Origin of the sequence: Apibacter sp. B3919 (assembly GCF_026537405.1) — a bacterium.
GTDB lineage: Bacteria > Bacteroidota > Bacteroidia > Flavobacteriales > Weeksellaceae > Apibacter.
Genome location: NZ_JAFNMG010000005.1, coordinates 115,343 through 173,013, shown reverse-complemented (window position 1 = coordinate 173,013; position 57,671 = coordinate 115,343). Strand labels below are relative to the sequence as shown.

At 31.0% G+C, this 57,671-nt stretch carries 44 protein-coding genes and 1 tRNA gene (2 of these 45 running past the window's edge); 24 read left to right on the top strand and 21 right to left on the bottom strand.

The annotated features are described in order from the left end of the window. Positions 1–4,864, top strand: the 3' portion of a protein-coding gene (locus J3U20_RS09185) for an MBG domain-containing protein (protein WP_160542980.1). 2,639 nt of this gene lie to the left of the window's left edge; 4,864 of the gene's 7,503 nt are visible here — the last part of the coding sequence; its start codon lies off the left edge, out of view; the stop codon is at positions 4,862–4,864. 38 nt (positions 4,865–4,902) lie between these two features. Here the strand turns inward: J3U20_RS09185 and lpxB are convergent, their stop codons facing one another. Both lpxB and J3U20_RS09175 read right to left on the bottom strand, forming a co-directional pair. Then, positions 4,903–6,021, bottom strand: a complete 1,119-nt coding sequence (gene lpxB, locus J3U20_RS09180; RefSeq protein ID WP_160542979.1) for a lipid-A-disaccharide synthase — start codon at positions 6,019–6,021, stop codon at positions 4,903–4,905. A 202-nt stretch (positions 6,022–6,223) separates the two neighbouring features. Further along, complete coding sequence (locus tag J3U20_RS09175) at positions 6,224–7,003, bottom strand: alpha/beta fold hydrolase (protein WP_160542978.1); 780 nt, start codon at positions 7,001–7,003, stop codon at positions 6,224–6,226. Positions 7,004–7,097: 94 nt separating this feature from the next. On the opposite strand from J3U20_RS09175, the gene cycA reads away from it, so the two are divergent. From cycA to glpC, 5 genes are all read left to right on the top strand, one after another. Continuing rightward, positions 7,098–8,567 (top strand): D-serine/D-alanine/glycine transporter, encoded by a 1,470-nt coding sequence (cycA, locus tag J3U20_RS09170; RefSeq protein ID WP_324126031.1) that lies wholly within the window; start codon positions 7,098–7,100, stop codon positions 8,565–8,567. A 233-nt stretch (positions 8,568–8,800) separates the two neighbouring features. Then, positions 8,801–9,619, top strand: a complete 819-nt coding sequence (gene menB / locus J3U20_RS09165; protein WP_105296433.1) for a 1,4-dihydroxy-2-naphthoyl-CoA synthase — start codon at positions 8,801–8,803, stop codon at positions 9,617–9,619. 587 nt (positions 9,620–10,206) lie between these two features. After that, the gene (gene glpA, locus J3U20_RS09160; protein WP_160542976.1) at positions 10,207–11,868 is read left to right on the top strand and encodes an anaerobic glycerol-3-phosphate dehydrogenase subunit A; all 1,662 of its coding nucleotides are present in this window, start codon (positions 10,207–10,209) and stop codon (positions 11,866–11,868) included. Further along, positions 11,858–13,138 (top strand): glycerol-3-phosphate dehydrogenase subunit GlpB, encoded by a 1,281-nt coding sequence (gene glpB / locus J3U20_RS09155; protein ID WP_160542975.1) that lies wholly within the window; start codon positions 11,858–11,860, stop codon positions 13,136–13,138. Before glpA ends, glpB begins: the two co-directional genes overlap by 11 nt. Then, positions 13,119–14,333, top strand: a complete 1,215-nt coding sequence (glpC, locus tag J3U20_RS09150) for an anaerobic glycerol-3-phosphate dehydrogenase subunit GlpC (RefSeq protein ID WP_160542974.1) — start codon at positions 13,119–13,121, stop codon at positions 14,331–14,333. Before glpB ends, glpC begins: the two co-directional genes overlap by 20 nt. 67 nt (positions 14,334–14,400) lie before the next feature. Here the strand turns inward: glpC and J3U20_RS09145 are convergent, their stop codons facing one another. Beyond that, positions 14,401–15,168, bottom strand: a complete 768-nt coding sequence (locus tag J3U20_RS09145) for a DeoR/GlpR family DNA-binding transcription regulator (protein WP_105296437.1) — start codon at positions 15,166–15,168, stop codon at positions 14,401–14,403. Between the two features lie 289 nt (positions 15,169–15,457). Between J3U20_RS09145 and J3U20_RS09140 the strand changes: the two genes are divergently transcribed. The 8 genes from J3U20_RS09140 to J3U20_RS09105 all read left to right on the top strand — a co-directional run bounded on the left by J3U20_RS09140 (position 15,458) and on the right by J3U20_RS09105 (position 28,042). Beyond that, on the top strand, positions 15,458–17,032 hold the full coding sequence (locus J3U20_RS09140; protein WP_160542973.1) for a glycerol-3-phosphate dehydrogenase/oxidase: 1,575 nt from the start codon (positions 15,458–15,460) through the stop codon (positions 17,030–17,032). Between the two features lie 61 nt (positions 17,033–17,093). Further along, positions 17,094–18,452, top strand: coding sequence for a phosphoglycerate transporter protein PgtP (gene pgtP / locus J3U20_RS09135; RefSeq protein WP_160542972.1), 1,359 nt, complete (start codon positions 17,094–17,096; stop codon positions 18,450–18,452). A 330-nt stretch (positions 18,453–18,782) separates the two neighbouring features. Beyond that, positions 18,783–20,009, top strand: a complete 1,227-nt coding sequence (locus J3U20_RS09130) for a glycerophosphodiester phosphodiesterase family protein (protein ID WP_160542971.1) — start codon at positions 18,783–18,785, stop codon at positions 20,007–20,009. Positions 20,010–20,336: 327 nt separating this feature from the next. Then, positions 20,337–21,200, top strand: a complete 864-nt coding sequence (locus J3U20_RS09125; protein ID WP_160542970.1) for a hypothetical protein — start codon at positions 20,337–20,339, stop codon at positions 21,198–21,200. Positions 21,201–21,320: 120 nt separating this feature from the next. After that, complete coding sequence (locus tag J3U20_RS09120; protein ID WP_160542969.1) at positions 21,321–22,628, top strand: hypothetical protein; 1,308 nt, start codon at positions 21,321–21,323, stop codon at positions 22,626–22,628. 128 nt (positions 22,629–22,756) lie between these two features. Then, on the top strand, positions 22,757–24,262 hold the full coding sequence (gene glpK / locus J3U20_RS09115; protein WP_105296443.1) for a glycerol kinase GlpK: 1,506 nt from the start codon (positions 22,757–22,759) through the stop codon (positions 24,260–24,262). 477 nt (positions 24,263–24,739) lie between these two features. Further along, on the top strand, positions 24,740–25,489 hold the full coding sequence (locus J3U20_RS09110) for a hypothetical protein (RefSeq protein WP_160542968.1): 750 nt from the start codon (positions 24,740–24,742) through the stop codon (positions 25,487–25,489). 177 nt (positions 25,490–25,666) lie between these two features. Continuing rightward, a complete protein-coding gene (locus J3U20_RS09105; RefSeq protein WP_160542967.1) occupies positions 25,667–28,042 on the top strand; it encodes a hypothetical protein in 2,376 nt (791 codons plus the stop codon). A gap of 70 nt (positions 28,043–28,112) precedes the next feature. Here the strand turns inward: J3U20_RS09105 and J3U20_RS09100 are convergent, their stop codons facing one another. From J3U20_RS09100 to J3U20_RS09090, 3 genes are all read right to left on the bottom strand, one after another. Next, complete coding sequence (locus tag J3U20_RS09100) at positions 28,113–29,087, bottom strand: 2-hydroxyacid dehydrogenase (protein WP_160542966.1); 975 nt, start codon at positions 29,085–29,087, stop codon at positions 28,113–28,115. A gap of 67 nt (positions 29,088–29,154) precedes the next feature. Beyond that, the gene (locus tag J3U20_RS09095; protein WP_160542965.1) at positions 29,155–29,874 is read right to left on the bottom strand and encodes a 3-ketoacyl-ACP reductase; all 720 of its coding nucleotides are present in this window, start codon (positions 29,872–29,874) and stop codon (positions 29,155–29,157) included. A gap of 19 nt (positions 29,875–29,893) precedes the next feature. Next, positions 29,894–30,877 (bottom strand): aldo/keto reductase, encoded by a 984-nt coding sequence (locus tag J3U20_RS09090; RefSeq protein ID WP_105296448.1) that lies wholly within the window; start codon positions 30,875–30,877, stop codon positions 29,894–29,896. A 581-nt stretch (positions 30,878–31,458) separates the two neighbouring features. Here J3U20_RS09090 and J3U20_RS09085 point away from each other — a divergent pair. Together J3U20_RS09085 and J3U20_RS09080 are read left to right on the top strand one after the other, a co-directional pair. Further along, positions 31,459–33,651, top strand: a complete 2,193-nt coding sequence (locus tag J3U20_RS09085; RefSeq protein WP_160542964.1) for a glutamine synthetase III — start codon at positions 31,459–31,461, stop codon at positions 33,649–33,651. A 256-nt stretch (positions 33,652–33,907) separates the two neighbouring features. After that, positions 33,908–35,545: a fumarate hydratase gene (locus tag J3U20_RS09080; protein WP_160542963.1), complete on the top strand. Its 1,638-nt coding sequence runs from the start codon at positions 33,908–33,910 to the stop codon at positions 35,543–35,545. An 80-nt stretch (positions 35,546–35,625) separates the two neighbouring features. On the opposite strand, the gene J3U20_RS09075 is transcribed toward J3U20_RS09080, so the two are convergent. From J3U20_RS09075 to J3U20_RS09060, 4 genes are all read right to left on the bottom strand, one after another. After that, on the bottom strand, positions 35,626–36,570 hold the full coding sequence (locus J3U20_RS09075; RefSeq protein ID WP_160542962.1) for a carbohydrate kinase family protein: 945 nt from the start codon (positions 36,568–36,570) through the stop codon (positions 35,626–35,628). Between the two features lie 11 nt (positions 36,571–36,581). Further along, a complete protein-coding gene (locus J3U20_RS09070; RefSeq protein ID WP_160542961.1) occupies positions 36,582–37,592 on the bottom strand; it encodes a LacI family DNA-binding transcriptional regulator in 1,011 nt (336 codons plus the stop codon). Positions 37,593–37,611: 19 nt separating this feature from the next. Further along, positions 37,612–38,955 (bottom strand): sugar porter family MFS transporter, encoded by a 1,344-nt coding sequence (locus J3U20_RS09065; protein WP_160542960.1) that lies wholly within the window; start codon positions 38,953–38,955, stop codon positions 37,612–37,614. 459 nt (positions 38,956–39,414) lie between these two features. Further along, positions 39,415–39,993, bottom strand: coding sequence for a DUF4136 domain-containing protein (locus tag J3U20_RS09060; protein ID WP_160542959.1), 579 nt, complete (start codon positions 39,991–39,993; stop codon positions 39,415–39,417). A gap of 175 nt (positions 39,994–40,168) precedes the next feature. On the opposite strand from J3U20_RS09060, the gene J3U20_RS09055 reads away from it, so the two are divergent. Beyond that, a complete protein-coding gene (locus tag J3U20_RS09055) occupies positions 40,169–40,942 on the top strand; it encodes a threonine/serine ThrE exporter family protein (protein ID WP_160542958.1) in 774 nt (257 codons plus the stop codon). Continuing rightward, positions 40,929–41,489 (top strand): threonine/serine exporter family protein, encoded by a 561-nt coding sequence (locus tag J3U20_RS09050; protein WP_105296456.1) that lies wholly within the window; start codon positions 40,929–40,931, stop codon positions 41,487–41,489. Before J3U20_RS09055 ends, J3U20_RS09050 begins: the two co-directional genes overlap by 14 nt. A gap of 219 nt (positions 41,490–41,708) precedes the next feature. Here J3U20_RS09050 and J3U20_RS09045 read toward each other — a convergent pair whose 3' ends face one another. Beyond that, the gene (locus J3U20_RS09045; RefSeq protein ID WP_160542957.1) at positions 41,709–42,707 is read right to left on the bottom strand and encodes an acyltransferase family protein; all 999 of its coding nucleotides are present in this window, start codon (positions 42,705–42,707) and stop codon (positions 41,709–41,711) included. 519 nt (positions 42,708–43,226) lie between these two features. Here J3U20_RS09045 and J3U20_RS09040 point away from each other — a divergent pair. From J3U20_RS09040 to J3U20_RS09030, 3 genes are read left to right on the top strand one after another with little or no spacing between them, the layout of a single operon-like run. After that, positions 43,227–43,715 (top strand): hypothetical protein, encoded by a 489-nt coding sequence (locus J3U20_RS09040; RefSeq protein WP_160542956.1) that lies wholly within the window; start codon positions 43,227–43,229, stop codon positions 43,713–43,715. A gap of 52 nt (positions 43,716–43,767) precedes the next feature. After that, positions 43,768–44,112, top strand: coding sequence for a hypothetical protein (locus tag J3U20_RS09035; RefSeq protein ID WP_160542955.1), 345 nt, complete (start codon positions 43,768–43,770; stop codon positions 44,110–44,112). Between the two features lie 57 nt (positions 44,113–44,169). After that, positions 44,170–44,937, top strand: a complete 768-nt coding sequence (locus tag J3U20_RS09030) for a hypothetical protein (RefSeq protein ID WP_160542954.1) — start codon at positions 44,170–44,172, stop codon at positions 44,935–44,937. Between the two features lie 249 nt (positions 44,938–45,186). On the opposite strand, the gene J3U20_RS09025 is transcribed toward J3U20_RS09030, so the two are convergent. From J3U20_RS09025 to J3U20_RS08985, 10 genes are all read right to left on the bottom strand, one after another. Then, positions 45,187–45,260, bottom strand: a tRNA-Met gene (locus tag J3U20_RS09025). Between the two features lie 71 nt (positions 45,261–45,331). Continuing rightward, on the bottom strand, positions 45,332–46,276 hold the full coding sequence (gene ctlX / locus J3U20_RS09020) for a citrulline utilization hydrolase CtlX (RefSeq protein WP_220233715.1): 945 nt from the start codon (positions 46,274–46,276) through the stop codon (positions 45,332–45,334). Next, positions 46,269–47,189: a dimethylarginine dimethylaminohydrolase family protein gene (locus J3U20_RS09015; RefSeq protein WP_160542953.1), complete on the bottom strand. Its 921-nt coding sequence runs from the start codon at positions 47,187–47,189 to the stop codon at positions 46,269–46,271. Before J3U20_RS09015 ends, ctlX begins: the two co-directional genes overlap by 8 nt. Positions 47,190–47,298: 109 nt before the next feature. Further along, positions 47,299–48,369 carry a glycosyltransferase gene (locus J3U20_RS09010; RefSeq protein WP_160542952.1) on the bottom strand — a complete coding sequence of 357 codons (1,071 nt, stop codon included), beginning with the start codon at positions 48,367–48,369 and terminating at the stop codon, positions 47,299–47,301. Beyond that, positions 48,370–48,918 carry a serine acetyltransferase gene (locus J3U20_RS09005; RefSeq protein WP_160542951.1) on the bottom strand — a complete coding sequence of 183 codons (549 nt, stop codon included), beginning with the start codon at positions 48,916–48,918 and terminating at the stop codon, positions 48,370–48,372. It abuts the gene before it with no gap. 1 nt (position 48,919) lies between these two features. Further along, positions 48,920–50,071 carry a glycosyltransferase gene (locus J3U20_RS09000; RefSeq protein WP_160542950.1) on the bottom strand — a complete coding sequence of 384 codons (1,152 nt, stop codon included), beginning with the start codon at positions 50,069–50,071 and terminating at the stop codon, positions 48,920–48,922. Then, the gene (locus J3U20_RS10100) at positions 50,068–51,090 is read right to left on the bottom strand and encodes an acyltransferase family protein (protein ID WP_160542949.1); all 1,023 of its coding nucleotides are present in this window, start codon (positions 51,088–51,090) and stop codon (positions 50,068–50,070) included. Before J3U20_RS10100 ends, J3U20_RS09000 begins: the two co-directional genes overlap by 4 nt. A 12-nt stretch (positions 51,091–51,102) precedes the next feature. Continuing rightward, positions 51,103–52,239, bottom strand: coding sequence for a glycosyltransferase (locus J3U20_RS08995; RefSeq protein WP_160542948.1), 1,137 nt, complete (start codon positions 52,237–52,239; stop codon positions 51,103–51,105). A 13-nt stretch (positions 52,240–52,252) separates the two neighbouring features. Next, entirely contained in the window at positions 52,253–53,179 is a 927-nt protein-coding gene (locus tag J3U20_RS08990) for a glycosyltransferase family A protein (protein WP_160542947.1), read from the bottom strand. 12 nt (positions 53,180–53,191) lie between these two features. After that, a complete protein-coding gene (locus J3U20_RS08985; RefSeq protein ID WP_160542946.1) occupies positions 53,192–54,358 on the bottom strand; it encodes a glycosyltransferase in 1,167 nt (388 codons plus the stop codon). A 258-nt stretch (positions 54,359–54,616) separates the two neighbouring features. Between J3U20_RS08985 and J3U20_RS08980 the strand changes: the two genes are divergently transcribed. From J3U20_RS08980 to mnmG, 3 genes are all read left to right on the top strand, one after another. Further along, on the top strand, positions 54,617–56,854 hold the full coding sequence (locus J3U20_RS08980) for a patatin-like phospholipase family protein (protein WP_160542945.1): 2,238 nt from the start codon (positions 54,617–54,619) through the stop codon (positions 56,852–56,854). Positions 56,855–57,085: 231 nt separating this feature from the next. After that, positions 57,086–57,502 carry an rRNA maturation RNase YbeY gene (gene ybeY, locus J3U20_RS08975; RefSeq protein ID WP_160542944.1) on the top strand — a complete coding sequence of 139 codons (417 nt, stop codon included), beginning with the start codon at positions 57,086–57,088 and terminating at the stop codon, positions 57,500–57,502. A gap of 45 nt (positions 57,503–57,547) precedes the next feature. Further along, positions 57,548–57,671 carry the 5' end (the start) of a tRNA uridine-5-carboxymethylaminomethyl(34) synthesis enzyme MnmG gene (gene mnmG / locus J3U20_RS08970; RefSeq protein ID WP_160542943.1) on the top strand. 1,745 nt of this gene lie beyond the right edge of the window, so 124 of the gene's 1,869 nt are visible here — the first part of the coding sequence; its start codon is at positions 57,548–57,550; its stop codon lies beyond the right edge, outside the window.

Here is a 57,671-nt window from a genome sequence, read left to right as displayed (position 1 = left end):
TCAAACTGATCCTTTATTCGAAGACGGATATAAATTAAATCCAAACAGTCCGGTTATAAATAAGGGTAATAATGAGTATATAACTGCAACGAATAAAGACTTAGACAACAACCCTCGAATTGTTAACAAAACCGTAGATATAGGTGCTTATGAATATCAAAATGAAACCTCATGTAACAGCTTTAATGATATTACAATTAATGACACAGAAGTAACTTATGATGGAACACCTAAAGAAATTGTTTTAAATGATCTTCCGGATCATATAAGTGCAGAAATCAAATATAAAGGTATCGGGAATACTTCTTATAATGAAAGTTCTGACGCTCCTGTTGATGCCGGAACTTATTTAGTAATCGTTCAATTAAAAAATAATTCTGAATCAACCGATTGCGAAATAACTCTTACGGCAAATTTGACTATCAATAAAGCTATAACTGAAATTGTCTCGGATGATTTATATACCTACATTTACGATGGAAAAGAAAAGAAAGTATTCGCTTCCCATAATCATACTGATTCTTCAATTACCTATGAACCTCAACAAGAATATGTAAATGCCGGAGGGTATACCATAACAGCAAAATCTGCTGAAACAAAAAATTACCTTGCCGCAAAAAAAGATATTATATTAGTTATAGAAAAAGCAAACTTTACTAATATATCATTACCTGAAATGAGTGTTACTTATGATGGTTTAGAAAAATCTATGGAGGTTACCGGAACTGTACCGGCAGAAACCGATATAGTGTATGAATACGAAGGCATTAATGCAACATCCTACCCTAAACAAAAAAATAAACCAGTAAATAGCGGTACTTACCTTGTAACGGCAACAGTAAGTAACCCTAATTATAATACCCTGTTGATACATGGTAAATTACTAATTAATAAGGCAAATTTTAACGGTATTAAACTTAACGAGAAAGTAACTACTTACAATGGTGATAAACATAATAATGTTATCACTGTTTCAGATAAACTTCCCAACAATACCGAAATAAAATATGAATACGAAGGAGTTAATCATACTTCATATCCTAAAAATACAGAAGAACCGATTAATTCCGGTACATACCTGGTGACAGCCACTATAACAAACAATAATTATAATACACTGATTCTAAACAACTACCTTATAATAAACAAAGCTGAAGCAATTATTACAGCTGAAGACGAACAAAGTTTTATTTATGATGGTAATGAGAAAAATATAAGTGCCACTCTTAATCATTCGGAAAGCCAACTTCAATATTTACCTAAAAATAAATATATTGATGCAGGAGACTATGAAATAAACATTGAAGCTCCGGAATCAGATAATTACCAAAAGGCCAGCAAGAAAGTAATATTAAAAATTAAAAGGGCAAAAACTGTAATTACAGCCCAAAGCATACAAATATATACATATGACGGCAAGGAAAAAACTGTTACCGGCTCTATTAATCACAAGGAAACCACCATTGATTCTCATCCCCAAAAAGGATATATTAATGCCGGAGAATATTCAATAACATTAAAAACAAAACAAACCAAAAATTATGAAGCAGCATCATTTGATGTAAAATTAATTATTGAAAAAGCACAATCCATAATTTCTGCAGATGATGTACAAACCTATTTCTATAATGGTAAGCAAAGAAACATTTCTGCAACTTTAAACCATAATGAGGCAGATTTAACCTTTAGCCCTCAAAAAGGCTTTACGGAATCAGGTTCTTATGATATTGTTATAAATGCACCCGCTTCAACAAATTATGAATCCGTTTCAAAGAAAGTTAAACTTATAATTAAAAAAGCGGAGGCTTTAATCACCGCTAACGAAATTCAAACATATACTTTTGATGGAACAGTAAAAAATGTAGTTGCTCAATTAAACCATGACGAAGCCATACTAACCTATTCTCCACAAAGAGGATATACAGATGTCGGTTCCTATAAAATTATTGTTAGTGCTCCTTCTACCTCTAATTATGAAGCTGTTACTAAAACCATTACTTTAAATATTAATAAAGCTGTTTCTTATCCGTCAACGATTAAATTAGAAAGTAAAACATTTACTTATGATGGTAATCCACATAGTTTATTTGTTGAAGGTTATCCGGAAGGCACACAAATTAATTATGAAAATAATGATAAAATTAAAAGTGGAACATATACAGTAACCGCCACTTTAATACATAAAAATTATAAAGATGCTCAATTATTCGCTCAATTAATTATTAATAAAGCTCCTTCAATTATATCCGCTGAAGATTTACAAAATTTCACTTATGATGGTAAAGAAAAAGTTGTAACGGCTTCGCTAAATCATAATGAGACATCCTTATCTTATTTTCCACAACAAGGATACAGTCAGGCGGGTAAATATACAATTACCGCTAAAGCTGCAGAGTCTAATAATTATAAACATTCTTCAAAACAAATCGTTTTAAACATTGAAAAAGCTAATGCTGAAATTACGGCCGATGAGGTACAAACATTTACTTATGATGGAAATTTAAAAAAGATATCAGCTACCCTTAATCATAATGAAACCGAATTAACCTTTTCACCGGTAAACGGATTTACAAATGCCGGAGAATATACAATTACCATTTCTGCTAAAGCAACTGATAATTATAAATCTGTTTCTAAAACCGTAATTTTAAGAATTGAAAAAGCAGAAGCTTCCATTATTGCAGATGATACGCAAATTTTTTCATATGATGGTTCTGTTAAAAATGTAAAGGCTATTTTAAATCATAAAGAAGCTCATGTAACATATAGTCCTAAACAAGGATATACTGAGGTAGGATCCTATGCTATTACAGCTAATGCTCCTGAAACATCTAATTATAAAAAAGTTTCTAAGGAAATTATGTTGAAAATTAATTATCCTAACAAATTCCCGACTTCTGTGAAGTTGGAAAATAAATCTTTCACATACAACGGAGAACCTCATAGCTTAGTAATTTCCGGATTACCGGAATCTACCCAAGTTACATATGTAAATAATGAACATATAAAGGCCGGCTCATACTTGGTTACAGCGATATTAACTCATCCTAATTATGGTAAAGCAGAGTATACCGCTACCTTAACCATTGATAAGGCTAAGGCAATTATTTCCGCTGATGATGTACAATCATTTATCTATGATGGTTTAGTTAAGAATGTGACAGCTACCCTTAATCATACGGAAACTGATTTAATTTATTCACAAGGTTATATTAATGCCGGGGAATATACTATAACAGTGAGTGCGCCTGAATCTGATAATTATAAAGAAGTTTCTAAAATAATTACTTTAAAAATTGAAAAAGCTACTACAATAATTTCAGCCGAAGAGATACAAATTGCCACCTATGATGGAACAGTTAAAAAAGTTAATGCTTACCTAAATCACAACGAAACAGCAATCAAATTTGTCCCTAATGAAGGCGGCTATATCAATGCAGGAACTTATAAAATTACCATTGAAGCTCCAGCCACTCAAAATTATAAGGCAGCATCCAAAACTATAACATTAAAAATTAATAAGGCTGATGCTGAAATTATGGCTCCGGAATTCCAAACATATGATTATGATGGAACCGTTAAAAAAGTTACTGCCAGACTTAATCATGACGAAGCTGTAATTTCCTATGCACCTCAACGAGGATATACAGATATAGGAATTTATATAATTACCGCCAGTGCTCCTGAAACTACTAATTACAATAAAGTTTCAAAAGATATTAAATTAAAAATTGTTGCAACTAATTCATTTCCGGCTTCTGTCTTATTGGAAAGTAAATCATTTATATATGATGGCAAACCACATAGTTTATCGCTTACAGGTATACCGGAATCAACTCAAGTTTCTTATGAAAATAATGGTCATACAAATGCCGGTTCCTATTTAGTTAAAGCTAAATTAAATCACCCTAATTATGGTACTGCAGAATATACGGCGACTCTCACCATCGATAAAGCTCCGTCCATTATTTCCGGTTCTGATACGCAAACATTAACTTATGATGGTTCTGTAAAAAATGTGACAGCTACCCTGAACCATACAGAATCAAATTTAATTTATAGTCCACAAGAAATTAGAAATGCAGGAGAATATGTTATTACCGTTTTTGCTCCGGGGTCCAAAAATTACAAAGAGGCATCCAAACAAATAACTCTAATAATTAAAAAGGCAGTGGCAAACATTTCTGCTGATGAAAGTCAAAAATTTACATATGACGGTTCTGCAAAATATGTAACAGCGACCTTGAATCATACGGAAACTAATTTAATTTATACGCCACAGAGCTTTATTAATGCGGGTATACATAAAGTAACCGTAAGTGCTCCTGAAACTCAAAATTATTTGGAAGTATCTAAGCAAATATCTTTAATAATAGATAAGGCTAAGTCTGTTATTTCTGCTGATGACATACAAACTTTCATTTATGATGGTTCGGTGAAAAATGTCCAAGCCAATTTAAATCATAAAGAAACTAATTTAATTTATTCTCCTCAACAAGGATATATTGAAGAAGGTTCTTATGATATTACCATTACCGCTAATGAAAGTTCAAATTATTTATCTTCTTCTAAAAATGTAAAACTAGTTATAAATAAGAATTCACTGGGAGTAGATGATATTACAGTTGAAGATGAAGAAATTAAAATAGCACCGAATCCGGTTTCAACTACTTTAAAAATAGTTTTCTCAAAACCACTGACTAAAAAAGAAGCAATTAGCATGTATGATCTTATGGGTAGATTAATTATGGAAACCACCATTGCTCCGGGAGAAAAAATAAAAGAAGTCGATTTTAACGGTTATTATTCCGGTGTTTATATTTTAAAATATAAAAACAAAGTATTTAAAATCGTTAAAGAGTAAAATAATTTTCAAATAACTACAAAAAAAGGATTCCTAAATTAGGAATCCTTTTTTAATTCTTCAACTATCAGTTTTGCCGTTCGAGAGGAAGCTCCGGAGTCTCCCAGCTTATGCCTGAGCTCTAAATAATTCTTTTTAATGTTTACTGCATTTTCCGGCTCCAATATTTTAGTTAATTCACTCTTTAAATTATTGTAATTTAAATCATCTTGGATAAGCTCGGTTACTACTTTTCGATCCATGATTAAGTTAACTAAAGAAATATATTGTATATGCTTTATTAATCTTTTGGCTATTTCATAAGAAATTCTACTGCCTTTATAACAAACCACTTCAGGCACATTCAGTAAAGCCGTTTCCAGAGTAGCTGTTCCGGAGGTAACTAAAGCAGCTTGAGAGATCCTCAATAAATTATACGTTTGATTGGAAACGATTTTTACATGTGAATTCAAAAATTGTTGATAAAACTCTATTTCAATAGAGGGCGCACCTGCAATGACAAACTCATAAGATAAAAAATCTTTTTCCACAGATAACATTTGAGATAACATCTTTTTAATCTCTTGTTTTCTACTACCCGGCAGTAATGCTATTATGGGCTTATCCGAGAGACCATGCTCTTTTCTGAACTTATTTTGATCAAGTTCCGGTAATGAATTTAAAGCATCTAATAAAGGATGTCCCACAAAATCCACCGGATAATTATATTTAACATAAAAATCTTTCTCAAAAGGAAGAATTACAAACATTCGATCAATATATTTTTTAATAATCTTTACCCTTCCGGATTTCCAGGCCCATAATTGAGGAGATATATAATAAAATGTTTTTATCCCTAATTTTTTCACACTTTTACAAATGCGAAGATTGAATCCGGGATAATCAATAAAGATCACACAATCCGGTTTATATGCAGTAATATCTTTTTTACATAAGCTAATATTACCCAGTATAGTACCTAAATTAGCCACTACTTCAAGAAAGCCCATAAAAGATAAATCCTTATAATGTTTAACCATTTTTCCCCCTTGGGCTTGCATTAAATCTCCTCCCCAGAAACGAAATTCTGCGTTTTGATCCTCTTTTTTAATTTCTTTCATGAGGTTAGAACCATGTAAATCTCCTGAGGCCTCTCCCGCAATTATGTAGTATTTCATATTTTATTTAAAATTTAAGGTAGAAAATGTTCGAACCTTCCTTCTTACTCTTGTAAAGATACGTTCTTCCTCCTTTTTAATAATCAATCTGTCTCCAACGTATTTTAAATTTCTCTTATACTAATTTTTACAATCCTTAGATTAGTATGTACGTGTAAAAAATTTCTTCTTATAACTTAAAACCGAATAAAATCTTTACAGATTAAGATTGAAGAAAAGTGGTTACAGTTTCATAAAAAACCGTAGGATTATCTACTTGAACCCAATGCCCTGCATGGGGGATAACAACTGTTTTTTCATTTGGAAATTGTTGACGTATCGAAAATTCATCTTCCTTCAAAATATAATTAGACTTTTCTCCGGCAATAAATAAAGTAGGACCTTCATATTTTCCAAAAGAAATTGTATTATTTATTAACTGATTGTATTTCTCTGTTAAGGTTTTTAAATTAAAACGAAAGTCGAAACGGTTATCTTCCGTTCTGTAAACATTTTTCATTAAAAACATCAGTATTCCGGCATCACTTATATGCTGAGATAACATGTTTTCAACATCTTTTTTTTCATTTGCCTTTGAAAAATCAACGCTTTCCAATGCCTTGAAAATTTGCTGATGATGTGGAGGATACGCTTTAGGTGCCATATCAACAACTATTAATTTTTCAACAAGATCAGGGTGTTTAATAGCGCATTCCATTACAGCCTTTCCTCCTAAAGAATGCCCTAATAAAATGGCTTTATCTAATGAATAATGTTTCATGTAATTAACAATATCATCAGACATGGTTGTGTAGCTCATTTCATCTGAATGAAAACTCCTACCGTGATTACGTAAATCTATAAGATGTACTTCATTGGTTTCAGAAAATTTTTTTCCTAAAGTCCCCCAATTGTCCAACATTCCAAATAAACCGTGAAAAATCAATAAGGGCATTTTTCCGGGATTTTCAAATATTTTTGAATTTAAGACACGATTTTCCATTGAATTATCTTTTTTACAAAAATATGGATATTCTTAAATATACTTATTTTTTAAATAGAAACACAAATAGGATTTAATTTATATGTGAAACTTCATAAAAAAATGTAATTTTATACTATATTTTATCAACAAAACAATTAATTATTACATAACTAAGAAAAAAATTGAACACATGAATAATTCCAACAATCAGTTAAAAAGGAGTTTAACTAACAGACACATACAGCTCATTGCAATTGGAGGAGCTATCGGAACGGGATTATTTATGGGATCGGGAAAAACCATAAACTTGGCAGGTCCATCAATTTTATTGGTGTATACCATTATAGGTTTTATTTTGTTTTTTGTCATGAGAGCCATGGGCGAATTGCTCCTTTCCAATCTTAACTATAAATCTTTTGTCGATTTTACTACCGATTTATTAGGCCCTATGGCAGGTTTTTTTATGGGATGGACTTATTGGTTTTGCTGGATAGTTACCGGAAGCGCTGATTTAATCGCTATTTCCGGATATGTAGAATATCTTTTTCCGAATATGGTTGCGCCCTGGATTCCGGCCTTAGCTTGTATAATATTATTCTTATGTTTAAATCTATTAACTGTTAAGCTTTTTGGAGAAGCAGAATTTTGGTTTGCCATAATTAAAATTATTGCCATAATTTCCCTTATCGCAATCGGTATACTATTCATAATTAATCATTTCAAATCTCCATCCGGAGTAACTACCTCGCTTTCCAATATATGGAACGATGGCGGATTTTTCCCTACCGGGTTTACCGGATTTGTTGCGGGATTTCAAATCGCTGCTTTTGCTTTTGTTGGAGTAGAATTGGTAGGAACGACAGCTGCTGAGACTAAAGATCCGGAAAAAACTCTTCCCAGAGCTATTAATGCCATTCCTGTTCGAGTTATTCTATTTTATGTACTTTCTTTAGCCGTAATCATGTCGGTGATGCCTTGGAGAACTATAGACCCCGACAAAAGTCCTTTTGTTGTTTTATTTTCTTTTGCCGGAATAACTGCTGCATTCAGTATAACTTATTTTGTAGTACTTACTTCCGCTGCTTCTTCTGCTAACAGCGGAATATTTTCAACCAGTAGAATGTTATACGGTCTTTCGTTAAGTAAAAAAGCACCTGTTTATTTCCGAAAACTTTCCAAAGCTTCAGTTCCTTCCTATGGATTAACGTTCTCCTGCATCTGTTTGCTCCCTGCCGTACTAATCCTTTGCTATGGAAACGAAAATATAATGTATGCCTTTACATTGGTAACTACAGTAGCTACCGTACTTTTTATTTTTATTTGGTCAATGATCCTCATATCCTATATTTCATTCCGAAAGAGAAAACCCGAACTTCACCGAAAATCAAATTATAAAGTTCCCGGAGGTCTTTTTTCCATTTATTTATCCTTATTGTTTTTCTTATTTCTCATTGTAGCTTTTTGGTTTAAAGAAGACACAAGACAGGCTCTCATTTTTACTCCTTTATGGTTTGTATTATTGGGAATTTGCTACTCAATAATTCCAAAGCAAATAAAAAATCAGTGGAAAGCACATTTTTAGAATTTTATACCTTTCACCATTTAAAAAGATTTTCTAAAATCAATTAGTTCAAACAAAAAGTGATCTTTACTAATCATTTAAGATTTTAAATTGTTTACAGAGTTAATTTAAAAAGCTTTGTCCGTTATCCCTAAAGTTCGGTCAAACACAAGAAGGCATACTACTCTTACTTTTATAATAGGTATTAAATACCTAAATTTGAAAATTATCAATGAAAATAAATCTAATACAATATGGCTAGAAATTGGGAAACTATAAAAGAATACTCTGATATTTTATTTGAATACTGGAATGGAATTGCAAAAATAACTATTAATCGACCGGAAGTTTATAATGCTTTCCGACCGGAAACCAATTTTCAAATGATTGAAGCAATGGAATATTGTCGAGAGCATCCCGAAATTGATGTAATCATTCTAACCGGAGCGGGAGATAAAGCCTTTTGCAGCGGAGGCGATCAAAATGTAAAAGGTGTTGGCGGCTACGTAGGAGAAGATGGAGTACCTAGATTAAATGTATTGGAATTACATAAAAAAATAAGGGAAATTCCTAAGCCGGTAATTGCTATGGTAAACGGATATGCTATCGGAGGAGGACATGTGCTTCATGTCGTTTGTGATTTAACAATAGCTTCCGAAAATGCTAAATTTGGACAAACCGGTCCGAAAGTTGGAAGCTTTGACGGTGGTTTTGGTTCATCGTACCTTGCCAGAAGTATTGGTCAAAAAAAGACAAGAGAAATTTGGTTCCTATGCCAACAATATACCGCTGAAGAAGCAAGAGAAATGGGAATGGTAAACAAAGTTGTTCCTTTGGAACAACTTGAAGACGCCACCATAGAATGGTGTGAAATCATGCAGCAACGAAGTCCAATGGCATTACGTATGATAAAACGTTGTTTAAATGCTGAGCTTGACGGGCAGCATGGTCTAATGCAATTAGCCGGAGATGCTACCCTTATGTATTATTTAATGGATGAAGCCCAAGAAGGTAAAAAAGCTTTCTTGGAAAAACGTAAACCCGATTTTAAAAAATTCCCTAAATTTCCTTAATAATATTAAAAAAGTTCCTTAATCAAGGAACTTTTTTTATTTGAATATGAAAATACTTTGTTTTATATCGTTCATACAAAACAATATCATTTTAAAACTACATCAATAATTTTTATCTATTAAAAACTTTATTTTAAATGATGAAATAATTTCATTGATTATCAAGTCTCTTAGTTCTATATACTCTTATCTTTCATTTTATAATTGGTAAAGATAGTATACAAAAAAATACAAGTCCATTAAATCTATTTTATTTTCCATCGTTAAAAAAATCACTATTTCTCCCTTATAATATTTTACCATTACTTACGTTTTAAAACCGCTTTTTCAGATAAAAACAAAAGTAATAGTAGGCCCTATTAGAAAATTTTTAGAAAAATTTTCATCATAATAATTTGTAAATAAATTTTAATTAATTAAAACTTTTACAATTAATTAAGTAATAATTAATCTAATTCATCAATCATATATTGATAAGAAAAAATTATCTTATCTGTTTTTTTAAAAAATGATTAATATCAGAATAGTAACTCCATATTGTTTCGTTTTCTTTCGTAATTTTGCTACTAAAATAAAACCAAACATTTGTGAAAACAGAATTATCTAATTCTAGTAAAACTAACACTTGGGATGTAATTGTTATCGGAGGAGGTGCGACCGGTGCCGGAACTGCCCGAGATTGTGCAAGGAGAGGATTGCGTACGCTTATGTTAGAGCGTCACGATATAGCTACAGGAGCTACGGGAAGAAATCACGGATTACTACATAGCGGCAGCCGTTATGCGGTTACTGATAGAGAATCCGCTGAAGAATGTATCAAAGAAAATATGATCTTAAAACGTATCGCCAGCCATTGTGTTGAAAAAACAGACGGTCTTTTTTTAACCTTACCGGAAGACGATATTGCTTTTCAATCTAAATTTATAGAGGCTTGCCATACTGCTGGAATTGATGCTAAAGCCATCGACCCTAAAGAGGCATTACATTTAGAGCCTTCTGCGAATCCTTCTATAATCGGTGCAGTAGTTGTACCAGATGGAACTGTAGATCCGTTCCGTTTAACTCTTTCTAATATAGTAGATGCTAAACAACATGGAGCAACCATTGAAACCTACCATGAAGTTTTAGGATTAATTAAAGAGCAGAACAGAGTTATCGGAGTAAAAGTTTATGATCATATAACTAAACAGGAAAAAAATTTATATGCTTCTGTAGTAGTAAATGCCGGAGGAATATGGGGGCAAAAAATTGCGGAGTATGCTGATTTAAAAATAAAAATGTTTCCTGCTAAAGGATCACTTCTTATTTTTGGACACAGAGTTAACAATATGGTATTAAACCGTTGTCGTAAACCTGCGGACTCTGATATCCTCGTACCCGGAGACACCATTTGTTTAATAGGTACAACTTCCACCCATGTCCCTTACGAAGAAATTGACAACATGTATGTTACTCCTGAAGAAGTAGACATCTTAATCCGTGAAGGTGGAAAACTATCCCCTACCCTGCTTCAAACCCGAATATTACGTGGGTATGCAGGAGTGCGACCATTAGTAGCTTCCGATGATGATCCTACAGGACGTAATGTTAGCCGAGGTATCGTTTTATTAGACCATGCTACAAGAGATGGCCTGGAAGGTTTTATCACCATTACCGGTGGTAAATTAATGACGTACCGATTAATGGCTGAATGGGCTACAGACTTAGTATGTAAAAAATTAAACAATACAACTCCTTGTACAACCGCTGAATCCAATCTTCCGGGATCTCAACAAAGTACTGAAGAAATAAATCAAAAAATGACTTCAGTACCAACTACCATACGTAAATCTGCCATTTACAGATTGGGAGATATGGCAGAGAATTTAAAAGCAAACAAGGTTACGGAAAATAGTTTAGTTTGTGAATGTGAGGAAGTATCAGTCGGAGAAGTCGAATATGCTATTAATGAATTACATGTCAACAATCTAATTGATCTTCGTAGAAGAACTCGTGTTGGCATGGGAACCTGTCAAGGAGAACTTTGTGCCTGTAGAGCAGCCGGATTAATGAACCATTATCAAGTTTTAAGCCCGGATAAATCTAAAGAAGATTTAACCATTTTCCTTAATGAAAGATGGAAAGGAATACGTCCTATTGCCTGGGGCGATACTTTAAGAGAAAGTGAATTTACCAGTTGGGTTTATGAAGGAGTATGCGGATTAGATATGACACAAGAACAAATTAAAAAAGCAAAAGATGAAATTTGATACAGTAATAGTAGGAGGTGGTTTAACCGGATTGGTTAGTGGAATTAGATTAATGCAGAAAGGGCAAAAATGTGCTATTATCTCTTCCGGACAAAGTGCTTTACATTTTTTTTCAGGTTCTTTCGATTTGCTAAACAATCTTCCGGACGGAACGCCTGTTAATAACCCGGAAGCTTCCCTATTAGAACTTTCTAAACAAGCGCCAAATCATCCATATACCAAAATGGGCGAATCTAAATTTAAAGAATTAGCCCAAGAAGCTAAAAATTTTCTAAATGGAATTGGAATAAAAATCCAAGGGTCTTCAACTAAAAATCATTATCGAATTACCCCTATGGGTATGATAAAACCCACTTGGTTAACCATGCCAAATTTTGCTTTTTTTGAAGATGGAAAATTTCCGATTAAAAAAGCAGCAATTATAAATGTTGAGGGATTTTTAGATTTTAATCCTGATTTTATTTCCGAAGCATTTGAAAAAATAGGTGTGGAAACTACCATCAACTATTTCAACTTACCGGAATTAAATACAATCAGAAAAAATCCGAGCGAATTTAGATCTACTAACCTCTCCTTTGTATTTGACAAAGAAGATAACCAAGATCTTCTGGCTAAAATTCTCACTGAAAAAAGTCAAGGATGCGATGCTATTATTTTCCCTGATTGTATTGGCTTTAGAAATTCGGATGTATTACCTAAACTCATTCAAAAGGTAGGAAAACCTATATATTTAATACCGACCTTCCCTCCTTCCCTAGTAGGTGTTAGTACTCAATTATATCTAAAAGATTATTTCACAAAATTGGGCGGTATTTTTATGCTGGGAGACAGCGTAACCCATGCCAACATTGAAGGAAATCAAGTTACCGAATTATATACACTTAACCACGGAAATATTCCAATTTCTGCCAAAAACGTAATACTTTCTTCCGGAAGCTTTTTTAGTCAAGGATTATTAGCTGATAGTAAACAAGTTTATGAACCTGTATTTGACCTTGATACGGATTATTTACAAGATCGAGCAGATTGGTATAATAGTAATTTATTTGAAAAGCAAAATTATCAACAGTTTGGTGTTAAAACTGACAAAAATTTTCACGGTATAAAAAACGATATGCCTATCGATAATTTATATGTGGCAGGTGCCATTCTTAGTGGGTTCAATCCATTAAAAGAAGGTTGCGGTGCAGGTGTTTCCTTTTTATCCGCATTATATGTAGCTGAACAAATTTTAATTAAAGAAAAGACCTATGAACCTATTGCTCAATAAAAGTGAAAATAATTTCGAACAATGCATTAAATGTACGATCTGTACGGTGTATTGTCCCGTATCCAAAGTAAATCCCGATTATCCGGGACCAAAACATTCCGGCCCTGATGGAGAAAGATTACGTTTAAAAGACCCTGAATTTTATGACGAATCTTTAAAATATTGTATTAACTGCAAAAGATGTGAAGTTGCTTGTCCATCTAACGTTAAGATTGGAGATATAATCCAGATGGCTCGCATTAAATACAGCAAGAAAAAACCTATTTTAAGAGATGTAATTCTTGCTCACACGGACTTTATGGGTACACTGGCTACTCCATTTGCTCCTATTGTGAATGCAATGACTTCTTTTAAACCGGTTAAAAGCTTAATTGAGCCTATCTTAAAAATAGATAAGAGAAGAAGCCTTCCCAAATATTCATTCGGTACGTTCAGAAGTTGGTACAAAAATGTTGCTGAAGAACAAAAAAAATATCCAACACAAGTATCTTATTTTCACGGTTGTTATGTAAATTATAATAATCCGCAGCTTGGAAAGGATATGATCAAAGTTCTTAACTCATTGAACATAGGGATTCAACTTCTTGAAAAAGAAAGATGTTGCGGTATTGCTTTAATATCAAACGGTTTTATAGATAAAGCTAAGAAAAACGCTACCATCGATGAAGCTGAAATTCGCAAATCCGTAATAGACAAAAAACTTCCGGTAATCACTACTTCTTCTTCCTGTACGTTTACTGTACGTGATGAACATTCTCATCTTTTGGGAGTAGATAATAGTTCCGTTAAAGATCAAGTAGAATTAGCTACTCGATACATTTACCGATTACTGAGTTCTTCTGACACTAAACTTAAGTTTAAAAATAAACCTTTAAAAATTGCGTATCATACCCCTTGTCACATGGCAAAATTAGGATGGACGTATTATTCCGTTGAATTGTTAAAACTTATTCCAAATGTAGAAGTAACCGTTTTAGAATCTAATTGTTGCGGAATTGCCGGAACTTTTGGATTTAAAAAAGAAAATCACGAAGTTTCTAAAAAAATTGGTGATCCATTATTTAATCAAATAGAAACGGGAGGTTTCGATCTTGTTGCAACCGATTGCGAAACTTGTAAATGGCAAATTGAAATGTTTACCACTAAAAAATGTGAACATCCCCTTAGTATAATTGCCAATGCATTAGAGGATTGATATTATATTTTCAGTAAAAAACCCTTATGAAAAATCATAAGGGTTTTTTTTATAAACAAATCAAAATTTATTTGGCTACAATTACTTCTATTCCGTTATCTTCTAAAGTGGTAAGATCTTTTTCCGTAATATCATTATCTGTAATTAAAACATCTACTTTATCCAGAGAACAAATCTGACCAAACCCTCTTTTATTTATTTTAGTTGAATCTGCCAAAACAATGACTTTCTCCGATTGCTCTATCATTACTTTATTAAGATGGGCTTCTGTTGAATTGGAGGTTGAAAGACCAAAGTCCAGGTCTATGCCATCTATTCCCAAAAACAATTTATTACATGAAAATTTTTTTAATTCGGATTCTGCTAAAGATCCTATTACGGAAATGGAGCTTTTCCTTAGATTTCCTCCCAGCTGAATTACATCAATAAAAGAATCCTTACTCAACTCCATTGATACACTTAACGAAGAGGTAATGATCGTTAATTTTTCATATCCTGAAATGATTTTTGCTAAATAATATACAGTAGTTCCTGAAGCTAAAATAATAAAATCCTGATCGTTAACGAACTTAAGTGCAGCTTTCGCTATTTTTTGTTTTTGCATTACTTGCACAAATTCTTTTTCGTTAATATTTTTTTCGAAAGCATAGAGAGGTTGCTTACTTGCTCCACCATGTGTTCTATATAAAAGACCGGTATTTTCCAAATATTGAAGATCCTTTCTGATAGTAACCGCCGAAACATTTAATTTTTCACAAAGCTCATTTACTTTAGTGAAATTATGCTCATCTAATTCATCGATAATAAGTTGCTGCCTTCTATTAAGCTTAATCATGATCAGGAATTTTTGAAAGTTTAAAGTTAAGAATAAAATCTAAATCTTTATTGCATTTTATCAATATGTCAATTAAATTATCATTAACAACTATATAGTCAATAAATTATTTTATTTTTATTCCATTAATTAACAACCGACACCTTTATTTTATCAAATTTTTAACTAAAATTTATAGGAATTTCAACAGAAAATTGTATATTAAAAAATTTCATACTGTTTCGTATTGTTTTTTTTGTAATTTTACCGACAACAGAAAAGAAGCAAAAAACAATTAAATTAAAACAAAATGAAACGAAGTGATCAATTATCAAAACTAAATACAAATTCTGAATGGGATGTAATTATAATTGGTGGCGGTTCAAGTGGTTTGGGAGCAGCTGTAGATGCAGCAACAAGAGGATATAAAACCGTTTTATTTGAAGCTCATGATTTTGCAAAAGCAACATCAAGTCGTTCTACAAAATTACTTCATGGAGGTGTTCGATATTTAGCACAAGGAGATATTGCCTTAGTAAAAGAGGCACTAAGAGAAAGAGGTCTTTTGGAAAGAAATGCCAGTCACCTTGCGAAAAAACAAGTTTTTGTTATACCTAACTATAAATGGATTGATGGTCCTTTTTACACCATTGGGCTAAAAATATATGATATGCTTTCGAAAAAACTTAGCTTAGGAAAATCCGAGCATATCAGTAAAAGCAAAGCGCTGGAAATGCTACCTACTGTAGAACCTAACGGTCTACATGGAGGGGTAATATATTACGATGGACAGTTTGACGATTCTCGTATGGCTGTAAATCTTGCCCAAACTGCTGTAGAAAATGGGGGAGCCATCTTAAACTATATGAAAGTAACCGGTTTAATCAAAGATGATAAAAACCAAATTACAGGTGTAAAAGTTAAAGACGAAATTAACGGTACCGAATACGAAGTAAAAGGAAAGGTAGTATTAAATGCCACCGGTGTATTTACTAATGACATCCTTAATATGAATGACCCTAACCATAAAAAAACAGTTGTTCCAAGTCAAGGGATCCACTTAGTATTAGACAAATCATTCTTACCGGGAGATAATGCTTTGATGATTCCTAAAACCAGCGACGGAAGGGTATTATTTGCCGTTCCATGGCATAACAGACTAGTGGTAGGTACCACAGATGTATTAGTTGATCACCCAAGTTTAGAGCCTAGAGCTTTGGAACAAGAAATTGAATTTGTACTTAATACAGCATCTCAATATCTTGTTAAAAAACCTACTCGAAAAGACGTATTATCCATCTTTGCGGGACAAAGACCATTAGCGGCTCCTGACAAAGAAGGAGGAAGCACTAAAGAAGTATCTAGAAATCATAAAATTTTAGTTTCAGAAACCGGATTATTAAGTATTATCGGTGGAAAATGGACAACCTTCCGACAAATGGCAGAAGACTTTATAGATAAAGCCATAGAGACCGGAAAAATTGATCGTAAACCTTGTAAAACAGTTAATCTTTCCATTCACGGGAATATGCCGGCAAATCAAGTAGACAGAACCAATCATTTATATGTTTATGGTTCCGATATACCGGCTATCAAAAAACTTCAGCAAGAAAATCCTGAATATGCAGAAAAAATCCATCCAAACCATGACTATACAAAAGCTGAAATTGTATGGGCTGTTAGACAAGAGATGGCGCAAAAAGTTGAAGATATATTAGCCCGAAGAGTTCGACTATTATTTGTTGATGCGCGCGCTGCTATAGATGCAGCTGAATCGGTAGCAAAAATTATAGCTAACGAATTAGGATATGATGACAATTGGGTTGTTAAAGAAACTAAAGAGTTCCAAGATTTAGCCAAAGGTTATTTATTAGTTAATTACTAAAATAAGTTGTCTATCATTTTTTCATTAAAAAAATAATTAACTCTATTATAAAATTAAAAAAATGTCAAATTTTTTAGCTCCACCTAAGCCTATTGAACGTAAGCCGGAATCGGAAGTTAAATCTTCCTATACGCAATTGAGGCTTCAGGTCTTCATAGGAATATTTATAGGATATGCCGCCTATTATCTTGTTAGAAAAAACTTTTCATTGGCTATGCCTTATTTAGTTGAAATGGGTTTTTCTAAATCTGACCTCGGAATTGCCTTTTCATTCAATGCTACTGCGTATGGTTTATCTAAGTTCATCATGGGGGGTATTTCAGATAGAAGTAATGCAAGAAAATTCCTTCCTTTAGGATTAATTTTAGCTGCGGTTTCAACCATTATAGCAGGAACTTCCATAGGAATGTATAATATTACCGTAATGGCCGTTTTCCAATTTTTAGTGGGTTGGTTCGGGGGTATGGGTTGGCCTCCCTGTGGACGAGTGATGACTCATTGGTTTTCTGTTAAAGAAAGGGGAACAAAAATGGCTATATGGAATTTAGCTCACAATGTTGGTGGTGGATTATTAGGTCAGGTAACCAAATGGGGAATTCTTTTCGCTTCATCTCTTAGTATGAGTGTTCTAAGTTGGAAAGTAGGAATGTTTTGGTTTCCTGCAGGAATTGCCATCCTAATCGCCATAATTTCTTATATTCTTATTCGTGACAATCCTCAAGCATGCGGCTTGCCGAGCATTGAAGAATATAAAAATGATTTCCCTCCTAATTATTCTAAAGATTCCGAAAAAGTATTATCAACTAAAGAAATATTTTTCAAATACGTTTTAAATAATAAAATGCTTTGGTTCGTTGCATTCGCAAACGCCTTTGTTTACTTTATCCGATACGGAGTGCAAGACTGGGCTCCTACCTATCTTTCAGAAGTAAAAGGATATTCCCAAAGTGATATCAGCAATGCCTATACCTATTATGAATTGGCTGCTATACCGGGAACCTTATTATGTGGTTGGGTTAGTGATAAGATATTTAAAGGGAAAAGAGCCATGACTACCATTATATTTATGTTATTGGTAATTGTATCAATAGTTGTGTATTGGCAAAATCCGGACAGTAAATTAGTTGATTTAATCGCATTAACTTCAATAGGATTCTTTATCTATGGTCCGGTGATGTTAATAGGTGTTCAAGCATTAGATTTAGCTCCTAAAAATGCAGCAGGAACTGCTGCAGGTCTTACCGGTTTCTTCGGTTATTTTATCGGTACTTCATTACTTGCTAATATAGTTATGGGAAAAGTTGTTGAATCCCTTGGATGGTCGGCAAGCTTCCAATTGTTAATTGGCAGCGGCATTTTATCCATTATATTTATGGCTTTCACTTACAAAAAAGAACAAGAATTGGATAAAAATAAATAACAATATAAAAATACATTCTTTTTCTGTTTTTAATAAGTTTTGATTGTGATAAAATTTTTTGGAATGAATTACAAATGGATGTATAAATCCATTACTGAATAAAAGCTCTGATTTAATTGAAAATTATTTGAAAAAAATAATGATTGATAAAAGATAAAACATGAGTTATAAAATAAGAGTTAAAAATTCTGTTTTAGATATGATGTAAATAGAGCCACCAATAAAATTTTTCACAATCAAAACCTATTAGCATTGAAAAGAAATACCATCAAGTAGCAAGATATCTCAAAAATTAAATTCAAACTAAATTCACTTTTTTATAATAGTTATATGAGAAATAATAAGCTGGTTACATTAGCATGTTTAAGTATGATAGCATTATCATGTAGTAGCGATGATAACGCATCCACAAACAGTAAAGAAGAAGTTCTTCATTTATCTCCTGAAATGCAAAAAGTAAGGGATTATGTTCCTGAAAATGCTGTAATAGGTCACAGAGGAACGTCTTATTGGGCACCGGAGTCTACAGAGTCCGCATATAGATGGGCGCGAAATATGGGAGCCGATTATTTGGAAGCTGATCTTCAAATTACCAAAGACAGCGTAATTTTAGTAGTGCATGACAATGTACTGACCCGTACGTCCAACATAAAAGATATCTATCCGGACAGAGCAACTCAACCTGCCTCTACCTTTACTTATGAAGAATTATTAAAGTTGGATGCCGGTACTTGGTTTAACCATGATAAAAATACATCACCCGACAGAGCCAGACCTAGCTTCTCTTCTCAAAAACAATATATCAGCACCTTGGAAGACTTACTAATGTTTGCACAAGGAAAACGTTTAAAAAGAGATTCTAACGGAGAAAGAATTTGGAAAAAAATAAACGGAAAATATACTTTTGAATATGAAGATGACCCGGCAGATAATGGAAACAGACCCGGAATTTATATTGAAACTAAAGAGCCCAGTTTAAATCCCGGAATAGAGCATGCTTTAGTAAAGGAATTGAATCGACATGGATGGAACATTATTGAAAAACCGGCTACAGAAACCGCCCATTTTAAAAACGGTAAAGTAAATGTCGGAAATACCAATGGAAAAGTTGTATTACAGACTTTTTCTCATAATAGCTTACTGATTTTAAAAGATTTATTTAAAGGAAAAATTCCAACCGCTTTATTATTTTGGAAAGGTACCGGGCCGGATGATATACATGATGACCAACAAGCCACTTATATAAAGCATATTAATTTCGGAATTGAAAATTTAGCACAGTTTATTGGTCCTTCTATTGCCGGAGGAACTCCACCCGACAATTGGCCGGAATTATTAAATCCTTGGCAAGCAGAATTAATACACCAATCAGGTATGAAAATACATCCTTATTCTTTCGATAATGAGGGACAAATGATTAAATATTTTTCTTTTTATGATGGAATGTTTACCAATCAATCGGATCTAACAATTCGTTTCTATCATGAAAAGCAACTCAGAGAAGGAGGACCGGCTTATCAAGATGCTAAAACCATATTGGCAGATTTAGGCTACTAAACAAAAAAATTATAGGTTATTTTCAATTTTATTACTTCGATATAGTTTAAATGTTGTTTTCTTAAGAAGTTTAACAAAATTGAAAATAACCCTTTCATTAAACAGTAAAAAACTACTTATCAAAATTTTGCCTAATTAAAATATAAAAATTAGATACGCGTCAATCGTTTACTATCACATCTCATTTTTTAATCAGATCCTATTAATAAAAATAATCTTATAAAAAAACACGAAGTAAAAAATCTAGCCATTAGTTGATCAATAAAGAATAAATAAACGAGTCAAAATAAAAAATAAAATAAATATTAACGTTACAAAAAAAAGATCATGAAAAAACTAATACTTGCACTATTAGTAGTTGGATTCACTTCCATGAATGCTCAAAAATTAGCAAAATCAGGGAGTAGCTACAAACTAAAAAAAGTTATTCCTGTTGAAGGAAGACAAGGTATTGCTATAGACAAAGATTACTACTATGTATCAAGCAGCACCGCTTTATTCAAATACGATAAAAATGGGAATCTAATTACAAAAAACGATAAACCATTTACCAAATTTGAAAAACAAGTAAATCATTTCGGAGATATCGATATTTATAATGGAGAAGTTTATACCGGAGTAGAATTTTTTGATTCAGGAGTTGTACGCAATATTCAAATTGCCGTTTACGATGCTGAAACTTTAGATTATAAATATTCTATAGACTTTGGAGAAATTGAACAACCGGAAGTTAGTGGAATTACTATTGACAGAAAGAACAACATTGCTTGGATGTCTGATTGGACTTCCGGATGGTATGTATATAAATATGATTTAAAAACTAGAAAATATATTGGTAAAGTTCATTTACAACCCTCTCCGCAATGGCAACAAGGGGTTTATCATATTGATGGAAAACTTTTAATAACTTCTGATGACGGGGATTCCGATATTCCTGAAGCAGATAATGTTTATATTGCTGACGTAAGCGATCCGAACCAAACTCGTGCGGAAGTTTCATTATTTAGATCAATTCCTGAATTTAAAAGAGCCGGAGAAATTGAAGGTCTTTCAATTGATCCTGTAACCAATGACCTTGTTATCCTTAATAATAGAGGAGCAATCATTAAAATGGGTATGCCGTCCGGATTCTACCCCGGCTATGACAGAGAAATTCACGAATTGTATATTTTTGAAAAAACTAAAAAATAATTCTCTTTCGTTCCACTTATTAACATAAAAAGATAAGGCAAAGCATTAAATACCAAATCTTTGCCTTATTTCAACAACTACATTACGAAACCAATTAATTACTAAACAAAAACAACTAACATGAAATTTAAACGCAGTTTATCACTTTTCTTTACGGCAGCATTTATTTTAGGCTATGGCCAAAAAGCCTCCCTGGATAAATTCCAACAAGACAGCGACTCTATTAAAAAAAGACCTTCACTTGTGGAACGTATGAACAGCGATAGCTCCCAGCTTTCTCAAGGTATTAAGTTAAATTTTATTAAAGAATTAACGGGCGGAGATGAAAATAGCTTCACTCCTACTCTGAAATACGGAATCGGTATGGTTCTGGAAACTATTTACCAACAAGTTCCTAGTGAAAAAGGACCTCATAAAGAAGCAAATTCAAGCTATAATTTTCAACCGGCTGCATTCAAAATAGGATTCTTACATACAGATATGGCTATATCTCCTAAATTGAGCGCTAGCATAACTTGGAACCTACACGCAAGCAAAATTTCTGATGCTTTCATTAAATATAACTTCCATCCGTTGCTTAATTTACAGTTAGGACGTTTTAAAGGAGCCGGAAACAGAGCTGCTAATGAAACATCTGCTTATGACTTAGATTTAGCCGACTTTACTTATACATCTGAAAATCAAAGTGCTGCTCAAGGAGCTCCTGATTTAAGACATTATGGTATTAACGTTTCGGGTAACGTTAAAAATTTTGTACGTTACGCCTTCTTTTTGCATAATAGCGACAGCAATCGAGACAGATATTGGTCTTCCTTCAACGATGGTCCATCGGAAGGACAAGGAAACCACGGTTTAGAATTTAAAAGCTGGGATGCATCCCTACGTTTTTTCCCTGTAAAAAATGTTGAATTCGGTGGTCATATGGGTGCTGTTAATCTTCCGGGAATGGGCTTTAAACAAGCTTGGGCTTATTCAGGGTTTTTATACTATATAAATCCTAACAAATACAAATTTAAATTTGATTACGGTACTTACAAAAATGTACGATTTACAAGCGTTGATGAAAATGGAAATACTATATTTGTAACCCCTAACAATATGGATTATACTAAACATGATTTTGTTAAGGTTAATAAGTTAGGTTACTCTTTATTAGCAGGATTTAATGTTACTCCAAAAATTGAACCTGTTGCAAGATTTGAATATTTCAATCAAGGAAATAAAGATATTTCCGGATTTGACTATGAAAAGCTTTACTTATATACTGCCGGGGTAAATTTTTATTTATACCCTAACAGTCCAAGAATGGCAAAAATAACAGCGTTCTATCAGCATAGAGCGGAAAAAGGTGGACCAAGCATTGCTAATGATTGGTTCGGATTGAGTTACCAAATCGTATTATACAATAATACGAAAGGAGTTTTTTAACATAATAAAAAACATATAAAATTTAAAATACATTTAAAAAAAGATCATTAAATTACTAATCATCCTATTTTAAATGTATTTTTTGTTTTATTTTATACGGACAAATTAAATAACTAAAATCAATAAAGATGAAAGAAAAATTCATTTTAGCTTTAGATCAGGGAACTACATCTTCCAGAGCTATTTTATTTAATCATGGAGGAGAAATAGTATCGGTTGCACAAAAAGATTATACCCAATACTTTCCAAAACCGGGGTTAGTGGAACATCACCCTGAAGAAATTTGGTCTTCGCAAATGTCTGTTGCTGCCGAAGCAATAGCTAAAAAAGGTATATCCGGATTGGATATAGCTGCGATTGGTATTACCAACCAAAGGGAAACCACAATTGTATGGGACAGAGAAACCAGTGAAACCATTTACAATGCTATCGTTTGGCAAGACAGAAGAACTTCCAAATATTGTGATGAACTTAAAGAACAAGGTTTAACTGATATGATCAGAGAAAAAACCGGTTTAATACTGGATGCTTATTTCTCAGGGACAAAATTAAAATGGATATTGGACAACGTTCCGGGTGCTAGAGAAAAAGCTGAGCAAGGAAAACTTTGTTTTGGTACTGTTGATACTTGGTTGGTTTGGAAACTTACCAGAGGAAAAATGCACGTTACCGACGTTTCTAATGCTTCTCGTACCTTATTGTTTAATATTCATACTTTGGAATGGGATGAAGATTTATTAAAATTATTCAACATTCCTAAATCTATGCTTCCTGAAGTAAAACAAAGCAGTGAAGTGTATGGTGAAACCTCCACTACTCTATTCTCAACAAAAATTCCTATTTCAGGTATTGCCGGAGATCAACAAGCTGCTTTATTCGGTCAATTGTGTACAAATAAAGGAATGGCGAAGAATACATACGGTACAGGGTGTTTCTTATTAATGAATACAGGTGAAAAACCGGTTTTATCTAAAAATAATTTATTAACCACCATTGCGTGGAAGATTAATGGTAAAACTTATTATGCGCTTGAAGGTAGTGTATTCGTTGGTGGAGCGGTAGTTCAGTGGTTAAGAGACGGAGCTAAAATTGTTAAAACCTCTGCTGACACTGAAAATTTAGCTAAAACTGTTCCAGATAATGGAGGGGTATATTTTGTTCCTGCATTAACAGGCTTAGGTGCTCCGTACTGGGATCCCTATGCTCGTGGAGGAATTTTAGGAATTACCAGAGGAACTACCGATGGACACATTGCCAGAGCTACTTTAGAAGGTATTGCTTACCAAGTGTATGATTTAATAAAAGCTATGGAAGCTGACTCCGGCGTTCATGAAATTGAACTTCGAGTTGACGGGGGTGCTTGTGCTAACAATTTAATGATGCAATTCCAATCTGATATTTTCGGATTTAATGTAATTAGACCTAAAACATTGGAAACAACCGCTCTAGGTGCTGCTTATTTGGCCGGATTAGCTGTTGGTTATTGGAAAAGCATTGATGAACTTCAAGCTCAACGATCTGTAGACCGTGTATTTACACCTGAAATGGATAAAGATAAAGCCGAACATTATTTAAAAGGTTGGAAAAGAGCGGTAAGCAGAGTACTTAATTGGGTTGATGATGAAGACAAATAAAGTTTTCACGCAAAGACTTACATTTACTATAAAATTATATAAAGCAAATAAAAGAAGTAATTAAATTAAATGCTTCTAAAAGTTCTTAACGTTGGTTTTTGTGATTTTTTGTAAAACTAATTACAATTAGAAACTGTAACTAACAATATAGTTTCTTTGGATTGATTAATCATACCCATAAAATATAGATGGTTTTACTGATGCTAATTTTGAATGTAATAAAATTTTTCAGAATTCGGCATCTGTAAATCTATCTAAAAAATATATTATAAAATTTAGACAAGATAATTAACAGCTTTATAATAATATCTAAAATATTTGTACTAAATACCCTATTTTTTTAATCTAATTGATACAAAAGTTTCAATATATTTCCGAATAATTAGTAATAAATTATATATTCCGGTAGAATATTTATATTTTTACATCCAAATTTCAATGCTGATTTAAAATAAAAACAAACTAAAATCCATTAATATGAAAAAAATTCTTATTTTACTTACAGTTCTTATATCTTCTATTTCATTATATAGTCAAGAAATAGAAAGATTAGATTTCAATCTTAGTTTACGATCTAACCACTTTTGGAGAGGTATAACTGTTACAGACGGTGCTATGGCCGACGTAGACATAAATTATGCCTTAGATCATAAAAAATATCTAAAATTGGGAGTTTGGGGCGGTATAGGTCTCGGAGATACAAACGGACAACACTATCATGAAATTAATTATTATCTACACTATAGTACGGGAAAATGGGGTGTCGGTGTATGGGATGTATTCAATTCTACCGGAAGATTAAAAGATGCTAAGGATAATGACATTTGGAATTATGATCACAAAACAACCGGACATCGATTTGATTTCAGAGGATATTTTGTTTTCTGTGACAGCTTTCCTTTAAAACTAGATTATGGAACTTCTTTTTACGGAGCAGACAGAAATGAAAAAGGAGATCAAAGATGGTCTACCTATACCGGACTAAATTATCCTATTATAAAAGGTAAAGTAGTGGATCTGGATATATTCTGCGGTGCTGCTTTTGGACTTGCAGGAAAATCTAGCTTTTATGGTAATGAAAAACACGATTTCGACATTGTAAATGCCGGAATTACAGCTTCTAAAGATATTACGGTTCTCGGATATAAATTACCTGTTTCTGCCACAGCCATGTGGAATCCTTCACGCAAAGAAGCAAGAGTCCAAATCGCCTCTTCTTTATTCTAATAAATATTTTTAATTCAGATATAAAAAAAGCCGGTTTATAATAAATCGGCTTTTTTAGTTATTAAAATACTTTAAACCATTTTCGTATAAAAAATAATTTTATAAATTTACGTTTTCAGTACAAGCTAAAAATTCGGATTTTTTAATCAATTGAAGCAAAAAAGATTATTTCTATAAATGCAAACATCTATAAGAAGCAACTTAGTTCTATTATTTTTTCTCTTTTTTTCTCTACATCTTTTCTGTCAAATACACATTAAAATTGTAAATATTGAAACCAATCTACCTGTTGAAAAAGCTTTTATTTACAATGAATCAAATAGCCTGTTAGGATTTACCAATGCAGAAGGAATGATTACTTTAGATAGTAATATAAACAAAATAATCATTCGTGTTGATGGTTACTTGCCTAAAATAGAGATGATCGGCAAACTGGATAAAACTATTTATTTATTTAAAAAAATTAAAAAAAAGAGTGATCCTAAGGCTGTATCTATACTAAAAAAAGTATGGGAAAAGAGCAGTAAAAATAATGCTGATCATCTCAATGCGTATAAGTTTGATTCGTATGTAAAATTTACTTTAGACATGCCTTCTGATTCCGTTACTTATATTAATCATCCTAAAAGAAAACTGGATACTTTAAACAATAAATTAAAAGGATTTTTAGAAAAAAGCATGGTTTTTATTGGTGAAAGAACTATGCTTTATGAATATGATAAAAAATATGGTAAAAAAGCCATTGTAACAGCTTATAAAGCAGGAGGATTTAGTAATCCGCAATTTTTTAATTTTTCCATTGCAAAATCAATGGTCAATGATTATCCTGAAATGCTTAAGCCCAGGGAAACGCAGGGAACAATATCCCGATTGGTAGACAGTGTCTATATTAACAACAGAAAAACATATGTTATCTATACCTATTCTCATGGAAAAAGTGAAGCTCAATTTTACAAAAATCTAACTGTTTTTGTAGATTCTGAATCGTATGCGCTCGTAAAATTAATTGGCAATAATTCGAAAATCTCCAATATATACTACGAAATAACTTATGCTCCCTATGAAGGAATTTGGTATACAGAAGATGAATATATGAAGACGGAAATTTTAAGCAGTAATTTCATCAAAAAAATAAATAAACTACTGCCTAAGGGATTGCATTCGATAACTCGATTAACTACTACGGCAACCATAGATTCTCATGTAACCAATTTCACCAACGATGTTTCTTATACTGCTAATGACTTCAAAGGATATGAATATGTTATCTCAAAAGAAGTTTCCCAAAATGCAGATGAAAAAATTTCAGCACTGCGAGACGATTCTTTAACTCATCGCGAAGCTACTACTTATAATGAATTATACCGCATATCAAAAGAATACAAACTGGAACCTAAATTACGATTTTTAAGAAAACTCACCGAGGGGGATCTGGAACTGGGGTTTTTTAATTTTGATGTATACAGTATATTCAGTCATAACCTGTATGAATCTTTCCGTTATCAACTAGGAGGACATACTAACCATAAATTCAGTAAAAATACTCGTATAGGAAGTTATATAGCTAAAGGAACCCGAGATGAGGAAGTTAAAGGAGGAGCAGATGTAACATTTTTTGTTAATAAGCACCAAGGGGGAGAATTATCTATAAAAGCAGAAACCGATGTGCTGCCGGTGGGAAGAACCAAAATTAAGTATTTAACTCCAAAAGATGAGCTTACGGCTAAAACCAATAATATTTACAACGGTGATTATTTTAGCTATAGGAAAGTAGAATTATCATATCAACAAGACTTTCTAAAAAATATTGATATTACTTTTGCGGTTGATTTCCAAAGACAACGGGTGAATTTTCATTATAAATTTAAAGATTACGATGAAAGTACTTGGTTTAACTATGTTAATACTGCGATACGTTTACGATATGCTCCCAATGTAAAATATATCGAATCGAATAACGGAAAATATACATTACAAGATAAGCCTCCTTATTATTATTTTACTTACGCTAAATCTTGGAAATTATTTGAAAACAGTACAGGTATTCATCGTTTATACCTCTCGGCTTTATATACTTTTTTGTCCAAATTAGGTAAAACTGAAATTATCGGGAATATAGGAGCCACTTTCGGAGATACTCCAATTATAAATTCTTTCGAGGGCAACGGGGTTGCGAAGCACGGAAACAGTATTTGGGGTAGATTTGCTTTTAAAGGCTTTCAAAGTTTTGAAACTATGAGACCTTCCTCCTTTTTTTCAGATAGATTTATTTCTTTTCAATTTACCCACCATTTCCGTCCTTTACGCGTAAGTGAATTTAAATCTCTACATTTTGCCGTATTATACAATGGTCTTATAGGATGGATGCCAAATAAAGATGTTCATTCGCTTTTTGAATTCGATGTTCCTAAAGATTATTACCAGGAAGTTGGTTTTGAAGCAAATAAGCTATTATTAGGCCTGGTAGGTGTTGGCGTATATGCTCGTTTAGGCGCTTATAAAGTTGGAAATTTAGATCAAAATATGTCTATCAAGTTAACTATGGAATTATAATTTTCAAATAAACACATATAGATTTTACAAGCTCATACATTCATTACTATAAATCAATATAATATTTTAATTATTTATATACTTCGGGATTAACGACGCAAGGTAATTTTTCTCCTTTTAAACCGGAAATAATATTTTTAGCACATAAAGCCGACATCGCATTTCGCGCTTCTATAGTTGCTGATCCGATATGAGGCGTAACCGCAACATTTTCCATGCATAATAAAGGGTTATCTGCTTTCATGGGTTCGGGATCTGTTACATCTAAACCGGCTCCCCAGATTTGACCTTCTTGGATGGCCTGTATTAAATCTTTTTCATTAACCATAGGACCTCTGGCCGTGTTTATTAAAATAGATGTTTTCTTCATTTTTTTAAACGCTGAGGCATTAAAAATACCTTTATTTTCATCTGTTAAAGGGGCATGTAAACTTATTACATCCGATTGTTCCAATAATTCTTCAAAAGAAACATAATGCGCTCCTAATTCTTTTTCGGCTTCTTCTTGTTTATGCCTATTATTATAAAGTATATTCATCCCATATGCATTTTTACATTTTTGAGCCATTTTGATTCCTATACGTCCCATACCAAATATGCCTAAGGTCTTTCCATTCAATTCTTGCCCTAAATATTCTACTGATAAAAAACCCGGCTTCCAATTTCCTTCGATTATTCTTCGATAATTAAAAAAAGCTTTTCTGGAAACATTCAACAGTAACAAGAAAGCAATGTCTGCCGTTGCATTACTGAGAACATCCGGGGTATTTCCCACTGGTATGCCCAAACGTGTGGCTGATTGGATATCGATATGATTATAACCAACCGAAAATGTGGAAATAACTTTCAAATTTGTAACTTCTTTAAAAAAACTTTCCGGCACAGGAGACATGACATTTATATATGCGTCGGATTGTTTACATTTATCTATTAATTCTGCAAGGGTAATAGGTTCCGAATTTGTCCACATTTCGACCTCATAACCTTCCTTTTTCAGCATGTCTATTCCTACTTCCGGTATTTTGCCGGATATAAATACTTTCATCTATTTTTAATGTTAAAATAATAAAGTCCGGTACTATTAGCCGGACTTTATCTATGGGTTTATAATTTTAAGGATTGGTTGACCATAAAGATGCATTTGCCAACAAGGCTCGTTTATTTAACTTAAGAATATCAACCACTAATTCTGCAAAATCTTCCGGCTGTAAAACTTTTTCCGGATTTCCATCCGTAATTTTTAATAATTTTACAGACATGTCTGATGCAATGGTACTTGGTGTAAGAGTTGTAACTCTTATGTTGTGCTTTCTCATCTCATACATCAATGATTCCGACAAGGATATTAAACCGGCTTTTGAAACACTATAGGCTGAAGTGTTTGCTCCCCCTTTTAATCCTGCCGTGGATGAAACATTAATGATATCTCCTCCTTTTTTTTCAATCATTGCAGGCAAAACTGCTCTAGACATGAAATAAGGTCCGAAGAGATTGGTTTGTACAATATTTTGCCACTGATCAACAGGCATATCCAAAAAACTTTGAAATGCTGAAATTCCTGCATTGTTGATCAAAATATCAAAGGATCCGAAACTGTTTTGTAATTTTTCCATTTCCGTTTCAACTTCTTTTTGATTGGAAACATCAAAAATTGAATATGCAGCTTTTATTCCTTTTCCTTCTAATTCCTTTACAGTTTCCTTAACTGTTTTTTCATCTCTTCCTGTAATAGCTACATCTACCCCTTCAGCAGCCAGAGCTAAAGCCACTGCTTTTCCTAATCCTCTGTTTCCACCTGTAACTATTGCTTTTTTACCTGTCAGTTTTTCCATAATAATTCTTTATATGATTTTATAATTTTGCTAATTCCGAATCGATAAAATCCATTTGTTCTTTGCTGATTTTTACTTCAGCTGCTTTTGCATTTTGTTTTGCTTGTTCTGCATTTCTTGCACCGGCCAAGGCTATGGTAATCCCCGGTTGTTCAGCAGTCCATTTTAGTACTAACTGAGCCAGGGTTGCTCCTTGATCATCTGCTATATGTTTAATTTTAGCCAAGAAATCATCAATTCTTTTAATACTATCCGGTTGGTACATCTTCATGTCCCTTCTAGCATCACCTTCTTCAAATTTATGATCCGGTTTAATTTTTCCGGTTAATAATCCTCTTTCCATTGGACTATAAGCTAAGATAGACTTTTTATTTTTAATACAATAAGGAACTATATCTTTTTCTATTTTACGGTTTAACATACTATAAGGAACCTGATCGGAAAGTATTTTGCATGCTTTATTTGCTGCTTCAATTTGTGAAGTGGAGCAATTACAAACGGATGCATGACGTACTTTTCCTTGCTCGATTAATTTTGCAACTGCTTCAAACGTTTCTTCTATGGGTGTAACGGTTTCCGGCCAGTGCAGTTGATATAGATCTATATAATCGGTTCCTAAACGTTTTAAACTTTGTTCACATTCATAGATAACACTTTCCTTTCCAGCATATTTATATATATCGATATCTTTTCCTGAATTGTCTTTACTGTGCATGGCTAAATCTCCTTTAGCTAAATCCCAACGCATTCCAAATTTAGTTAAAATTTGAACTTTATCTCTAGGAATTCCTTTAATAGCTTCTCCTACTATAGATTCACTGGTTCCCTGTCCGTATATAGGAGCCGTATCGATAGATGTTATTCCTGCATCGTGAGCTGATTTGATTGCTTCAACGGCAACTTTTCTTTCTGTTCCTCCCCACATCCAGCCTCCGGCAGCCCAAGCTCCAAAAGTTATTACCGATAAAGATAAATCTGAATCGCCTATTTTTCTATGTTCCATGTTTTTTAGGTTTTTGATTAATTTTAATTATTGTTGTTATTTTTATCTTTTTAATCTTATCTTTTATAAGATTTATTTAAAATTATTAATGAAAATATTATACCAACGCAAGATTTTATAAACAAAAATTTTACTATTATCCAGTTTTTATAATTATTTTAAATATTCTATCTTTTCAATTCTGTTTCTCTAATTTTATTTCATATAAAAACCGTATTAAAATATTTTATCCACAATACAGTGAAAAATTTATCCATTCGTAACATATTACAAGTTAACTATTTATTCATAAATTATTTTTCTTTCTTTTATTATTCTTAATAGAGCCCGATAAATAATAAATGAATATAAAATAATTTATTTTTTTTATACATTTTGTTTTTATGACATTCTCATATTAAAATACTTATTACTTGTTTATTTTATTTTATTTATTAAAATTGAAGTTTTTTTTTGATAATATGTTAAGAATTCAATGAATGATTTTTAATAAAATTCTTTTAATTGTGTGTAAAAAATGAGGGTTATTTGATTTATTTTAATATTATAATTATATTTACCCTCTAAAAAAAATACCTTTTATGTCAACATTACGTTTTTATGCTTTAAAAAGGCTTCCTTATTTACAGCCTAAACATATAGAAATTCCAAAAAAATTATCTGAGCTATATTGCGAAAATGTCTTTTCAGAATCCACCATGCGTGAATATCTGACTAAAGAAGCTTATCAAAGCATTTTAGATGCGATAAAATATGGAAAGAAAATCACAAGAGAAATTGCAGATCAGGTTGCTGTTTCCATGAAAGAATGGGCTATGTCTAAAGGTGCTACCCATTATACTCATTGGTTTCAACCTTTAACGGGAGAGACAGCTGAAAAGCATGATTCTTTTTTTAATCCAATTGGAGAAGGTCGAGCCATTGAAAGATTCAGCGGTTCTTTATTAATTCAGCAAGAACCGGATGCTTCCAGCTTCCCTAATGGTGGAATACGTAATACATTCGAAGCAAGAGGTTATACCGCCTGGGATCCGACTTCACCTGCTTTCATTATTGATACAACCCTATGTATTCCTTCAATTTTTGTTTCTTATACCGGTGAGACTTTAGATTATAAAACTCCACTATTACGAGCATTACAATCGGTAGATGAAGCTGCTACTGAAGTGTGTCAAGCCTATTTCGATAAAAATGTAAGCAAAGTTTATTCTACTTTGGGTTGGGAACAAGAATATTTTTTAGTGGATTCTTCACTTTTTCAAACCCGTCCGGATTTGGTTTTAACGGGAAGAACTCTTCTAGGTCATGCCCCTGCTAAAGGACAGCAACTCGAAGACCATTATTTCGGATCTATTCCAACTCGCGTAAGAAATTTTATGAAAGAGTTGGAAATTGACTGTATGAGATTGGGTATACCTGTAACAACCAGACATAATGAAGTTGCTCCGAATCAATTTGAATTAGCTCCATTATTTGAAGAAGCTAACTTAGCGGTAGATCACAATTCATTATTAATGGATGTCATGAAAAAAGTAAGCCGCAGACACGGTTTAAGTATTTTATTTCATGAAAAACCATTTGATGGTGTTAACGGAAGCGGAAAACATAATAACTGGTCGCTTTCAACAGATACCGGAGAAAATTTATTGAGTCCCGGAAAGAATCCTAAGAAAAATCTCCAGTTCCTTACTTTTTTCATCAATACTATTAAGGCTGTTCATGACTATGGTGACTTACTACGTTCTTCGATTGCATCGGCAGGTAATGATCACAGGTTAGGTGCTAATGAAGCTCCACCTGCTATTATTTCAATATTTATTGGATCTCAGTTAACCGCTGTTTTAGATGAATTGGAAAAAGTTACTAAAGGAAAACTTTCTCCGGATGAAAAGACGGATTTAAAATTAAATATTGTCGGAAAAATCCCTGAACTATTACTTGACAATACAGACCGTAACAGAACTTCGCCTTTTGCATTTACCGGAAATAAATTCGAATTCAGAGCTGTCGGATCTCAAGCTAATTGTGGTGAGCCTATGACCGTTTTAAACACTATAATGGCTTATCAATTACAAAAATTCAAAAAAGAGGTTGATGAATTGATTGCTAAAGGTCTTAAAAAAGATGAAGCAATATTTAATATTCTTCGTGACTATATTACTGAATCAAGATCTATATTATTTGAAGGAGACGGTTATAGTGAAGATTGGGTAAAAGAAGCGGAAAAAAGAGGATTGGAAAATAAAAAAACTACGCCTGAGGCATTAAAATTTGAATTAAACAAAAAATATATTGAGCCATTTGAAAAGCTAAATATTTTATCTCATAAGGAAATTGAAGCCAGAAATGAAATCAAATTGGAAAAATATTCTAAAATGATCTCTATTGAAGCTAAAGTATTAGGAGATATGGCTCGTAATCACATTGTTCCTGTGGCTGTTGATTATCAAACTAAATTGATTGAAAATGCAAAAGGATTAAAAGATATTTTTGGGGAAAATGAAATGAAGTCCATGTGTAAAGAGCAATTGGATCTTATTAAAAATATTTCTTCTCATATTACAGAAATTAAAAGCGGGGTTGATAAATTGTTTAAAGAAAGAGACAAGGCGATCGCTATTTCAGATCCTGCTAAACAAGCTGAAACTTTTTGTAATAAAGTTAAACCTTTATTTGATAAGATCAGAGAACATTCTGATGCGTTGGAAATGCTAATAGACAACGAAATGTGGCCATTAACAAAATATAGAGAATTACTTTTTACATTAAGATAGGCGAAATTGATTTAATTTTCAATAGATATTTATTATAGAGAGGGTTGATGAATTATCAACCCTCTTTTTTAATCTTTTTCTAAATATTTCTCTTATAAAATTGTAAATATAAACCTCTATTTAAAAAAACTTTTTTCCTTTATTTATAATGATTATAAATTTCGTACTAGTCTTTAAAAGCGGTAAATATCATGTTTTATAAATCTATTAATATATAATTTTAGCGCTGTTAAATTTATAAAACTAGGCTTACTATATGGCAACACCGGATTTTAAGTATCAAGAAACTTTTGAACAAGGAAAAGATCTTACAGAATACTATTTACTAACTAAAGATTATATTTCAACCTCTACATTTGAAGGAAAAGAAATTCTTAAAATAGAACCGGAAGGTTTAACTCTTCTGGCTCAACATGCATTTCATAATGTTGAATTTTTACTTCGTCCGGAACATCAAAAACAAGTAGCAAGTATACTATCAGATCCGAATGCCAGTGAAAACGACAAGTTTGTGGCTCTTACTTTTTTACGAAATTCTGAAATCTCAGCTAAAGGAATTCTTCCTTTTTGTCAAGATACCGGAACAGCCATTATTATGGGAAAAAAGGGCCAACAGGTATGGACCGGAGGTAATGATGAAGAAGCTTTATCTAAGGGAGTATACAATACTTTTACATCTGATAATCTGCGTTATTCTCAAAATGCTCCTTTAGACTTATATAAAGAGGTGAATACAGGAACCAATCTTCCCGCTCAAATAGATTTATATGCTGTAAACGGACAGGAATATAAATTTTTATTTGTTGCAAAGGGAGGAGGTTCAGCAAATAAAACTTATTTATATCAAGAGACTAAAGCATTATTAAATCCCGATAAATTATTTCCTTTTTTAGTAGAAAAAATGAAATCGTTGGGTACTGCTGCTTGTCCTCCTTATCATATTGCTTTTGTAATTGGAGGAACATCGGCTGAAACTAACTTGAAAACAGTTAAGCTTGCTTCTACTAAATATTATGATAACTTGGCAACATCAGGAAATGAAGGCGGGCGTGCTTTTCGGGATCTTGAAATGGAAAAAAAGCTATTGAATGCCGCTCGAGAATTAGGGTTAGGCGCACAATTCGGGGGTAAATTTTTTGCACATGATATCAGGGTTATACGACTACCAAGACACGGAGCATCTTGTCCGGTTGGAATGGGTGTTTCTTGTTCTGCCGATCGAAATATTAAAGCAAAAATAAATAAAGACGGTATTTGGATTGAAAAATTGGAAGATAATCCTGCCCGACTAATTCCTGAACAATATCAAAAGGCAGGAGAAGCCGGAGGTGTTGCGATTGATTTAAATCGACCGATGAAAGAGATTCTTTCCGAATTGTCCCAATATCCTGTTTCTACTCGACTATCTTTAACCGGAACTATTATTGTAGGACGGGATATCGCTCATGCGAAACTGCAAGAAAAATTGGATAATGGAGAAGAGTTACCGCAATATATAAAAGATCATCCTATTTATTATGCCGGACCGGCTAAAACACCTGCCGGGTATGCTTCGGGATCTATGGGGCCCACTACTGCCGGAAGAATGGATTCTTATGTGGATTCTTTCCAATCCCATGGAGGCAGCTTAATTATGATTGCAAAAGGAAACAGAAGCCAACAGGTTACAGACGCTTGTCATAAATACGGCGGTTTTTATTTAGGAAGTATAGGGGGACCTGCTGCAATTCTTGCACAAACTAATATTAAACATTTAGAATGTTTGGAGTATCCCGAACTAGGAATGGAAGCTATTTGGAAAATAGAGGTTGAGAACTTTCCTGCTTTTATTCTCGTGGATGACAAGGGTAATGATTTCTTTCAACAGATAAAAAATACTTCGTGTAACTGCTAATTAATTTTATCTTTATATTTAAAAAGCAGCTTAATAATATAAGCTGCTTTTTATCTATATATAGATAAGATTAGTGTATGCTAATTGATTGTTTGATCTTCTATAAATGTGTTACTGTTTATCGATTTATCCTGTTTGAATTTTTGGAATTCTTCTAAATCATATACCGGGCATGCTCCTATGTGATTGGTTATAAATGCTCCTAAAGCAATTGCTTCTTTCATAGCATCTAAATTTGAGAACCCTTGAGCTCGTTTAGCTAAAAATCCGGCCAGAAAAGAATCACCACTACCGACTGTATCTTTAATTTCAACTTGTATAGCTTCTGAATATATATATTGATATTGATCACAATATACCGCTCCTTTACTTCCTTTGGTTACAATTAGTCCATCTAAAGAGAATGTTTTACGAACATATTTAACGGCATCTTCTTCGGATGTATATTCTTTCCCCACCCATTCTAACAAAAGCCTTAATTCTGCCTTATTCATCTTTACTAAATCGGCTTTTTTCATAAAATCGATAATCGATTCTTGAGAAATATATGGAGGTCGTAGATTGATGTCAAAAACTTTATATGGCGCAACTTCAATTAATTTTGACAAAGTGTTTTTGGATAAATTATTTCTGCTTCCTAAACTTCCAAATACAAATCCTTGTGAATTCTTTACTAAATTTTCATATTCATCTTTCCATTCTATAAAGTCCCAAGCTACGGGTTCTACAATGGTATAATGAGCTTCGTTATTTTTATCTATTTCTGCTATTACAGTACCTGTGTTGTATTTATCGCTTATCTGGCATTCTTCTGTCGGAATCGCTGCTTCTTGTACTTTGTTAAGCAATTCTCTGCCTAATTCATCATTTCCAACACAACTAATCATTCTTCCATCAACACCCATTTTATTAAGATGATATGCAACATTAAATGGAGCTCCTCCTATTTTCTTTCCTGATGGGAATATATCCCATAATATTTCTCCAAAACAAATGATGGGCTTCGTATTCATATTATTTTTCATTATGTATCTTATTAAGAAGATTGTTTTATTATTAATTTGGAGTTGTACACTCTCGGTTTGAATTTTAAATTTTTATCTTCAATCATGCCGGTAATTATTTCTACAGCTTCTTTGGATATTTCATACAAAGGTTGTTTTATATGGCTCACCGGTACTTTAAAGATGTCAAAGGCTTCTGATTCATCAAAGGTAATTAGTGCTAATTCGTCGGGTATTCTTATGTTTAACGTCATTAGCTTTTTAAGTCCTGCCAACGCTAATTTATTTGTTGCAAAAAATAAGGCATCAATGGCTTCTTCTTTTGATAGTAATTCATCTATAGCATGGGAAACTTCTATATCTATTTCCGCTTCATTAATGTATTTTATATTTTCTGACTTAATAGTTAAACCCCTATCCAACACAGCTCTTTTATAGCCATTTACTCTTTCATTTATATGAATTAATTCCGTTTGAAATGTTAGTATGCCTATGTTCTTTTTTCCTTTTTTTATTAAATGTTCTGTGGCTTGATAGGATGCTCCGTAATTATTAGTAGTAATTACGGGTATTTCCATATTATTATTAAAATATCTGTCTATTAAAACTATCGGAGCATTGGTTTTAGCTAAATCCAATATATACTTTTCTGAGCCTTCTACCGGTAGAATTATAAAACCATCTACCTGTCTGGTAAGAAAAATATCTATTAATTGCTGCAATTTTTCTGCGTTTTCATCGGAACTTCCAATTAATATTACATATCCTTTGCTGCTTATCTCATCTTCAATAATCCTTGCTATTTGAGAAGCAAACGGGTTGGCAATATCTGCAACCAACAAGGCAATGGTATGAGTTTTTTTGGCTTTGAGACTTCGCGCTATGCTATTGGGTCGGTAATTCAGTTCTTTAGCTGCATTTTTTATTTTTTCTGCTGTTAGTTTACTTATTCTATCGGTATGACGACCGTTCAAAACATATGAAACCAACGCAGTCGAAACTCCTGCTTTTAAAGCAACATCTTTAATTGAAACTCTTTTCATAGTAATTGTATTTTATAGCTTAGTCAATAAGCCCTAATTCTTTTTCAATTTGTTCTAAAGATTTTCCTTTGGTTTCCGGAATCCAAAATTTAACAAAAATAAAGGCAATTACAGTAAATATTCCAAAAATTCCAAATAATGCACTGTCTCCTAAATTTGCTCGTATAATTGGTGCAAAATATACAGTTAAAAATGTACAACCCCAGCTAACAGCAGTTGAAAAAGACATTGCTAATCCTTTAATTCTATTAGGATAAATTTCGGATATAATTACCCACATTACCGGAGCGAAGGATGCAGCAAAAAAGGAGATATATCCTAATAAGGCTATTAAAACTCCCATACTATTTTTTTCAGGTTGTAAGAAAGCATATGTCAAATATCCTAAAGAAACAGCCATTCCAAAAGCTCCCCATAATAAAAGAGTTTTACGACCTTTAGAATCCACTAATTTCAAGGCAACTATAGTCATTAATACATTTACAATTCCCACGATCATGGATTGAAGTAAAGCTGTATCTCCACCTACTCCGGCAGAACGGAAAATATCCGGTGCAAATATTAATACAGCATTTATACCGGTAATCTGCTGGAATGCAGCTATAAGGGTTCCTATTGCAACTATTTTGCCAGTCTTTCCGTTAAATAATTCTTTACTGCTGGCTTTTTCTTTGTTCTTTTCTGCATTTATGGATTTTTCCATTTCAGGAAGTTCGTTTTTCACATAACTATCTCCTCCTATTTTATTAAGAATTTCTACGGCTTCGTCTTTTTTCCCCTTAGCTAAGAGCCAGCGCGGACTTTCCGGAAATGAGAATACTAAATATAGTAAAAAAATGATTCCGAACAGGGCTGGAACTCCCAACATATACCTCCAACTTTCTTGACCTAAATTAATCAAGAAATAATCAAAAACATAGGCTAAAAAGATACCGATGGTTATTGCAAATTGATTGAATGATACCAACGTTCCTCTTTTATTGGCCGGGGAGATTTCTGAAATATACATGGGGCCTACTACTGAAGTAGCTCCTACGGCGAAACCGGAAAGAACCCTAAAAATAGTTAATCCTATAAAGCTGGTTGCAAAAGCACAACCTAAAGAAGAAATTATATATATAATTGCTGTAATGATCATAACATTTTTACGACCGTATTTTTCAGCAATACTGCCGGTGAAAAAAGCTCCAATTAAGCAACCAATCATTAAAAAACTGGCAACCATACCTAATCCGCTATCGCTTAAACTGAAATCTTGCTTTATGAGATCATTGGCTCCGGCAATTCCCGCCATATTTAAACCGAATAATAGACCTCCGTTTACTGCAACGAAAGTAATCCAATATAGATATTTTGTATTCATATTACATTTATGTTTGTGGTTTCATGCAGTAAAATTATATCATTTAACCGATTAAATGATTTTATTTGAAATGAGTTATATCATATTAAAGAATGATAATATTTTTATAGGTGTGGAGATTGATAGTACATAATTATACAACTTATTTTTTCAAATGATTCAAAAATAATTTTATTAAATGTAAACCAAAATGAATTCTTAAATTTAAATATTGTTAGGTTGAAAAAATGATTCTTTAACTTTAAAAAGATTTTTAGTTTAAAAAATATAAATCTTTTATCTTTCTTAATCTACCGTTTAAACGTTTAAACATTTGCTATAGATTTATATATACTTTATAATTCTTATATGTTAAAAACATCATACAATCTTACTTAAGAAAGCTATATAATCTTAACCTAATAATTCTTTGTACTAATCCAATATATTAATATAGGGGCTTATATCATTAAATTTAAACTAATTGTAATAGTTCGTTTTGCTTGGTTTGGATTTTCTAATTTTCTTAGGCGGATAATTCTTAAACAACAAATTAATTGATGAATTATAAAAGGAAGCTCTAGAAGCGGTAGAAGTATTAAAAGGTTTAGAATCGACAACTTTTGATGTCCAAACTAAATTTTTAGTTTTTGCATCATCAAAATCGATTTTAAACGAATAATTAACAATTTTACTATTATTTTTTATGGGTATATCTACATTAGTACCTAATCCAAACCAGCCACTTCCTCCTCCAATTCCTAAATTGACCGAACTGTTGGCAGGGTGTGTAAGTTGGGTATAAACTTCCACGGCTACATATACATCGGGGTTATCAACATCTTTTATTAAACCTTTGGAAAGCAACACCGCATCCAGGTTTTTCATAAAATTGGTACTGTCTATTTTATTATTAAGTTTTACTTTATTATCTGCATAATAATTATAGGTTTTTACTGTAGAAAAATTATATCCTGAATCATAATCTACTGATAGATTATTGGTTTGACATGAAAGCAATGTAATTAGTAAAATAAATAACAGCCAATGTGATTTCATATATTTATATAATTTACATTCAACATAAGTAACAAATTTACTAATATTTTAGTCATATTTTACTTGCCTATCTAAATTATGTCTCTTTTATGTGATTGTTATCAGGTTTACGTTATTTTATCTCAAAACTCTACTTCCTTGTTATAATTTTACACCTGTTAATTAATACTTCTTTATGACTGATACTTCAATTGAAATAAAATTTGTAAGTGAAGTTATTTCAGATATTGCTATAAGCCTTATCATGAATGGTGCTAATACTTCGCGAACATTAAAAAATACGCAAAGAATAGCCGGGGCTCTTGGTTATGAAGCTGATTTATTTTTTTCGTTATCAGGCGTTGTACTTAGTGTGAGAGATAAGAAAACTCATGTTATGCATACTATAGTTCGTGCTATACCTCATATTGGAGTAAATTTTGAAATTGTTTCCGAGATCAGCATATTATCATGGAGAGTGATCCATGAACAAATGGATGTGAATGCCGTTAATGAACAATTTAATTCTATAAAGAAAATTAATCATTACCCAAAACCCGCCATTTGGTTTTTTGTAGGTCTTGCCGGAGCCAGTTTATGCAGAATTCTTAATGGTAGTTGGATTGAATTTTTTATTACTTTCCTTGCGACTGTTTTGGGAATCCTTTCCAGACAGTTTTTAACTCAAAAAAAATTCAACATTTTTATAATTTTTACTATTGCTTCTTTTACTGCCGTATCTGTGGTGAATATTTTTAGATTAATCACCGGTCTTGATCTTAAAAGTGCTTTTGCTGCCAGTGTTTTATTTTTAATACCGGGTGTGCCTTTAATTAATTCTTTCATAGATATTTTAGAAGGATATGTTACACAAGGTATTGCCAGGGGAATACACGGATCAATGTTAATTTTTGTTATCGCTATGGGCCTATTTTTATCATTATTTTTATTTGGATATGGATTTAATTAATTTTTTTACCGTTTGTGAGAATGTAACTATTTGGGAAAAAATATTTTGGTCTATGTGGGTATCCATAGGCTTTGCCGTTATATTTAGAACGCCTTACCGTTCGATGTGGGTGGTGGCTTTGTTAGGAGCTATGGGGTTTAGCTGCAGAGCTGTTTTATTACATTATTTCGTAAATCAAATTGTATTTTCAAGTTTTGCAGCTGCCAGCTTAGTAGGTATATCCGGCGTATATTTCGCTCACAGAGTACACACCCCTCCTATTGTATTTACGATTCCCGCTGTCATTAATATTATTCCCGGTAAAATGGGCTATGAGTTTATGATTTCTTTGATCGAGGTTATGACTTTAAAAGAGGGGGAACCTCTGCAATTTAATTATTTAGTTGAAATGCTTGAAAAAGCTACTCGTACGGGCTTTACTTTATTATCACTTGCATTTGGTGTTGTTTTTCCTTTATTAATTTTTAAAACCAGATCAGTTAAACAAACTAATCTTAATCAATTATTATTTAATAAACTGGTTCATATTAAGAAGAAAAATGAATAAATGATATGTTAAACAAATTGATAGTCTTATGATATAAAAGATTATTTAACTGATTATATTTAATTTATCTCCATATAATTGAGTAATAAAGTAAGTGAAATTCAACAATTAAATTATTTAATTAATTAGTTTTTGTTAGTTTAATAATATTTAGTAAAAAAACAATCATATAAAACTATATGATTGTTTTTTTTACTAACTTTTTATTTTATTTTTTAATTATCTTTTAATTTTATTAAAGATTATCTCAATTAATTTTAAAGGATTCATTATTAATTGAATAATTTTTAGCTTAGTTAAAAACAAACATACTAAAGTAATTGTTATAGCAGCTAAAATATCAACTAAAAGTGGTATATGACTGAAATGTTTTGTAACTATCCCCCAATATACAGGATATACAATCATAATATGTAATAAAAGGATGCCCAAACTAGCGGAACCAAATTTATAGAAGGTATCCGGGATAATATTAAAAAATGCTGCTGAACTGAATATGGCAAAAACAAGAAAAATCAACCTTTGAATCAATCCATCGGTAATGGTAGGAAATACACTATAGGAATATCCTCCAAATGTGGTGAATGCATGATAGCTAGTTCCATATAAACATACCCAGATACCAAATATTGTAAAAAATAATACGGAATATATTTTTTTAATATTTTTTATTCTAGACCATATATCTTGTGGGGCATAATATCCAACAAAAAAATGAGGTATAAAAACCAAGATTCTTAATGCAGAAACATAATCAGGATGTAAGATAGGATCTATCTTAATGAATCCAACAGCTAAAGAAATAGCAATTGAAATTAGTAAGCTTGCCCATGCAGATATATTAAATTTTTTTATTAGTATTATAAAATATCTCCAAAGAATTAATCCCGCAAGATACCAGAGCGGGCCTATGGGTAAAAGTATATATCGTACGATATTGAAATGACCTGCAGCCATGGAGGGGATTGAATAAAAAAGCTGAAATAGATAATATACTAAAACAAAGCCTAAGATGAATTTTTTAAACTTATCCCATGTTAAATTTTTTGAGAAGTAACCTGAAATGATTATAAATAAGGGTATAGTAAAGGTTGAAGAAAAAATGTAAATCAAAAGTTTGATTTTAGATGTAAATAAATCATATTCACAGGTATGTGCTAATACTACAAAAAATATTAAAATGAACTTAGCGGAATCTAAAGATTTATTCCTTTCCATAAAAAAATAAAATTACTTAATAATAAACTATTTGTATAATAAATTTAATTTAAAATATAACGATCTGTTTATAAATATATAGAGATCCAACTTTTAATAATAAATTTCAATATTCTTAAAATTTATAAAAATCTTCAACTTCATATAAATAAATAATTACTTTATTTATCAGCATTTCCAAAGGTTGAAAGCTTCTATTTTTTATAAAAATTGGTCAAATATACATATAAAATGTTAATGCAATTCATACAATAATCATGAGTGAAAAGTAATGATAAAAATCACTTAAACAAATAAAAATCAAAAAAATGTTTATTTTATATTAATAAAATATATTTTTTTATATAAAATTTAGAACTAATCATACTATGGGTTATATTTATTTTTATATAAGATCATCACCAATTGTTGTTTAATTCTTTTTTCCTCAAAACTCCTATCTTTTCTCAAAAAATATAGTGGCAACAAAGTATTGGAGGAAACCAAATTAATTATACCAACCTTGAACCTATTGAAGTGGTGGGTAATAATTCCTTTTTACCGGATTATATATCCGGTGCATACAACCATGCAGTAGCAAGTAGTCAATATGGAAGATATAGTCCTTATAAGCCGGATGCATTTAGTTTCAGCTTGGGATTTTCTTTTCAAGGAATCTTTGGAGAAGCAAACTTAAGTATTGGAATTGCAGTAGCCAACGGTGATGCGGATTTAGTTGTGGGAACTGGAGGTGGTATGGGAATAAAACCGAGCATTCCGGGGGTAAAAACCGGGGCTCAATTGGCTTTTCATGACAACTATGGGGATAATAAAGATGTTTTAAAAGGTTTTTCCGGAACGGATGTTAGCTGGGGAGGATCCTTTTTGGTGGGAGGTGTTTATTCAACGTCTGTATTTAATGAAGATGGTAAACTTAAATATGATCCAAGCGGAGTACGAACTATTGGAATAAATGCCGGATTGGGGTTCGGAGCGGGTGTTGCTGTTTCTAAATCCGAAACTTTTTAGATTAAGCAATGGTATTCGTCAGTTAAGTAATTGGTTTAACAATAAATAGATAATGAAAAAGATAATTATTTTATTATTGGGAATTAGTCTATTAAGTTCTTGTTTAAAAATTGATTGTGAAAAAAATGCTGATTTACATAGAGATGAAGAATGCATTATGATCTTAGAGAAAGAACCCTCAACAAGTCAAGCTTATTTAGATTTATATGGAGCGGATATGAATACAGGAAAACCCTGTCATTGTAAAGATAACAGTCGTTGGTGGTCAACATTTAGTGATAATATGTCTGTAGGAGATACGTTAATTAAACGAAAAGGGGAATTAGTTTTTTATATTCATAAAAAAGAAACTATTGTAAGTTTCCCTTGGAGATGTGAGGGTAAAGTGTATCAATAAATTTTATTACTTCTATTTTAAAAAGGGTTTTTTATGCGCTTTTATAATTAATTAAAAATGATTTTAAACAAATTTATAGTATTAATTTGTATTTTCTTACTATTTAATTGTACAAAAGAAAAGAATATATTAGTAATTAATAAGGATAATAAACAGATTCAGTATTTTGATAATAAAGGAAATGTTTATAAAATAGAAAATTATAAAAATGATTCTGTTGATTTTACTACTTATTTATTAAATAAAAAAGATAGTACTATTTTTAAAGATGACCCTTTTATATCTGTACTTGAGGATAAAGGAAATCATATTTTTTTATCTAAATTTTATAATAAGTACAATCTTAGTTTACATTCCATGGGAACTTTATTAGATTTAGGAAAAAAAAGAAAAAGTGAGGATTTTTTACCAATTGATACCTGGATTATTTTTGATAAAGGTAAATTATCTCAATACTATTATTTTTATTTGACCACTTCCGGTAGTTTGTTACTTACGCAAATTATAAGCTATAAACATGACGAAAGTATTGATTTATCTCAAAGTAATTATATAAAAATATCAAAAGAAGCGGGTGAAATTTATTTAAACCTACATTCTTGTTGCTATGATGCAAGATATTTATTTATAGGTGAAAATAAAGTTACATCGATTTCTAAGAATAAATGGTTCATCGATCCTAAATACTATAATAATAGTAGTATTGAAGGGTATATTTTGTTAAATCCTAAAAAAGGATCTCCTATCTTAAGATCAATAGCCATAGGGCAAGTTCCTAGTCTTAAGCAAAGCGATACTTTATATTTTTATGAAAAAATAAAGTGATAGTAATTATTGTTTAATGAAAAAGATAATTATTTTATTAACGGGAATTAGTCTATTAAGTTCTTGTTTAAAAATTGATTGTGAAAAAAATGCTGATTTACATAGGATGAAGAATGCATTATGATCTTAGAGAAAGAACCCTCAACAAGTCAAGCTTATTTAGATTTCAATAATGAATGAAAATAAAGAATAATAGGAAGGTTTCTTATATAAAAACCCTCATAATTCTATATGAGGGTTATAATTTTGTAGCGAGGAGCAGACTTGAACTGCCGACCTTTGGGTTATGAATCCAACGCTCTAACCACCTGAGCTACCTCGCCAATTAATTCGAGGTGCAAATATAACGGGATTTCATTAATTTACAAAATTATTTAATAGTAAAAGCCGATTTTTAACTTTCTGCTTTAGGTAAAAATATTTCTGCTAACATACATCGTACACCACCACCGCCGTATTTTTCAATTGTGGGAATATCAAATACCAATATTTGACTGTATTTATTTATGGCATTAATTTGACCTGCATTCAAGGATTGGTAGGCTGTATTGGACATTACTAAAAATCTTTCTTTTTTATCGTTTTCCAGTTGTAAGGTATTTCCTAAAAAATGATTCATTTGTTCTTCTGAAATGATAATTACCTCCTTTTTCGTAGTTTGTAAAAAGTCTATTACTAGTTTTCTTTCTTTTACATCTTGGATAGATTCTTTACAAATTATGGCGAAATCTTCTGCCACGCTCATCATTACATTGGTATGATACACCGGGTATCTTTTACCATTTTTTTCTTGTGTAGAATGAAAAACTACAGGTGAGAATTCCAAATCTTCACAAAACTCTATAAAAAGTTCTTCGTTGGTTCTTTCTGAAATGGCAGCATAGGCGATTTCATTAGTACGATCCAATACCATGCTTCCGGTTCCTTCTAAAAAAATATCTTCCTCTTCAGCCCGGCTGTAATCTATTATTTCATTAATTATAAATCCTTCCTTCTCTATACTATCCAATATATCTTCTCTTCTTTCTACTCTTCTATTTTCAGCATACATAGGATACAGCACTACTTTACCGTCTGAATGAAAAGAAATCCAGTTATTTGGAAAAATTGAATCCGGTGTATGCGGTTGATCCGTATCTTTAACAACCAAAACATTTATTCCGAATTTTCTAAGTTTTTCAACCATATTTCTGAATTCTTCCTTTGCTTTTTCTTGAATAGATTCTACGGAAACCGAATCGTTTTGTTGGAAGAAATTATTTTTTGCTGTTTGATAATTATACCCAAAGGAAACGGGTTCTATCATCAATACGGTATTTGTTATCTGCTTATTACTCATTTGTACGTATTAAAGGTAAAGTGGAACATCTTAGAAGGCCTCCCATTTTTGATATTTCATGGTATGGAACTTTTTCTACTTTTATATTCCATTCGTTTTCCATAAAATTATTAAGTCTTTCAAATTTATTTTCCGAAATAACCACTTCCGGTGAAATGGAAAATACATTAGTATTCATGTAATACAATTCTTCGTCCGTTACTTCAAAGACATTATTTGTGCCAAAAAAATCAAGTAAGAAATGATAGTCTTTTTCATTTGCAAAACCTCCTTTGTAAAGAATAGCTTTATCTTTTCCAACAGGCATAAAGGTGCAATCGAGATGTAAAATTCCGTTTCTCGGGTTTTTATCATCTTTTTTTAACGGTAAATTTATAAAGGTTTTATTAGGAAATAAATCTTTTAAGTAATCTATAGCATATTGGTTTGTTCTCGCTGTTTTAATATTCGCAAAGTCTTTTCCTTCATAAGCTCCGCAAAAAACAACATCGTTGTGAGGTATAATATCCCCTCCTTCAACTTTTGCTTTTTTAGGAAGATTATAAATATTCTGAAAATATATGGATTTGAATATTTCTTTATAAGCATAGAGTTCTTCTGCTCTATCTGCAATCATATTAGATATAATGATCTTATCTTCTATAACAAAGGCTACATCTCTTGCAAATACTTGGTTATAATCTTTTAAAATTTCGGGAGATAAAACCGTAACATCATATTTTTGAAGGGCTTTTTTAAATTCCTTCATTTCGTGTATTACGTCTTCTTCTATAGGGTAACTGTTGTTTTTTACATTTTCATAAGACTTTGCATCATAAGTTTCATTTAGTTCCGGTGTTTTTCCCATAGAACAGGGTTGACCCAGAACAACCACTTTCAGCTTTGATGTTTCATTTTTTATGTTGAGCTGCATAATATTTCATCTAGTTAATTGATTAAAAAAAATCAAAGTTAGTTCAAATTTACAGAAAATTTATTTTTAAGGAGTTTTACTTTATGTTAACGGGCTTTATTCGCCTAATTTAGTTTTTATTAGCTTCCAAAATTTTTTCATATTGGTGTATGATCTTATCTTTTGAAAATCTATTTATTATGGAATTTTTTATACGATTTTTATCGTATTTCTTATTTAATGTTATTTTTATCTCCTCTGCAAAATTTTTATGATCTTCAATGGAAATAATTCTTCCATTGACATTTTCTTCAATTATTTCATTGATTCCCCCTTTACAATTATTTGCTAATGAAAATGTTCCGGTTGCTCCTGCTTCTAACAATACATTGGGAAAACCTTCATATCTGGAAGAGAGGATAAATAAATCTGCATTTTTAAAATATGGATAGGGATTAGTTATTTTTCCTAAAAATTTTACATTCTTAATTTGTAAAGAATCTTTTAATTCTATCAATTTTTCTTTATCGTCTCCCTCTCCTATGATATATAAAAATATATTTTCTTTTTTTAGGTATGAAAAAACTTTTAATAGATTGTCAAAGCCTTTACGATAGGAAAGATTGCCGATAGCCACTACATTTTTAAAGCCTTCGAAAAATGGAAAATTCATAAGTTCGAGTGATTTTGCTTCAACTGCATCTACATCCACCGGATTATTGATTTTTATAATCTTTTTCTCACGTATTTTTAAGTTGTTTATAAGATCATATTTCATATCATCACTCTGTGCAATGACGGTATCAAAATTATTATAAAAACGATAAAAAAATCTTATTTCCGGTCGGGTTACATGTTGAGAAACTATATTGGTTTCTCTTGCTATAAAACGTATTTTCGGAAAAAAGGGTATTATGGGGGCTAAATAGGCCGATACTTCACCCCATCCGCCAAAAACAATATCGGGTTTTAATGTTCTAAGTACCTTAATTATGGGAAAAAATGCATTTCTTATTCGAGACGTTTTTATATCTATAATTTCAATATTTTTATCTAAAAGCTCAAGATAATATCCTTCTTTTCTCATTAGAAGGAGCTTTGGATTAAATTTATTTTTATCCAAATTATTTATAAGCAAAGTAATTATTCTTTCTGCCCCGCCCATATTTAAATCCGGAAGTATAAATAGTATGGTTTTCATTTACACTTTATTGTTAATATATCCTTCGGTTGCTTTTTCATTGGGTTGTATTTGAGCTACATTTCCAATTACAATTGAATTATCGGGAATATCTTGCGTAACATAGGCATTGGGCGCGATCAAAACATTATTTCCTATTTTTATATTGCCCACAAGTACTGCATTAGTACCTATCCATACTTCATCTCCTATAACAGGTACTCCTGCTTTTTTGCCTCTGTTCGTTTTTCCTATAGTAACTCCTGTAGCTATATTGCAGTTTTTGCCAATTTTTACTTTGGGATTTATGATAACTGTTCCCCAATGACCGAGGTAAAAGCCTTCTCCAATTTGTGTTTCCGGATATATCTGAAATCCATATTTAGTTTGGTAATGATATAAAATCAATCGATATAAAGTTCCTAATATCGATTTTTTTGGATATACGGACGCTTTTCTTAAAAAATATATATACCGAAAATTGGGATTTATTAGAGCTTTGCCTAAAAATTTCCCCGGCCATTTTCCATATATTCTGAAATAATCTTTTTGTATTAAAGAGTTTGACATTTTATAAATTGTCTAAAATAGTTGTTAATCGGGATACAGCATTTTCTAATGTAAAGGGCAATTCCTTGTCGTTCATTTCTTGTATATATTTTTGGGTGATCTCGGGTTGTGTTAAAAATTGTTTCATTCCGGTATAAATCCCTTCTTTAGAATTTTCAACGATTTTTCCTAATTTACCCTCTTGTAATATTTCGCTGACTCCGGAAACATCCGTAGCTATTATCGGCTTTTTCAACGTTAGTGCTTCAAATAAAACGGTTGGATATCCTTCATATCGTGAGGATAAAATAAAATAATCGGCATTTTTAAAAAATGGATAGGGATTTTCTTGATAACCTACCATTTTTACTGTATCATCCAAATTCAAAGATTTAACCAAAGCATGGATATTTTTAAAATCATACCCATCTCCTACTATATAAATTTTATGCTTATATCCTTCTTGTAAAAGCCTTTTATGCATTTTTATAAGTCGGTCAAAACCTTTCTGTGGAAAAACTGTACCAACAGCTACAAAAATCTTTTCATTCTTTTCTTTCGTAAAAGTAAAGTTAATATCTTCTTCTGATTTTTTTATAATTTCTTGGGAATCAATTGGATTATAAATTCTAATTAGTTTTTCTCTGTCCTCTCGGGTTGTGGCTAATTTTTCGAATCCGGATTTAATCTTTTCAGATATTACCCAAATTTTATCTGCTTTAAAAAAATTACTTAATTTTTTGTTTGTATATTCTGATATGCTAAACAAATCATTATGAACCCAAACTACTTTTTTTGAAGTTTTTATTGGACTATTTAAAACTTCTTCCAACAGTCTGTGATTGGCAATTAGCTCTATATCATAATGTTGTTTTTTTAAAATAAATTTATAAAGTGCTTTAGGAAATAATTTCAACAGTACTTCATAGGATCTTCTAAAAGCTTTAACGGGTATTTCCCACGGTTTGTTTGTTGTTATCATTTCTCCTTTATGTAGATGATATACTGAGACCCAAGAGGGAACGTCTTTTAAATATTTTCCTGATTTAAGATTTAACAACAGATCTATTTCATACTTATTTTCGGGTAAATTTTTTAAAAATGTTATTAAAACTTTTTCAGCTCCTCCATGACGTAAGGATCCTATTCTAATAAGTATTTTCTTTTTATTCATCTTAACTTTAAAAAATTTTTTAATTCATTTGAAAGTTTTTTTTCAATGAATTGAAAGAGTATAAATGAAAATAATATGATGCTTAATATCATTAAAATGTAGAAAAAATAATTAAATAAATCATTATTAAATATTCCCGGAAAAATATTAAAATGATTCATTAATAGATTTGGTATAAACGGATGAAATAAATATAAAGAATATGATATATTTCCTAAGAAATAAAGGGCATTTAGATTTATTTTTATTTGAGAAAAATCAAAATTAATTACGCTATATACGATGAATGTAAAAAAAAGTAATAAACTTATTTTATTATTTATTTTAATATAATTGAATAAAAATAAAATCAATATAAACATTGATACTGTAAACAATGTTAATGAAATTTGAGAATTATTTATTATAATTTTTTTTCTAAATAATCCTAATAAAACTCCTACTAAAAAGTAATTTAGCTGAAAGCTGGAAATCATATTCATATAACTATTTTGATATTTAAAATGTTGTAAACTTATAAATATCAAAAAAAATATAAGCAAAACTATATATTTATAATGCCCAAATAATAAGCTTATTGCAAATATCAAGTAAAAAAACATTTCATAGTTTAAAGACCATCCTAAATATAAAATAGGTAGTTCATTATAAGGAATAAACATTATGGATTTTATTATTTTAATAAATACATTCCAATTAAAAGAATCAATAAATATAATATACCAAATAATTGTTAATATAGTATATAAAGGAACAATTCTAATTATTCTTTTCTTTATAAATAATTTTGAATACTTATATTGACTTTGTAAATAATTATCTTTTGTGGTATATATCATTATAAATCCACTAATTATAAAAAATAATTCTACTCCATACACTCCTTTTCCAAATAAAAAATTTCCTAACTCACTATTATCATTTAAATTAATCCAATAACGTGTATGAAATCCACATACAAGTAATGATGCTAAACCTCTTAAACATTGAACATAGTATAATAATTTCTTATTTTCCATTTTTGACTTTAGTTAGTTTTTATCTAAAAGAATTTTCCATGTTGAAATAACGTTGTCCTTTTTCCACTTTTTAGATTCTTCATAAGAAGATTTATTTAATTTTTTTAACAACTCTTCATCAGTTATTAATAATTGAAGCTTATTTGTAAAATCTTCTTTATTATGATGCTTTATAAGAAAACCATTTTTATTATTTACTATTGAAGCAGGACCAAATTCACAATCATAAGAAATCAAAATATTGCTACAAAACATAGATTCAACCAGTACCAGACCAAAAGCCTCAGATTCTGATGCTAATACTAATATTTTACTTTTTTTCATATAATTACAGACCTCTTCTTTAGTTTTATTACCCAATATCTCTATATGTGAATTAGGGTGATCTTTTACATAATTTTCTAAATAAGTTTTTTCAGTTCCTTCTCCGATTATTTTAAAATTCCACCCTTCTTTTTCTTTTAAATTAGAATATATTTCCACCAGTTGCCTTATATTTTTTTCAGGGTGTAGCCGTCCGACAAATAAAATGGTATTTTCTTTTTCTTCACAACATATAAATGGCATATTCTCAAAAGGATCACCTATGAGGTTATAGATTAAATAGCTGTTAGGATTTATCTTTTTATAATGTCCCTCGGATTCTTTATTTATATAAATAATTCCTTTTAAATTCTTGTAATACGGTCGCATAAGGGTATTCCAAAAAAAACCTCCCATCTTATAGTTTATGTGTTCCCACGCCCATGTTTTCTTATTTATTCCTTTCATGGTGGACAACATGCTTGAAAGAGTATACCTGCAAGAAACTATGGTATCATAATTCTGATGGTTTTTTTTTAACCATTTTTTTAATAGGCAATATACCCCGTATTGGTAAATATAATTTTTAATGTTTTGTTTCTTTGGCAACCACGAAAAGTATTTGTTAATTAGTACCATTGCCTGAAATGATTTTGTATTTCCAAAAGAATTTAAAACCACTGACTTAATTTTAGGGTTTAAATCGTATAGAAATACCTCATTTCCATCCAAACATAAAACCGTTATATCGAACTTAGTACATAGTTCATTCATTATATTAGTTAAAACGGTTTGTACTCCTCCGGATTTACCTAGTGAATAGGTTATAAACAATAACTTTTTCATTTTTTTATTACAGCTATCTTTTATTTATAAAATAATATATATAGCTAAATGGCAATGTTAAAACACTCATAGTCTTAATTAAAGGATTTTTAATGTCTGCGATATTTGACACTAAAGATTTTTTATTTAAAAAGGAATAAAATTGAAATCCGATTAAATTTCTAAACAAAGTTTTAGGATATGAAAATAACTGATAGCTATAATTGTTTAGCATGGCTTTATATCCCTCTCTTAATCCGAAAATATTTTTGCCCTTCCAACGGGTATTGGAAACCGATTCTGAATCGTTATCGTCTTTATGATAAGTACGAATTATCTTATTAATAAATTTTGTTTTTAACCCTTTTGCATCGTAAATGGTAAAGAAAACACTTTGAGGAATATAGCCTTTATTTTCATAAATTAAATAATCAAATTTATCCAATTCTCTTTGATAACTCTTTGTTATAAAAATACCATTTTTATCTCCCTTTACTTTGTACTTATACCTCATTTCTAAAATAGAACCAATAAATCCGTTTTCAGGGAAATAACTTCCTACTAAATTTCCTTCCGTATCTGCTGAATGTCCAATTACTCCAATATATTGATCTTGGTTTTCAATACTGCAAACTTCTTCATACAATATTTCAAATGAATTTTCAGGCCAACTATCATCTGAATCGATAATTACAAAATAAGGTGTTTTTACCTTCTTAATTCCTTCAAATACGGTAATAAATTTATGACGATTTTTTCCTTTATAGTATTCTATAGGAATACTATTTTCATCTATATATTTTTGCACCAACTGACTGGTCGAATCCGTAGAACCATCATCCATAATTATCCACATAAATTGTTTGAATGATTGTTTTTTTAGTGATTCATAGACTCTATCGAGCGTATGAGCCCTATTATAAGTGGGTGTTATTACTGTTATTACGGAATTTTTTTCCATTCATTGATTTTTTTACTTTGTTAACAGCTTTTCTATTTCTTTATATATAGGAACTGGTGAGAAAATTTCTTTACAATTTTTATTATTTTCGATAAAGAATTGCACTTTTTTTGGGTCATACAACAGGGTTTTCATTGCTTCATATAGGGCTTGTTCATTCTTACTTGGAATGAAAATACCGTTTTCTTGGTCTACCATCATTTCTCTAATTCCTCCAACATCGGTGGTTATAATCGGCTTTTCCAATATAAGGCTTTCCGCAATAACTAAAGGATACGCTTCTGAAAATGAAGGAAGGATAAAATAATCTGCTTCTTTAATCAACGGGTAGGGATTACTATGTTCTCCCAAAAATATAAATGTTTCTTCTATACGATATTCTTTTACTTTTTTTAGTAATTCTTCTTTATATTCTCCCTCTCCAACGAGATATATTTTATGATATAATCCATCATCAATAAGCTTTTTATGGGCTTCAATTAAAAGTTGATAGCCTTTACCCGGTTTTATTCTTCCAACTGATATAAATGATTGTATTGAATCATTTTTGTGTGAACTGATTTTTATAGTTGGTTTCAGCTTGGATTTAGCTATGATATCATCAACCTCTATTGGATTATAAATAATCTTAGCATTTGCAGCAATCTGATCATTAAAACTTTTTGCACTTTGCATCGTTTGTTGTGAAACATAAACCATGGTATTAAATCTCAAAAATTTCGCTACAAATTTCTCTTTATTTCCATTTATGGTAATATTTTTTATATCACCATGCATCCAACCTATTTTTTTGGATTTTAGATTTGGACTGTTTAAAACATCATCGTAATTATAATGGAAAAAAGCTATTTCAACATCTTTATCATAGAGTTTTAGGTTTTTATATAATAATCGAGGAAATTTTGAATACAATTTTAATTTTGCAGCCCTAGTGATTAATTGAAATTTTTTTATAAAAGAATTTGAATTCATAAATTCTCTTCCTTTTCCTATATATTGAACTTTAATGGATTCCGGTATTTCTTTAATTAATTCTCCTTGATATAGATTCAACAATAAAGTAACATCAAAAATATTCTTATCTAAATGATTTAAAATATTTAGTAAGACTTTTTGAACACCTCCGGTTTCCATGGATCGGATTCTAAAAAGAATTTTAATTTTCTTTACTTCTTCCATTTATATAAGTAACATATAATATATAGTTAAATCTATTTTTAATATTTTTTAATTATTTATTTTAATCGCTATATCTCAATTAATAGTTATAAATTTTAAATTCATTTTTATGAATAGTACCATCTTTCCTTTTAAAATAGATTTTAAAAATAAATGTAATACTAAGTATATTTTTAAGTAAATCTAAAAAAAACTTACCAATTCTTTCTATTTTATTATTACTTATATAAATTACATGTTTTTAATATATTTGCTATTATGAAATTTTGTAAAAAATACTTACTATTTTTTATTTTACTAATAGGAAATTTATTTTACGGTATAAATAGAGATTCAACTTTTATATCAATTCAGGATTCTTTAAATCGTAGACCCAAAGTAGGTTTAGTTCTTAGTGGCGGAGGTGCCAAAGGGTTCGCTCATGTGGAAGTTATAGAGGCTATTGAAAAAGCAGGAATTAAAATTGATTATATAAGCGGAACCAGTATGGGTGCCATAGTAGGTTCATTATATGCTGCAGGATATTCTCCTAAAGAAATGAGAAATATCATTAGAAGCATTGATTTTAACGAACTTTTTTTACAGGACAGAAATCGAAATTTTATTCCTTTTTTTGATAAATCTTACAGAGAAAAATATATTTTAACTTTACCTATTTCTAATTTTAAAGTAGTTTTTCCATCAGCTTTAAGTAAGGGACAAGGACCTTTAATGCTTTTAACTAATTTATTGTACAATGTTCATGATATTCATGATTATTCTAAACTACCGATACCTTTCTTATGCATAGCAACTAATTTAGAAACCGGTGACGAAGAGCAAATGGAAAAAGGTTTTCTTCCTCTCAGTGTTTTGGCAAGTGGTGCTTATCCTTCTCTTATAGAACCGGTTAAAATTGATGATAAAACCTTAATTGACGGTGGAATTGTAAATAATTTTCCTTCCCGAGCGTTACGAGATAAAGGAATGGATATCATAATTGGAGTTGATTTAGGTAATGGTTTACAAAAAGCGAATGAAATTAAATCAATATTAAATATTATTAGTCAAATTATTAGCTATCGTATCAATATTAAAACGGATTTCGAACGAAGTTATGTAGATTTATTAATTCGACCTGATGTAAAGAATTATGAGGTAACCGATTTTGATAAAAAGGATTCCATTTTGCATAAAGGAAAACTAGCCGGAGAAAAGGCGTTTCCTGAGCTATTAAAAATTGCAAAATTACAAGGTTTTGATACTATCAATAGACCGAGAATACAGGAACTACCTTCAGAAAGAAATTTATTTATTACTAAACTTTCCATTATTGGTAATTCTTCTAAAGATTCTGTTTATATAAAAAGAAAATTAGGTTTGAAATTACCTCAAAATACATCTATTACCAAATTAGATAAAGGAATTTCTGCTTTATATTCTACGGGAAATTATAATCGGGTTTTTTATGAGCTTTCTTCCGAAAATTTTGATGAAAATCAACAAGTTAACTTATATCTGGATAAAAAAGATAATAATTCCATAAAATTTGGAATCCATTACGATGATGTGTATAAAACTTCTCTTTTAGCTAATGTTACATTAAATAAGCTTATATTAAATAATTCCAATTTATCTATTGATGTAATTTTCGGAAATAATTTCAGAACTAATATAAATTATTATATTGATAATGGAATATTACCAAGTATTGGATCTAATACAACTTTTAATTCTTTTAATTTTAATTATTCCGATATAAAAAGAAGTGAATATTCGTTTAATCGTATTCGATACTTTAATCAACAACTTTATCTACAGTCAACCTTAAATGAAAAATATGCCGTTGGTACCGGTATAGAATATAGTTATATGCGCATCTCACCCTTTTCCTACGATCGAATTAACGAAGTAGATCACAAAAATTTTAATAAGGACGAGAGTTTTTTTTATAATCCTTATTTTTATATAAAGGCCGATACGAGAGATAACTCTAACTTTCCTTTTAAAGGTTTTAAACTAGATGCCTCTGCTAAATATATATTTTATTCTAATGCTCCTAATTTTGAAAAATTTTCCACAATTAAAACTCAATTAAGTTATTCAATCCCTTTCGGGCATCGATTGGCTTTAGAAAATCAACATTTTTTAGGAGTATCTTTTAATACGCCTTCTTTACAATACAAATATTTTAACGGTGGCTATTTTGAACAAGATTTTTTAAATTTCAGTAAATTTTTAGGATTACCATTTGCCTATAAATCCGGCGATCAACTATTCTCATTATATTCTTCTTTAAACTATAAAATCTTAAAAAATCATTATGTGAAAATTTATGCAGACATGGCTAACGTTGAAGATGAATTTAACGATATAAGATATTTTAAATACAAATATTTTAGTTATGGAGTGGGATATGGATATGACAGTCCTTTTGGACCTATTAACTTATTATACACATTTTCTACCAATCAAAACAAAGGTGTATTTAGTGTTGGTTTAGGATATTGGTTTTAACAAAATAGTTACCTATCATTTTTTTCAATCCTATTTATGTAAAATTACTTTATTTAAAAAATTTTTATTCATTATAAACATTTTCTCTTAATTTATACAGAAATTATACTTGGTATTAATTGTAAAAGTTATTATAAAATTTAATAGTATTAGTAATTAGTATGAAGAATTTTATTATATTAAAATTTCAGAATTTAAATATTAATTTAGCTAAGTAGAAATTAACAAAAAATGATAAATTATTTTTCAAATAATGATTTTATTTTAAAAAATAAATTAAAAAGAAAAAAGTGGTTAAAAGAAGTTATAGAACAAGAAGCCTGCCGTGTAGGAGATATAAATTATATTTTTTGCTCTGATGAACAATTATTAGAAATTAATATTCAATATTTAAATCATGATTATTACACGGATATAATTACGTTTGATTATAAAGAAAACCAATTAATTTCGGGTGATATATTCATTTCCACAGACAGAGTTATAGAAAATGCAGTAATTAATAATGAAGACTTTGATCATGAATTAAACCGTGTTTTAGTTCATGGAGTTCTGCATATCATCGGGTACAAAGATAAATTGGAAAAAGATATTGAACTTATGAGAAAAAAGGAAAATACTTATATAGACTTATATAAAAATTATTAAAAATTAATTATAAAAAATTTTGTTTCACGTGAAACATCTGTTAAAATGATATTAGAAAAATACGATGTTATTGTTGTAGGTGGTGGACATGCAGGTTCAGAAGCTGCCGCTGCTGCTGCCAATTTAGGTTCAAAAACACTACTAATTACCATGAATCTTCAGACTATTG

Coding starts and splice junctions, on each gene's coding strand:
- J3U20_RS09030 (WP_160542954.1), top strand. CDS start 44,170: ATGATTTTAAACAAATTTATAGTATTAATTTGTATTTTCTTACTATTT.
- J3U20_RS09120 (WP_160542969.1), top strand. CDS start 21,321: ATGAAATTTAAACGCAGTTTATCACTTTTCTTTACGGCAGCATTTATT.
- J3U20_RS08980 (WP_160542945.1), top strand. CDS start 54,617: ATGAAATTTTGTAAAAAATACTTACTATTTTTTATTTTACTAATAGGA.
- ybeY (WP_160542944.1), top strand. CDS start 57,086: ATGATAAATTATTTTTCAAATAATGATTTTATTTTAAAAAATAAATTA.
- J3U20_RS09075 (WP_160542962.1), bottom strand. CDS start 36,570: ATGAAAAATAATATGAATACGAAGCCCATCATTTGTTTTGGAGAAATA.
- pgtP (WP_160542972.1), top strand. CDS start 17,094: ATGTCAAATTTTTTAGCTCCACCTAAGCCTATTGAACGTAAGCCGGAA.
- J3U20_RS09065 (WP_160542960.1), bottom strand. CDS start 38,955: ATGAATACAAAATATCTATATTGGATTACTTTCGTTGCAGTAAACGGA.
- J3U20_RS09105 (WP_160542967.1), top strand. CDS start 25,667: ATGCAAACATCTATAAGAAGCAACTTAGTTCTATTATTTTTTCTCTTT.
- J3U20_RS09140 (WP_160542973.1), top strand. CDS start 15,458: ATGAAACGAAGTGATCAATTATCAAAACTAAATACAAATTCTGAATGG.
- J3U20_RS09130 (WP_160542971.1), top strand. CDS start 18,783: ATGAGAAATAATAAGCTGGTTACATTAGCATGTTTAAGTATGATAGCA.
- J3U20_RS09175 (WP_160542978.1), bottom strand. CDS start 7,003: ATGGAAAATCGTGTCTTAAATTCAAAAATATTTGAAAATCCCGGAAAA.
- J3U20_RS09090 (WP_105296448.1), bottom strand. CDS start 30,877: ATGGAACATAGAAAAATAGGCGATTCAGATTTATCTTTATCGGTAATA.
- J3U20_RS09000 (WP_160542950.1), bottom strand. CDS start 50,071: ATGAATAAAAAGAAAATACTTATTAGAATAGGATCCTTACGTCATGGA.
- glpK (WP_105296443.1), top strand. CDS start 22,757: ATGAAAGAAAAATTCATTTTAGCTTTAGATCAGGGAACTACATCTTCC.
- lpxB (WP_160542979.1), bottom strand. CDS start 6,021: ATGAAATACTACATAATTGCGGGAGAGGCCTCAGGAGATTTACATGGT.
- J3U20_RS09095 (WP_160542965.1), bottom strand. CDS start 29,874: ATGGAAAAACTGACAGGTAAAAAAGCAATAGTTACAGGTGGAAACAGA.
- J3U20_RS09085 (WP_160542964.1), top strand. CDS start 31,459: ATGTCAACATTACGTTTTTATGCTTTAAAAAGGCTTCCTTATTTACAG.
- J3U20_RS09145 (WP_105296437.1), bottom strand. CDS start 15,168: ATGATTAAGCTTAATAGAAGGCAGCAACTTATTATCGATGAATTAGAT.
- ctlX (WP_220233715.1), bottom strand. CDS start 46,276: ATGAGTAATAAGCAGATAACAAATACCGTATTGATGATAGAACCCGTT.
- J3U20_RS10100 (WP_160542949.1), bottom strand. CDS start 51,090: ATGGAAAATAAGAAATTATTATACTATGTTCAATGTTTAAGAGGTTTA.
- glpB (WP_160542975.1), top strand. CDS start 11,858: ATGAAATTTGATACAGTAATAGTAGGAGGTGGTTTAACCGGATTGGTT.
- J3U20_RS09070 (WP_160542961.1), bottom strand. CDS start 37,592: ATGAAAAGAGTTTCAATTAAAGATGTTGCTTTAAAAGCAGGAGTTTCG.
- J3U20_RS09110 (WP_160542968.1), top strand. CDS start 24,740: ATGAAAAAAATTCTTATTTTACTTACAGTTCTTATATCTTCTATTTCA.
- J3U20_RS09050 (WP_105296456.1), top strand. CDS start 40,929: ATGGATTTAATTAATTTTTTTACCGTTTGTGAGAATGTAACTATTTGG.
- J3U20_RS08990 (WP_160542947.1), bottom strand. CDS start 53,179: ATGGAAAAAAATTCCGTAATAACAGTAATAACACCCACTTATAATAGG.
- glpC (WP_160542974.1), top strand. CDS start 13,119: ATGAACCTATTGCTCAATAAAAGTGAAAATAATTTCGAACAATGCATT.
- J3U20_RS09055 (WP_160542958.1), top strand. CDS start 40,169: ATGACTGATACTTCAATTGAAATAAAATTTGTAAGTGAAGTTATTTCA.
- J3U20_RS09080 (WP_160542963.1), top strand. CDS start 33,908: ATGGCAACACCGGATTTTAAGTATCAAGAAACTTTTGAACAAGGAAAA.
- J3U20_RS09045 (WP_160542957.1), bottom strand. CDS start 42,707: ATGGAAAGGAATAAATCTTTAGATTCCGCTAAGTTCATTTTAATATTT.
- menB (WP_105296433.1), top strand. CDS start 8,801: ATGGCTAGAAATTGGGAAACTATAAAAGAATACTCTGATATTTTATTT.
- J3U20_RS08985 (WP_160542946.1), bottom strand. CDS start 54,358: ATGGAAGAAGTAAAGAAAATTAAAATTCTTTTTAGAATCCGATCCATG.
- J3U20_RS09100 (WP_160542966.1), bottom strand. CDS start 29,087: ATGAAAGTATTTATATCCGGCAAAATACCGGAAGTAGGAATAGACATG.
- J3U20_RS09010 (WP_160542952.1), bottom strand. CDS start 48,369: ATGAAAACCATACTATTTATACTTCCGGATTTAAATATGGGCGGGGCA.
- J3U20_RS09035 (WP_160542955.1), top strand. CDS start 43,768: ATGAAAAAGATAATTATTTTATTATTGGGAATTAGTCTATTAAGTTCT.
- J3U20_RS08995 (WP_160542948.1), bottom strand. CDS start 52,239: ATGAAAAAGTTATTGTTTATAACCTATTCACTAGGTAAATCCGGAGGA.
- J3U20_RS09015 (WP_160542953.1), bottom strand. CDS start 47,189: ATGCAGCTCAACATAAAAAATGAAACATCAAAGCTGAAAGTGGTTGTT.
- J3U20_RS09125 (WP_160542970.1), top strand. CDS start 20,337: ATGAAAAAACTAATACTTGCACTATTAGTAGTTGGATTCACTTCCATG.
- J3U20_RS09060 (WP_160542959.1), bottom strand. CDS start 39,993: ATGAAATCACATTGGCTGTTATTTATTTTACTAATTACATTGCTTTCA.
- J3U20_RS09005 (WP_160542951.1), bottom strand. CDS start 48,918: ATGTCAAACTCTTTAATACAAAAAGATTATTTCAGAATATATGGAAAA.